Source organism: Pseudomonas sp. TSRC2-2, from assembly GCF_049897785.1.
Classification (GTDB): Bacteria; Pseudomonadota; Gammaproteobacteria; order Pseudomonadales; family Pseudomonadaceae; genus Aquipseudomonas.
Window position 1 is genome coordinate 284,019 of sequence record NZ_JAFCWZ010000005.1, and the last position, 56,988, is coordinate 341,006.

General features: G+C 61.1%; 51 protein-coding genes and 1 pseudogene (2 of these 52 running past the window's edge). 28 read left to right on the plus strand and 24 right to left on the minus strand.

The genetic code is table 11. The features are described from left to right. The 3 genes in view from ACP7D9_RS12405 to ACP7D9_RS12415 are tightly spaced (at most 45 nt apart) and all read left to right on the plus strand, a layout consistent with a single transcriptional unit that may run on beyond the window. Positions 1-188, plus strand: partial view of a putative 2-dehydropantoate 2-reductase gene (locus tag ACP7D9_RS12405; RefSeq protein ID WP_426157687.1) — the final stretch only. Its footprint begins 730 nt before the window's first position; the window shows 188 of its 918 coding nt (coding positions 731-918); the start codon falls outside the window, past its left edge; it ends in the stop codon at positions 186-188. Positions 189-233: 45 nt separating this feature from the next. Beyond that, entirely contained in the window at positions 234-2,270 is a 2,037-nt protein-coding gene (locus ACP7D9_RS12410) for a sensor histidine kinase (RefSeq protein WP_397479453.1), read from the plus strand. Between the two features lie 3 nt (positions 2,271-2,273). Next, positions 2,274-2,849 (plus strand): cob(I)yrinic acid a,c-diamide adenosyltransferase, encoded by a 576-nt coding sequence (locus tag ACP7D9_RS12415; RefSeq protein ID WP_426157689.1) that lies wholly within the window; start codon positions 2,274-2,276, stop codon positions 2,847-2,849. Positions 2,850-3,034: 185 nt separating this feature from the next. Here ACP7D9_RS12415 and ACP7D9_RS12420 read toward each other — a convergent pair whose 3' ends face one another. The 4 genes from ACP7D9_RS12420 to secA all read right to left on the minus strand — a co-directional run bounded on the left by ACP7D9_RS12420 (position 3,035) and on the right by secA (position 8,864). Continuing rightward, positions 3,035-3,976: a Nudix family hydrolase gene (locus ACP7D9_RS12420; protein ID WP_101155726.1), complete on the minus strand. Its 942-nt coding sequence runs from the start codon at positions 3,974-3,976 to the stop codon at positions 3,035-3,037. Continuing rightward, positions 3,973-4,605: a glutathione S-transferase family protein gene (locus tag ACP7D9_RS12425; protein ID WP_101155724.1), complete on the minus strand. Its 633-nt coding sequence runs from the start codon at positions 4,603-4,605 to the stop codon at positions 3,973-3,975. Before ACP7D9_RS12425 ends, ACP7D9_RS12420 begins: the two co-directional genes overlap by 4 nt. A gap of 178 nt (positions 4,606-4,783) precedes the next feature. Further along, the gene (gene argJ / locus ACP7D9_RS12430) at positions 4,784-6,001 is read right to left on the minus strand and encodes a bifunctional glutamate N-acetyltransferase/amino-acid acetyltransferase ArgJ (protein WP_101155722.1); all 1,218 of its coding nucleotides are present in this window, start codon (positions 5,999-6,001) and stop codon (positions 4,784-4,786) included. A 121-nt stretch (positions 6,002-6,122) separates the two neighbouring features. Next, positions 6,123-8,864 (minus strand): preprotein translocase subunit SecA, encoded by a 2,742-nt coding sequence (gene secA / locus ACP7D9_RS12435; RefSeq protein ID WP_397504571.1) that lies wholly within the window; start codon positions 8,862-8,864, stop codon positions 6,123-6,125. Between the two features lie 308 nt (positions 8,865-9,172). Between secA and ACP7D9_RS12440 the strand changes: the two genes are divergently transcribed. Next, positions 9,173-9,628 (plus strand): DUF721 domain-containing protein, encoded by a 456-nt coding sequence (locus ACP7D9_RS12440; protein ID WP_426157692.1) that lies wholly within the window; start codon positions 9,173-9,175, stop codon positions 9,626-9,628. Between the two features lie 140 nt (positions 9,629-9,768). Here the strand turns inward: ACP7D9_RS12440 and ACP7D9_RS12445 are convergent, their stop codons facing one another. Beyond that, the gene (locus ACP7D9_RS12445; protein ID WP_426157694.1) at positions 9,769-11,256 is read right to left on the minus strand and encodes a helicase HerA-like domain-containing protein; all 1,488 of its coding nucleotides are present in this window, start codon (positions 11,254-11,256) and stop codon (positions 9,769-9,771) included. Between the two features lie 186 nt (positions 11,257-11,442). Here ACP7D9_RS12445 and ACP7D9_RS12450 point away from each other — a divergent pair. The 5 genes and pseudogenes from ACP7D9_RS12450 to ACP7D9_RS12470 form a co-directional block, all read left to right on the plus strand. Further along, positions 11,443-12,474, plus strand: a pseudogene (locus ACP7D9_RS12450) (HAMP domain-containing protein); the annotation flags it as partial. A gap of 93 nt (positions 12,475-12,567) precedes the next feature. Next, positions 12,568-13,332, plus strand: coding sequence for a methyl-accepting chemotaxis protein (locus ACP7D9_RS12455; RefSeq protein WP_371918362.1), 765 nt, complete (start codon positions 12,568-12,570; stop codon positions 13,330-13,332). Positions 13,333-13,531: 199 nt separating this feature from the next. After that, positions 13,532-14,644, plus strand: a complete 1,113-nt coding sequence (locus ACP7D9_RS12460; protein ID WP_101156402.1) for a glycosyltransferase family 4 protein — start codon at positions 13,532-13,534, stop codon at positions 14,642-14,644. Then, positions 14,637-15,407, plus strand: a complete 771-nt coding sequence (locus ACP7D9_RS12465; protein ID WP_426157696.1) for a DUF2334 domain-containing protein — start codon at positions 14,637-14,639, stop codon at positions 15,405-15,407. The genes ACP7D9_RS12460 and ACP7D9_RS12465 overlap by 8 nt, the downstream gene beginning before the upstream one ends. Then, the gene (locus ACP7D9_RS12470) at positions 15,404-16,399 is read left to right on the plus strand and encodes a lysylphosphatidylglycerol synthase transmembrane domain-containing protein (RefSeq protein ID WP_397479449.1); all 996 of its coding nucleotides are present in this window, start codon (positions 15,404-15,406) and stop codon (positions 16,397-16,399) included. The genes ACP7D9_RS12465 and ACP7D9_RS12470 overlap by 4 nt, the downstream gene beginning before the upstream one ends. On the opposite strand, the gene ACP7D9_RS12475 is transcribed toward ACP7D9_RS12470, so the two are convergent. Then, positions 16,396-16,575 carry a hypothetical protein gene (locus tag ACP7D9_RS12475; protein WP_101155710.1) on the minus strand — a complete coding sequence of 60 codons (180 nt, stop codon included), beginning with the start codon at positions 16,573-16,575 and terminating at the stop codon, positions 16,396-16,398. The two genes, ACP7D9_RS12470 and ACP7D9_RS12475, sit on opposite strands and share 4 nt — an antisense overlap. A gap of 98 nt (positions 16,576-16,673) precedes the next feature. Continuing rightward, positions 16,674-17,522, minus strand: coding sequence for a formyltetrahydrofolate deformylase (gene purU / locus ACP7D9_RS12480; protein WP_016773477.1), 849 nt, complete (start codon positions 17,520-17,522; stop codon positions 16,674-16,676). Between the two features lie 336 nt (positions 17,523-17,858). On the opposite strand from purU, the gene mvaT reads away from it, so the two are divergent. Further along, on the plus strand, positions 17,859-18,236 hold the full coding sequence (gene mvaT, locus ACP7D9_RS12485; RefSeq protein ID WP_016773476.1) for a histone-like nucleoid-structuring protein MvaT: 378 nt from the start codon (positions 17,859-17,861) through the stop codon (positions 18,234-18,236). 96 nt (positions 18,237-18,332) lie between these two features. On the opposite strand, the gene sbcB is transcribed toward mvaT, so the two are convergent. Next, positions 18,333-19,763, minus strand: coding sequence for an exodeoxyribonuclease I (gene sbcB, locus ACP7D9_RS12490; protein WP_397479448.1), 1,431 nt, complete (start codon positions 19,761-19,763; stop codon positions 18,333-18,335). Positions 19,764-20,096: 333 nt separating this feature from the next. On the opposite strand from sbcB, the gene ACP7D9_RS12495 reads away from it, so the two are divergent. From ACP7D9_RS12495 to ACP7D9_RS12520, 6 genes are read left to right on the plus strand one after another with little or no spacing between them, the layout of a single operon-like run. Next, on the plus strand, positions 20,097-20,825 hold the full coding sequence (locus tag ACP7D9_RS12495; RefSeq protein WP_426157700.1) for an RDD family protein: 729 nt from the start codon (positions 20,097-20,099) through the stop codon (positions 20,823-20,825). Beyond that, the gene (locus ACP7D9_RS12500; protein ID WP_426157702.1) at positions 20,822-21,799 is read left to right on the plus strand and encodes a stage II sporulation protein M; all 978 of its coding nucleotides are present in this window, start codon (positions 20,822-20,824) and stop codon (positions 21,797-21,799) included. Before ACP7D9_RS12495 ends, ACP7D9_RS12500 begins: the two co-directional genes overlap by 4 nt. Further along, positions 21,786-23,324, plus strand: a complete 1,539-nt coding sequence (locus tag ACP7D9_RS12505) for a DUF4129 domain-containing protein (RefSeq protein WP_426157704.1) — start codon at positions 21,786-21,788, stop codon at positions 23,322-23,324. The genes ACP7D9_RS12500 and ACP7D9_RS12505 overlap by 14 nt, the downstream gene beginning before the upstream one ends. Next, entirely contained in the window at positions 23,321-24,484 is a 1,164-nt protein-coding gene (locus tag ACP7D9_RS12510; protein ID WP_101155698.1) for a DUF4350 domain-containing protein, read from the plus strand. The genes ACP7D9_RS12505 and ACP7D9_RS12510 overlap by 4 nt, the downstream gene beginning before the upstream one ends. After that, on the plus strand, positions 24,481-25,482 hold the full coding sequence (locus tag ACP7D9_RS12515; RefSeq protein WP_426157706.1) for an AAA family ATPase: 1,002 nt from the start codon (positions 24,481-24,483) through the stop codon (positions 25,480-25,482). Before ACP7D9_RS12510 ends, ACP7D9_RS12515 begins: the two co-directional genes overlap by 4 nt. Then, a complete protein-coding gene (locus ACP7D9_RS12520; RefSeq protein ID WP_426157708.1) occupies positions 25,479-26,807 on the plus strand; it encodes a DUF58 domain-containing protein in 1,329 nt (442 codons plus the stop codon). Before ACP7D9_RS12515 ends, ACP7D9_RS12520 begins: the two co-directional genes overlap by 4 nt. 49 nt (positions 26,808-26,856) lie before the next feature. On the opposite strand, the gene ACP7D9_RS12525 is transcribed toward ACP7D9_RS12520, so the two are convergent. Together ACP7D9_RS12525 and ACP7D9_RS12530 are read right to left on the minus strand one after the other, a co-directional pair. Beyond that, positions 26,857-27,216: a PilZ domain-containing protein gene (locus ACP7D9_RS12525; RefSeq protein WP_101156399.1), complete on the minus strand. Its 360-nt coding sequence runs from the start codon at positions 27,214-27,216 to the stop codon at positions 26,857-26,859. A 232-nt stretch (positions 27,217-27,448) separates the two neighbouring features. Next, a complete protein-coding gene (locus ACP7D9_RS12530; RefSeq protein ID WP_101155692.1) occupies positions 27,449-27,835 on the minus strand; it encodes a tetratricopeptide repeat protein in 387 nt (128 codons plus the stop codon). A 169-nt stretch (positions 27,836-28,004) separates the two neighbouring features. Here ACP7D9_RS12530 and pyk point away from each other — a divergent pair, with 169 nt between their 5' ends. Then, positions 28,005-29,456: a pyruvate kinase gene (gene pyk, locus ACP7D9_RS12535; RefSeq protein WP_101155690.1), complete on the plus strand. Its 1,452-nt coding sequence runs from the start codon at positions 28,005-28,007 to the stop codon at positions 29,454-29,456. Positions 29,457-29,632: 176 nt separating this feature from the next. On the opposite strand, the gene ACP7D9_RS12540 is transcribed toward pyk, so the two are convergent. From ACP7D9_RS12540 to ACP7D9_RS12550, 3 genes are read right to left on the minus strand one after another with little or no spacing between them, the layout of a single operon-like run. Continuing rightward, positions 29,633-30,382 carry an enoyl-CoA hydratase-related protein gene (locus ACP7D9_RS12540; protein ID WP_426157711.1) on the minus strand — a complete coding sequence of 250 codons (750 nt, stop codon included), beginning with the start codon at positions 30,380-30,382 and terminating at the stop codon, positions 29,633-29,635. 29 nt (positions 30,383-30,411) lie between these two features. Next, a complete protein-coding gene (locus ACP7D9_RS12545) occupies positions 30,412-31,347 on the minus strand; it encodes an iron-sulfur-binding ferredoxin reductase (protein ID WP_101155686.1) in 936 nt (311 codons plus the stop codon). After that, positions 31,340-32,446: a GGDEF domain-containing protein gene (locus ACP7D9_RS12550; RefSeq protein ID WP_101155684.1), complete on the minus strand. Its 1,107-nt coding sequence runs from the start codon at positions 32,444-32,446 to the stop codon at positions 31,340-31,342. Before ACP7D9_RS12550 ends, ACP7D9_RS12545 begins: the two co-directional genes overlap by 8 nt. Before the next feature lie 415 nt (positions 32,447-32,861). Between ACP7D9_RS12550 and ACP7D9_RS12555 the strand changes: the two genes are divergently transcribed. The 5 genes from ACP7D9_RS12555 (at position 32,862) to ACP7D9_RS12575 (ending at position 40,255) form a co-directional block, all read left to right on the plus strand. Then, complete coding sequence (locus ACP7D9_RS12555; protein ID WP_007916251.1) at positions 32,862-34,385, plus strand: fumarate hydratase; 1,524 nt, start codon at positions 32,862-32,864, stop codon at positions 34,383-34,385. 289 nt (positions 34,386-34,674) lie between these two features. Then, on the plus strand, positions 34,675-36,435 hold the full coding sequence (locus ACP7D9_RS12560) for a sensor histidine kinase (RefSeq protein WP_426157714.1): 1,761 nt from the start codon (positions 34,675-34,677) through the stop codon (positions 36,433-36,435). Next, positions 36,435-37,766: a sigma-54-dependent transcriptional regulator gene (locus tag ACP7D9_RS12565; protein WP_426157716.1), complete on the plus strand. Its 1,332-nt coding sequence runs from the start codon at positions 36,435-36,437 to the stop codon at positions 37,764-37,766. Before ACP7D9_RS12560 ends, ACP7D9_RS12565 begins: the two co-directional genes overlap by 1 nt. 285 nt (positions 37,767-38,051) lie before the next feature. Beyond that, positions 38,052-39,371 (plus strand): MFS transporter, encoded by a 1,320-nt coding sequence (locus ACP7D9_RS12570; RefSeq protein WP_101162249.1) that lies wholly within the window; start codon positions 38,052-38,054, stop codon positions 39,369-39,371. Between the two features lie 254 nt (positions 39,372-39,625). Then, positions 39,626-40,255, plus strand: coding sequence for a flavin reductase family protein (locus ACP7D9_RS12575; RefSeq protein ID WP_071173402.1), 630 nt, complete (start codon positions 39,626-39,628; stop codon positions 40,253-40,255). Here the strand turns inward: ACP7D9_RS12575 and ACP7D9_RS12580 are convergent, their stop codons facing one another. After that, a complete protein-coding gene (locus tag ACP7D9_RS12580; RefSeq protein ID WP_426157719.1) occupies positions 40,256-40,498 on the minus strand; it encodes a hypothetical protein in 243 nt (80 codons plus the stop codon). A 42-nt stretch (positions 40,499-40,540) separates the two neighbouring features. Next, positions 40,541-40,894, minus strand: coding sequence for a putative quinol monooxygenase (locus ACP7D9_RS12585; RefSeq protein WP_426157721.1), 354 nt, complete (start codon positions 40,892-40,894; stop codon positions 40,541-40,543). Between the two features lie 369 nt (positions 40,895-41,263). On the opposite strand from ACP7D9_RS12585, the gene ACP7D9_RS12590 reads away from it, so the two are divergent. Further along, positions 41,264-42,193 carry an AraC family transcriptional regulator N-terminal domain-containing protein gene (locus ACP7D9_RS12590; protein WP_426157723.1) on the plus strand — a complete coding sequence of 310 codons (930 nt, stop codon included), beginning with the start codon at positions 41,264-41,266 and terminating at the stop codon, positions 42,191-42,193. A 124-nt stretch (positions 42,194-42,317) separates the two neighbouring features. On the opposite strand, the gene ACP7D9_RS12595 is transcribed toward ACP7D9_RS12590, so the two are convergent. Both ACP7D9_RS12595 and ACP7D9_RS12600 read right to left on the minus strand, forming a co-directional pair. Continuing rightward, on the minus strand, positions 42,318-43,766 hold the full coding sequence (locus tag ACP7D9_RS12595; RefSeq protein ID WP_426157865.1) for an aldehyde dehydrogenase family protein: 1,449 nt from the start codon (positions 43,764-43,766) through the stop codon (positions 42,318-42,320). Next, entirely contained in the window at positions 43,766-45,403 is a 1,638-nt protein-coding gene (locus ACP7D9_RS12600; RefSeq protein WP_426157725.1) for a 5-guanidino-2-oxopentanoate decarboxylase, read from the minus strand. The genes ACP7D9_RS12595 and ACP7D9_RS12600 overlap by 1 nt, the downstream gene beginning before the upstream one ends. Positions 45,404-45,549: 146 nt before the next feature. Here ACP7D9_RS12600 and ACP7D9_RS12605 point away from each other — a divergent pair, with 146 nt between their 5' ends. Further along, positions 45,550-46,431 (plus strand): LysR substrate-binding domain-containing protein, encoded by an 882-nt coding sequence (locus tag ACP7D9_RS12605; protein ID WP_426157727.1) that lies wholly within the window; start codon positions 45,550-45,552, stop codon positions 46,429-46,431. 34 nt (positions 46,432-46,465) lie between these two features. Here ACP7D9_RS12605 and ACP7D9_RS12610 read toward each other — a convergent pair whose 3' ends face one another. Continuing rightward, entirely contained in the window at positions 46,466-47,080 is a 615-nt protein-coding gene (locus ACP7D9_RS12610; RefSeq protein WP_426157729.1) for an NAD(P)-dependent oxidoreductase, read from the minus strand. 45 nt (positions 47,081-47,125) lie between these two features. After that, positions 47,126-48,004 (minus strand): MBL fold metallo-hydrolase, encoded by an 879-nt coding sequence (locus ACP7D9_RS12615; RefSeq protein WP_426157731.1) that lies wholly within the window; start codon positions 48,002-48,004, stop codon positions 47,126-47,128. A 113-nt stretch (positions 48,005-48,117) separates the two neighbouring features. Between ACP7D9_RS12615 and ACP7D9_RS12620 the strand changes: the two genes are divergently transcribed. Continuing rightward, positions 48,118-49,023, plus strand: a complete 906-nt coding sequence (locus ACP7D9_RS12620) for a LysR family transcriptional regulator (RefSeq protein WP_426157733.1) — start codon at positions 48,118-48,120, stop codon at positions 49,021-49,023. A gap of 139 nt (positions 49,024-49,162) precedes the next feature. Next, positions 49,163-49,339 carry a hypothetical protein gene (locus tag ACP7D9_RS12625; RefSeq protein WP_016773438.1) on the plus strand — a complete coding sequence of 59 codons (177 nt, stop codon included), beginning with the start codon at positions 49,163-49,165 and terminating at the stop codon, positions 49,337-49,339. Between the two features lie 51 nt (positions 49,340-49,390). Here the strand turns inward: ACP7D9_RS12625 and ACP7D9_RS12630 are convergent, their stop codons facing one another. After that, a complete protein-coding gene (locus tag ACP7D9_RS12630) occupies positions 49,391-50,281 on the minus strand; it encodes a helix-turn-helix domain-containing protein (protein ID WP_426157735.1) in 891 nt (296 codons plus the stop codon). A gap of 175 nt (positions 50,282-50,456) precedes the next feature. Between ACP7D9_RS12630 and pobA the strand changes: the two genes are divergently transcribed. Together pobA and ACP7D9_RS12640 are read left to right on the plus strand one after the other, a co-directional pair. Next, positions 50,457-51,650, plus strand: coding sequence for a 4-hydroxybenzoate 3-monooxygenase (gene pobA / locus ACP7D9_RS12635; protein WP_426157737.1), 1,194 nt, complete (start codon positions 50,457-50,459; stop codon positions 51,648-51,650). 77 nt (positions 51,651-51,727) lie between these two features. Further along, positions 51,728-53,245 (plus strand): MDR family MFS transporter, encoded by a 1,518-nt coding sequence (locus ACP7D9_RS12640; protein ID WP_101162228.1) that lies wholly within the window; start codon positions 51,728-51,730, stop codon positions 53,243-53,245. An 85-nt stretch (positions 53,246-53,330) separates the two neighbouring features. Here the strand turns inward: ACP7D9_RS12640 and ACP7D9_RS12645 are convergent, their stop codons facing one another. The 4 genes from ACP7D9_RS12645 to ACP7D9_RS12660 all read right to left on the minus strand — a co-directional run. Continuing rightward, on the minus strand, positions 53,331-54,179 hold the full coding sequence (locus ACP7D9_RS12645; RefSeq protein WP_397479433.1) for a cache domain-containing protein: 849 nt from the start codon (positions 54,177-54,179) through the stop codon (positions 53,331-53,333). Between the two features lie 127 nt (positions 54,180-54,306). Next, entirely contained in the window at positions 54,307-55,164 is an 858-nt protein-coding gene (locus ACP7D9_RS12650; protein WP_426157740.1) for an ATPase, read from the minus strand. A gap of 116 nt (positions 55,165-55,280) precedes the next feature. Then, positions 55,281-56,273: an NAD-dependent epimerase/dehydratase family protein gene (locus tag ACP7D9_RS12655; RefSeq protein ID WP_426157742.1), complete on the minus strand. Its 993-nt coding sequence runs from the start codon at positions 56,271-56,273 to the stop codon at positions 55,281-55,283. A gap of 99 nt (positions 56,274-56,372) precedes the next feature. Beyond that, positions 56,373-56,988, minus strand: the 3' portion of a protein-coding gene (locus ACP7D9_RS12660; RefSeq protein WP_101162211.1) for a LysR family transcriptional regulator ArgP. Its footprint extends 272 nt past the window's final position; 616 of the gene's 888 nt are visible here — the last part of the coding sequence; the start codon falls outside the window, past its right edge — the gene reads right to left on this strand; it ends in the stop codon at positions 56,373-56,375.

Genomic DNA, 56,988 nt, shown 5'->3' on the forward strand with positions numbered 1-56,988 from the left:
ACGCCACCGCTGCCAATTACTCGTCAATGTATCAAGACGTCGCCAATCAGCGCCGCACCGAGATTAGCTATCTGTTGGGTTACGCCTGCAAGGTTGCCGAGCGCCATCAGTTGCATCTTCCGCATCTGCATCAATTACAGCAACGTCTGGTGGCGCATCTGCGCAAGCGCGGATTGCCCAGCGACTGAGCAGCCGCTAGGCTGACCACTTGTTCCCTTGCAGCGATAAACCTGATGCCATTGCGCGAGCGCCTTGAAAACCTGCCGGTCGGCCAGAAACTGCTGGCCGCCTTGCTGGTGTTGTTGACCACGGTTCTGCTGGTCGCCAACCTGACCTTCATCAGCGCCGCCTACTACATTTCCCAGGAAAGCATGGCGCCACAGGCGCTGCAGACCATCGGCCGACTGATCGCCAATCCGAGCCTGGTCAGCGATGCGCTTGAGTCGCCGCGCAGCGCCGAGCGCCTGCTCAAGGAACTCGACAGTTATTCACCGCTGCGCGCCGCCGCCCTGTACGACGGCAAGGGCGAACGTCTGGCGCAAGTGCAGCGCGGCGAAAAACTCAGTCTTCCCGAACGCTACCGCCATGTCGAAGCCTGGCAACTGACCGAGTTTCGCAGCAATCAACTGATCACCCTGCCCCGCCCCGGTGCTGCGCCGGGACATCTGTTGCTGGTGGCCAGCAGCGAACTGCCGATGGCGTTCTACACCGGCACCCTGACCGCCAGCCTCGGCATCCTGATTTTCAGCGTGCTGCTGTGGCTGGTGATTGCCCGGCAGATCAAACGTCTGATCACCCGGCCGATTCATCAGCTGGAGGAGCTGTCGCGACAGGTCACCCGCGAAGAGAACTACGCCCTGCGCGCCGCGCGCGGCAACCACGACGAAATCGGCAGTCTGGCCGAGGCATTCAACACCATGCTCTCGCGCATCGAAGCCCGCGAGCAGCAATTGAAACGCGCCCGCGACGACTCGCAAGCTGCTTACGACCAGGCGCAAGGCTTGGCCGAGGAAACCCGCCACACCAACCGAAAACTCGAACTTGAAGTCCAGGTGCGCAGCAAGATCGAGAAGAAGCTCACCGGCTTCCAGAACTACCTCAACAGCATCATCGACTCGATGCCTTCGGCGCTGATCGCCCTCGACGAGCAACTCTACGTCACCCAGTGGAACCAGGAAGCCAGCGCCCTTTCCGGCACGCGCCTGGACGAGGCGTTGAATCAGCCGATCTTCCTCGCCTTCGAACCGCTCAAGCCATTTCTGCCGCAGCTCAAGGCCACCGTCGAACAGCACACCGTGGCCAAAGTCGACCGGGTGACCTGGTTCAAGGACGATGAACCCAAGCATTACGCGCTGACGTTTTATCCGCTGATGGGCGGTGCCGGCCGTGGCGTGGTGATCCGTATCGACGACATCACTCAGCGTTTGTCGCTGGAAGAAATGATGGTGCAGTCGGAGAAGATGCTGTCGGTTGGTGGCCTCGCGGCCGGCATGGCCCACGAGATCAACAACCCGCTCGGCGCGATCCTGCACAACGTGCAGAACATTCGCCGGCGTCTGTCGGCGGATCTGCCGAAGAACATCGAGACCGCCGAACAACTGGGTATCGAACTGGATGCGGTCAATCGTTACCTGCAGGGCCGCGAAGTACCGCAGTTGCTCGATGGCATTCAACAGGCCGGCGCCCGCGCGGCGAAAATCGTCACGCACATGCTCAGCTTCAGCCGCCGCAGCACCCGGCAAATGGCGCCGTGCGATCTGCCGGCGCTGATCGATCAAGCCGTGGAAATCGCCGGCAACGACTTCGATCTGGCCATCGGCTTCGACTTCAAGGGCCAGGCGATCATTCGTCAGTTCGACCCGGCCCTCGGCCCGGTGCCGGGCACCGCCAACGAGCTGGAACAGGTGCTGCTCAACCTGCTGAAAAATGCCGCCCAGGCCATTCATCAGCGCGAAGATGACAGCGAACCGGGACGGATCATTCTGCGCACCAGGCTCAATCCGCCATGGGCCGAGATTCAGGTCGAGGACAACGGCATCGGCATGAGCGAGAACGTGCGCAAGCGCACCTTCGAGCCGTTCTTCACCACCAAGGAAATCGGCCAGGGCACTGGCCTGGGGTTGTCGGTGTCGTACTTCATCATCACCAACAACCACAAAGGTCAGATGGAGGTGCAGTCGGCGCCCGGCCAGGGCACTTGCTTCACCCTGCGTCTGCCGCTGGCGCAACCTGCGCCGCTGACCACCGAAACCAATTCACTACCGAGGTAACCCATGGGCTTTCGCTTGTCGAAGATCTACACCCGCACCGGCGACAAAGGCGAAACCGGCCTCGGTGACGGCCGTCGCGTACCGAAGGATCACCCGCGCATCGAGGCGATCGGCGAGGTCGATACGCTGAACAGTCAGGTCGGCGTGCTGCTGGCCGGATTGCTCGCCGAGCGTGGAATGCACCCAGGGCTGAATGAAATCATTGAGGTGTTGGCGCCGTGTCAGCATCGCTTGTTCGACCTTGGCGGTGAACTGGCAATGCCGGCATATCAGGCATTGAACGAGGCCGAAATCCAGCGCCTCGAAGCGGCAATCGATGTCTGGAATGAAGAGCTGGGGCCGTTGGAGAATTTCATCTTGCCGGGTGGCTCGATGCTGATCGCACAGGCGCATGTCTGCCGCAGTCTGGCACGCAGTGCCGAGCGACGCTGCCAGCATTTGAATGCGTCGGAGCCGTTGGCCGGGGTTGGCCTGGCGTATATCAACAGGTTGTCGGATTTGCTGTTTGTCGCGGCGCGGTTGATTGCGCGGCGCCAGGGGGTGGCGGAGATTTTGTGGCAGCCGGCTGCAAAACGTTAAATTTGCAGTGATGTGAAGGACGCCTTCGCGAGCAAGCCCGCTCCCACAATTGACGGGTTCCTTCAGTTGGAATGCAGTCGAATGTGGGAGCAAGCCCGCTCCCACAGTTGTCCGTTTTCCTTCAGTTGGAATGCAGTCGAATGTGGGAGCGGGCTTGCTCGCGAATGGGCCAGCAGCCTTGACACTCAATCAGGCCAGAACGCCCGAATCCCCGCCACGCCCTGCGCCCCGACACCCCAGGCTTTTTCGCGCTCCGCCGGCCCGACTCCACCGAGCAGAAACACCGGTTTGCTGAAACCCTCAATCAATGCCGCAGCCTGTTCCCAACCCAACGGCTGTGCGTCCGGGTGCGTCAGCGTCGGCTGCACTGGCGAGAGGGTGACGAAGTCGACGCCCATCTGCTCGGCCAGCGTCAGCTCTTCGGCGTTATGGCACGACGCCGCGAGCCAGCGCTCGGCCGGCAACGGACGCCCCGCTGCAGCGTATTTACGCAGTTGCGCAGCGGTGATGTGCCAGCCAGCAGACGGGAAATCACCGAGCCATTCGAACGGCCCTTTGATCATCAACTGCGCCTTGCCCGCGCACAGGCCCACCGCGTCGACCGCCAGGTCGCGGTATTTCGGGTCGTAGCCGTTGGGGGCGCGCAGCTGGATCAGTTTGGCACCGCCGGCAATCGCCTTCTGAATGCCGCGCAACAAGGCCGGTCCTTCCAGATCTTCCGGCGTGATCAGATATTCGGCAGGCAAGCGCGCCGCCGCGACGATCGGCTGGTTGGCCGCCGGGAATTCGTAGTCGATCAGTTCCCTGGCAGTGACCCAAGCCAATGGCTGACCTTCAGCGCCATGGGGTTCACCGCTGAACGCCGACACTTCCCAGACATCCAGCAAGACCTGTTTGTCCGGGTAATCGTGGCGAACCTTGATCAACGGCCGGGCGGCGTCAACGACGATGCCCAGCTCTTCGTGCAGCTCGCGAGCCAGTGCTGATTCGACTGACTCGTCCGCCTCGACCTTGCCACCGGGAAATTCCCACAAGCCACCCTGATGCTGAGTGTCGGCGCGGCGGGCGATCAGGATCTTGCCGGCGCCGTCACGAATGACGGCAGCGGCGACGTGGACGCGTTTCACGGGTGCAATTCCTCCAATCCAGCCTTTTGCCATGCCTTGAAGGCGGGCCACTGGTAGACGGTTTCAACATAAGCTTCGTCGACTGCCGGCAACTTCACCTGATAGGTGCGCAGGCGTACGGCGATCGGCGCGAAATAAGCATCAGCGAGGCTGACGCGACCGAACAGGTACGGCCCTTCCTCCGTGGCCGCCGCGCGGCATTCAGCCCAGAGCGCGAGCATGCGTTCGATATCGACCTTCACTTCCGGCGGCACCGGGTTCAGCGGCGCGTCTTGACTGAGGTTGAACGGCATGTGGTTGCGCATGGCGAAGAAGCCGCTGTGCATCTGCGCGCAGGCGGAGCGGGCCTGGGCCCGGGCGAAGGTATCGCTCGGCCAGAGTTGCTCGGACGGGAACTGTTCGGCGAGATATTCCGCGATCGCCAGCGAATCGGCGATGGTGCCGCGCGTGGTCTGCAACAGCGGCACCTTGCCGGTCGGCGAATGCTTGAGCAGGCGCTCGCGGGTGTCGGGCTTGCCGAGTTTGATCAGCTCTTCGCTGTAGGGGGCGCCGGTCATCTCCAGCGCCAGAGCTGCGCGCAGGGACCAGGAGGAAAGCAGCTTGTCGCCGATGATCAGGTGCAGGGACATGGTGTGGCGCCTTTTCGTCAGAGGAAACTTCAGGATTTATTGTGTCGGAACCTCCGCTTTCGCGAGCAAGCTCGCTCCCACAGGTTTTGAGGTGAACACAACATTTGTGAACGGCCGTAACCACTGTGGGAGCGAGCTTGCTCGCGAAGAGGCCAGCAGCCCGCTCCCACCTTTCAGGTCAAGTCCGGTATTCAGCGTTGATCTTCACGTATTCATGCGACAGGTCGGTGGTCCAGATGGTTTCGCTGCAATCGCCGCGGCCCAGTTCAATGCGGATGGTGATTTCTTCCTGCTGCATTACCGCCGAGCCCTGAGCTTCAGTGTAGGACGCGGCGCGGGCGCCACGGCTGGCGATGCACACGTCGCCGAGGAACACGTCGATCTTGCTCACGTCCAGGTCCGGCACACCGGCACGGCCCACGGCGGCGAGGATGCGGCCCCAGTTCGGATCGGAGGCGAATAGCGCAGTCTTGATCAGCGGCGAGTGGGCCACGGTGTAACCGACATCCAGGCATTCCTGGTGGTTGCCGCCGCCATTCACTTCAACAGTGACAAACTTGGTTGCACCTTCACCGTCACGCACGATGGCCTGCGCCACGTCCATGCACACGTCGAACACCGCTTGTTTCAGCTTGGCGAACAGCTCGCCTTCAGCGCGGGTGATTTCCGGCAGCGCGGCTTGACCGGTGGCGATCAACATGCAGCAGTCATTGGTCGAAGTGTCGCCATCGATGGTGATACGGTTGAACGACTTGTTCGCGCCGTCGAGCATCAGGTTGTGCAAAACGTCGCGGGAGACTTTGGCGTCGGTGGCAATGTAACCGAGCATGGTCGCCATGTTCGGGCGAATCATGCCGGCGCCTTTGCTGATGCCGGTGACGGTGATGGTCACGCCGTCATGCTCGAACTGGCGGCTGGCGCCCTTGGGCAGGGTGTCGGTGGTCATGATGCCGGTGGCAGCGGCTTCCCAGTTGTTCTCCGAAAGGTCGTCCAGCGCGGCTTGCAGTGCGCCTTCGATTTTCTCGACCGGCAGCGGCTCGCCGATCACACCGGTGGAGTACGGCAGAATCTGGCTGGCATCGACGCCGGTCAGCTCGGCCAACTTAGCGGTGGTGCGCTCGGCAGCGGCCAAGCCAGGCTCGCCGGTGCCGGCGTTGGCATTGCCGGTGTTGGTCAGCAGGTACCGCACGGCGTTGTGCACGCGCTTTTTCGCCAGGATCACCGGCGCGGCGCAAAAAGCGTTCAGGGTGAACACGCCAGCCACGGTCGAACCTTCAGCGCAGCGCATCACTACCACATCCTTGCGCCCCGGGCGCTTGATGCCGGCCGAGGCGATACCGAGTTCAAAACCGGCAACCGGGTGCAACGTTGGCAAAGGACCAAGACCAACAGCCATGAATGCGCTCCTTACTCAATGATGTCAGCACCGCCACGGAAAAGGACGGTGAAATAAATGGCAAAACGCCGCGACGGCAGGAGCCGGTCGCGGCGCGGGTGTTCAGCGATTGAAACGGGGTTTACTGGATCTGCCCGTGGCAATGCTTGTATTTCTTGCCCGAACCGCAGTAGCACAGTTCGTTGCGGCCCAGCTTCTGCTCGTTGCGAACCGGGGCAGCAGCGGCGGCCAGCGCCACATCAACCTCTTCACCCAACGCTTCCGGCTGATCCAGCCCCGGCGCTTCGGCGTGTTCGAATTGCATGCGAGCCGCCAGCGCTTCGGCCTCCTGACGCAGACGTTGTTCTTCGGCTTCCGGATCTTCACGGCGCACCTGAACGTGCGATAGCACACGGATCGAGTCGCGCTTGATCGAATCGAGCAGTTCGGAGAACAGCGTGAACGACTCGCGCTTGTATTCCTGCTTCGGGTTCTTCTGCGCATAGCCACGCAGGTGGATGCCGTGACGCAAGTGGTCCATGGTCGACAGGTGGTCTTTCCACAGGTCGTCCAGTACGCGCAGAACGATCTGTTTCTCGAACGAGCGCAGCGCCTCGGCACCGGCCTGGTCTTCTTTTTCGTTGTACGCGGCGATCAGCTCGTTCATCAGCTTCTCGCGCAGGGTTTCTTCGTACAGGTGATCGTCTTCGTCGAGCCATTGCTGGATCGGCAGCTTCACGCCGAAATCGCTTTCGATCGACGCTTCCAGACCGGCCACGTCCCACTGCTCTGGCAGCGATTGCGGCGGAATGTGGGCGCTGACGGTAGCGTTGAGCACGTCCTGACGGAAGTCGGCGATGGTTTCACCGATGTTGTCAGCGGCCAGCAACGTGTTACGCATGTGATAGATCACTTTACGCTGTTCGTTGTTGACGTCGTCGAACTCGAGCAATTGCTTGCGGATGTCGAAGTTGCGGCCTTCAACCTTGCGCTGCGCCTTCTCGATCGCGTTGGTCACCATGCGGTGCTCGATCGCTTCGCCCGGCTGCATGCCCAGGGCTTTCATGAAGTTCTTCACCCGGTCGGAGGCGAAAATGCGCATCAGGCTGTCTTCCAGCGACAGGTAGAAGCGGCTCGAACCGGCATCGCCCTGACGGCCGGCACGGCCACGCAGCTGGTTGTCGATACGACGCGATTCGTGACGCTCGGAGGCGATCACCTGCAAACCGCCGGATTCCAGCACCTGCTGGTGACGCTTCTGCCAGTCAGCCTTGATCTGGGCGATCTGCTCAGGGGTCGGGTTTTCCAGCGAAGCGACTTCCACTTCCCAGTTGCCGCCCAAGAGGATGTCGGTACCACGACCGGCCATGTTGGTGGCGATGGTCAACGCCCCCGGACGACCGGCCTGAGCAATGATTTCAGCTTCTTTTTCGTGGAACTTGGCGTTCAGAACCTTGTGTTCGATGCCTTCTTTGACGAGCAATGCGGACATGTGCTCGGACGTCTCGATGGTCGCGGTACCCACCAGTACCGGACGACCGGCCGCCATGCTCTCCTTGATGTCCGCCACGATCGCCGCGTATTTCTCCTCGGCGGTGAGGAACACCAGATCGTTGTAGTCCTTACGTGCCAACGGTTTGTTCGGCGGGATGACCATGACTTCCAGACCGTAGATCTGGTGGAATTCGAACGCTTCGGTGTCTGCGGTACCGGTCATGCCGGACAGTTTGGTGTACAGACGGAAGTAGTTCTGGAAGGTGGTCGAGGCCAGGGTCTGGCTCTCGGCCTGAATGTTCAGACCTTCCTTGGCTTCGATGGCCTGGTGCAGGCCTTCGGACAGACGACGGCCCGGCATGGTACGACCGGTGTGTTCGTCGACCAGTACGACCTGACCGTCCTGGACGATGTATTCGATGTTGCGGTTGAACAGTTTGTGCGCACGCAGACCGGCATAGACGTGGGTCAGCAGACCGAGGTTATGCGCCGAGTACAGGCTCTCGCCTTCGGCCAGCAGGCCGACGCGGGTGAGCATCTCTTCGATGAACTGGTGACCGGCTTCGTTGAGTTCGACCTGACGGGTCTTTTCGTCAACGGTGTAATGACCGGCCTTGGTGACCTGGCCTTCGACTTCTTCGACGTGCAGTTCCAGCTGCGGGATCAGTTTGTTGATCTCCATGTACAGCTTGGAGCTGTCCTCGGCCTGACCGGAAATGATCAGCGGAGTCCGCGCTTCGTCGATAAGGATGGAGTCGACTTCGTCGATCACGGCAAAATTGAGTTCACGCTGGAATTTTTCATCCATGCTGAACGCCATGTTGTCGCGCAGATAGTCGAAACCGAATTCGTTGTTGGTGCCGTAGGTGATGTCGGCGGCGTAGGCGGCACGCTTCTCTTCCGGGGGCTGGAACGGCGTCACAACGCCGACGGTCAGGCCGAGGAATTCATACAGCGGGCGCATCCAGTTGGCGTCACGGCGGGCCAGGTAGTCGTTCACGGTCACAACGTGCACGCCCTTGCCGGACAGTGCGTTGAGGTAAACACCCAGGGTGGCCACGAGGGTCTTGCCCTCACCGGTGCGCATTTCGGCAATCTTGCCTTCGTGCAAGGTCATGCCGCCAACGAGTTGTACGTCGAAGTGGCGCATGCCCATCACACGCTTGCCGGCCTCGCGGGCTACGGCAAAGGCTTCCGGCAACAGCTTGTCGAGGGTTTCCCCTTTGGCGATACGAGCCTTGAACTCGGCGGTCTTGGCGCGCAATTGATCGTCCGAAAGGGCCACCATTTGCTCTTCGAAGGCATTGACGAGCTGCACCGTCTTGAGCATGCGTTTGACTTCACGCTCGTTCTTGCTTCCAAAAAGTTTCTTTAACAAAGGCGCAAACATATCGGCAGGATCTTCCACACTAAAGGGATGGAGGGCGGCCCCGTGAGTCGCCCGTGCAGCCCTCATGGCCGCATGCGAACGAGCATTCTACCCGGAAACGGTGGTGAGGAAAGTGGCGATATTCCACGATGCTGGCACTGCGCTTTGACGGGGCTCACTTAAAATAGGGGCGTTTTGCTCAACTTCAAGCCGTTGGGGGAAAGAAGTCAGGCGTTGATTTAATGAGCAGAGCAGGGACAAAAGCAATGGGCCAGAGGTTCCACTGCTTTCTGCTAACATGGCGCCTCTGTTACCTCAGGTGTTCGATCATGGCATTGCGCCCTCTCTCGGCCAGAGCCCCCGCCGTTCTGCTACGCGAAGCCAAACCGCTGAAAGCCATCCTCGGCCATGCCCAGCGTCTGGAGCATTTGCAGCGCCTGCTCGAAAGTCAGCTGCAGCCGGCCGCCCGCGAGCATTGCCGTGTGGCCAAGTGGCGCGAAGGCGAACTGTCGCTGGTGGTCACTGACGGCCATTGGGCGACGCGCTTGCGCTACCAGCAAAAGCGCCTGCAACGGCAGCTGCAGTTGTTCGGTGAGTTCGCCAACCTGACGCGGATCAAATTCAGCGTGCGCCCGCCAATCATTCAGGCTCGGGCGGCAGGACACACGATGGATTTGTCGAGCAGTGCGGCGGAGACGATTCAGTCGACGGCCGACGGGATCAACGATCCGGGACTTCGCGCGGCGCTGGAGCGGTTGGCGGCGCACGCCAAAAGCAAGACCTGAGCAGTGTCCAACGGCGCCACCTATCCCATGTGGGAGCGGGGTTGCTCGCGAATGCGACGGGTCAGCCGACTGAACGGTTGAATGACCCAGCGCATTCGCGAGCAAGCCCGCTCCCACTTTGATTAGCGCCACATTAGGTTTCAGCGGCGCTTGCTGCCGCCTAATAAAGAGCCCATCAACCCGCGCACCAATTGCTTGCCAAGGTTATTGGCCGCCTGGCGCATCGCCGATTTCAACGCCTGCCCTGCCGCCGTGCCGAGGAACTCCCCGGCGCGGTCAGCGAGGCTCGGCTCTTCGGCCTGCGGTTTGCCCGTCGGGGTTTCGGCCACAGGCGCGAGCCCTTTGCGTCCCATCAGAATTTCATAGGCCGATTCACGATCGATCGGCTTGTCGTAACGGCCCTTGAACGGCGAGCCGGCGATCAGCAGGGTGCGCTCGGTCTCGGTCAACGGGCCGATCCGCGATTGCGGCGGCGCCACCAGCACGCGCTGAACCATTTCCGGCGTGCCCTTCTCGGTCAGCGTGCCCACCAGCGCCTCGCCGATGCCCAGTTCGGTCAACACCGACAAGCTGTCGAACGCCGGATTCGGCCGAAAGCCATCCGCCACCGCGCGCAGGGATTTCTGCTCTTTGGCGGTAAACGCACGCAGACCGTGTTGAATGCGCAGGCCCAACTGCGCCAACACATCGTCCGGCAGATCCGCTGGCGACTGGGTAACGAAGTAGACGCCCACACCTTTGGATCGGATCAAACGCACCACTTGCTCCAGGCGTTCCTGCAACGCCTTGGGCGTGTCGCCGAACAGCAAGTGCGCCTCATCGAAAAACAGCGCCAGCAGCGGTTTATCAGCGTCGCCGCGCTCGGGCAACTGCTCGAACAACTCTGCCAGCAGCCACAGCAGGAACGTCGCGTAGACTTTCGGCGCCTCATGCACCAGCCGGCTGGCGTCGAGCAAATGGATGCGTCCACGGCCATCGGCGCCCGGTTGCAGAATGTCCTCAAGTTGCAGCGCCGGCTCGCCGAACAAGGCTTCCGCGCCCTGCTGTTCCAGCGTCGCCAACCGGCGCAGCAGCGCCTGGCTGGAACCGGTGGTCATCAACGCCGCGTCTTCGCCCAGCAGTTGTGGATTGTCCTTGAGATGATTGAGCAGCGCTTTCAGATCCTTGAGATCCAGCAGCAACAAGCCTTCGCGATCCGCCACTTTGAATGCTGCGTACAACGCCGATTGCTGACTGTCGGTCAGCTCGAGCAGGCTGCCGATCAGCAGCGGGCCCATTTCGCTCAGGGTTGTGCGCAGCGGATGACCGGATTCACCGTGGATGTCCCACAGCGTGACGGGATAAGCCTGAGGCGTATGACCCAGCCACGGCATGCCGGCGATGCGCTCGGCCACTTTGCCCTGCGGGTTGCCGGCAGCGCCGAGGCCGCACAGGTCGCCCTTGATGTCGGCGGCGAACACCGCCACACCGGCATCGCTGAACGCTTCGGCCAGACGCTGCAACGTCACGGTTTTACCGGTTCCGGTGGCGCCGGCGATCAGCCCGTGGCGGTTGGCCAGGCGCATGGCCTGAGCGATGGGTTGCGCGGCCGGATCAGCGCCGATAACGAGTTGCGAAGAGTCAGGCATTTTCTCACCCAATGGTTAATCTTTGATGACACATGGCCGATACGTTAATTGGACAGACCCGTCTGAAAATCGGGTCGGACATTTCCCTAAGGAGAGCCGGAAATATCAGTTTTTCAACCTTGCCCATAGTGCGCGTCTTTAGCAAAGCACGCCCAGGACATTAAGACCTTAGCGGAACCCCAAGCCATGAACAAAAACCTGCGCTTCAGCCACAAGATTTTGCTTGCCGCCGCCCTCATCGTCATTGCCGCTTTCGCCTCGTTCACGTTGTACAACGACTGGCTGCAGCGTAATGCGATTCGCGATGACCTGAACAACTACCTCAACGAAATGGGCGAGGTCACCGCCGGCAATATCCAGACCTGGCTCAGCGGGCGCATCCTGCTGATCGAGAACGCCGCCCAGAACATCGCCATCAACCCGCAACCTGACACGGTCGCCAGCCTGCTGGAACAGAAAAGCCTGACCTCGACGTTCATGGCTACCTACCTGGGCGACGCCACTGGCCACTTCACCATCCGCCCGGACGTGAAGATGCCGGACGGTTTCGATCCGCGCGTACGCCCTTGGTATAAAGGTGCCGAAAGCAGCAGCACTTCGACCCTGACCGAACCTTACATCGATGCGGCCACGGGCCAGTTGATCATTTCCATCGCTACCGCGTCGAAAAAGGCCGGGCAGAGCGTCGGCGTGGTCGGCGGTGACCTCAGCCTGCAGTCACTGGTCGACACCCTCGTCGCCCGTGATTTCGATGGCATGGGCTATGTGTTCCTCGTCAGCGCCGATGGCAAGATCCTCGTCCACCCGGACAAGGCCCTGGTGATGAAATCGCTGAAAGAAGCCTATCCGCAGGACACCCCGCGCATCAGCAGCGATTTCAGCGAAGTGAGCGTCGACGGCAAAACCCGCATCGTCACTTTCGCCCCGATCAAGGGCCTGCCGTCGGTGAACTGGTACATCGGTTTGTCGATCGATAAAGACCAGGCTTACTCGATGCTCAGCGAATTCCGTACCTCCGCGGTAATCGCGACCATTATTGCCGTGGCTATCATCATTGCCCTGCTCGGAATGCTGATCCGCCTGCTGATCCAGCCGCTGCACGTGATGACCCGCGCCATGGAAGACATCGCCGACGGCGAAGGCGATCTGACCAAACGCCTGAACATCGTCAATAACGATGAATTCGGCATACTTGGCACCGCGTTCAACCGTTTCGTCGAGCGCATTCACGGCTCGATCCGCGAAGTGTCTTCGGCCACCGGCCAGGTCAACGAAGTCGCCCTGCGCGTGGTCGCTGCGTCGAACTCCTCAATGTACAACTCTGACCAGCAAGCTTCGCGCACCAGCAGCGTTGCCGCCGCGATCAATCAGCTCGGCGCCGCCGCCCAGGAAATTGCGCGCAACGCCGCGCAAGCGTCGAACCAGGCCAGCGACGCCCGGGGTCTGGCCGAGGATGGCCAGCAGGTGGTCGAGCGCAGCATCAAGGCGATGAATCAGCTGTCGAGCATGCTCAGCGCGTCCAGCACCAATATCGAGTCGCTGAACAGCAAGACCGTCAACATCGGCCAGATCCTCGAAGTGATCACCAGCATTTCTCAGCAAACCAACCTGCTCGCCCTTAATGCCGCGATCGAAGCGGCCCGCGCCGGTGAGGCCGGTCGTGGTTTTGCCGTGGTGGCCGACGAAGTACGCAACCTCGCGCACCGCACGCAGGAATCGGCGCAGCAGGTGCAGACCATGATCGAGGAGCTGCAAGTCGGGGCCCGGGAATCGGTGAGCACCATGAGCGACAGTCAGCGTCACAGCCACGACAGCGTGGAGATCGCCAACCTTGCCGGCGAACGCCTGAACAGCGTGACCCTGCGCATCAGTGAAATCGACGGGATGAACCAGTCGGTGGCGACCGCGACCGAAGAGCAGACCGCGGTGGTCGAGTCGATCAATGTCGACATTACCGAGATCAATACGCTCAACCAGGAAGGCGTGGAGAACCTGCACGCGACGCTGCGTGCGTGCTCGGATCTGGAGCAGCAGGCTTCGCGGTTGAAGCAGTTGGTGGGTAGTTTCCGCATCTGAGGCGCCGCCACTTCCGCCTTCGCGAGCAAGCCCGCTCCCACATTGGAATGCATTTCAATTGTGGGAGCGGGCTTGCTCGCGAAGGCGCCCACTCAACAACACAAAACCGACCTGAGCCCCCACCGCGCAATCCCGACCGAACATCTATTCTGGATAACGGTCAACCAAGGGAGAACAACACAGCGGAGGGTTGCTCACCGTGCATATCGCCGACATCACCATGTTCTACGCCCCGGCCAGCGGAGGCGTGCGTACTTATCTGGATGCCAAGCACCGTCGCCTTGGCGACCGCAGCGGTATTCGTCACAGCCTGCTCATCCCCGGCGCGCGACTGGGTGAACATGACGGCATTTACACGGTTCCAGCACCTGCCCTGCCTTTCGGCAAAGGCTATCGCTTCCCGCTACGGCTGGCGCCATGGCGAAACGTCCTGCAGGATTTGCAGCCGGATCTGATCGAAGTCGGCGATCCCTACCTCACCGCGTGGGCCGCGCTGGATGCCCGGCGGCAGCTGGATGTGCCGGTGATCGGCTTTTATCACTCGGATCTGCCGCTGCTGGTGGGCAATCGCATGGGCCACTGGGTCACGCCGAACGTCGAAGCCTACGTCACCCGTCTCTACGGCAATTTCGACCGCGTTCTCGCGCCGAGCCAGGTCATGGCGGACAAGCTCACCGGGCTCGGCGTACGCAATGTCCATGTGCAACCGCTGGGCGTCGATCTGCACACGTTCCATCCCGACGCCCGCGACCCCGGCCTGCGTGCCGAATTGGGGATTGCCGAAGACACCCGGCTATTGGTCTTTGCCGGGCGCGGTTCCAAGGAGAAAAACCTGCCGGTGCTGCTCAAGTGCATGCAACGCCTCGGCCCGCGCTATCACTTGCTGTTGGTAGGCTCGTCAATGCCCACTGCGGTGCCGGACAACGTCAGCGTCATCGATGAATTCTGCCCGGCAGCAAAAGTCGCGCGCCTGATGGCCAGTGCCGATGCGCTGGTCCACGCCGGTGATCAGGAAACCTTCGGTCTGGTCATCCTTGAAGCCATGGCCTGCGGCATTCCGGTGGTGGCCGTCGCAGCCGGGGCGTTTGAGGAAATCGTCAACGATTGCTGTGGTCTGCTCTGTGCCCCGAACAACCCGCAAGCGATGGCCAACGCCGTGCGCGAGCTGTTCAGTCGCGGCTGCGATCGGCTTGGCCGCCAGGCGCGCCAGCATGTTGAACGGCATTACGCCTGGGACACTGTGGTCGACAGCCTGCTCAGTCACTACCACGCTGTGCTCGGCCATACGCTGCCACGGGTGGCCAATGGTTGAACACATGAAAGCCGTATGCCTGGTGTTGCATGATGTGGCGCCCTCGACGTGGGCGGACTACCAGCCCTTCGTCGAGGCCGTCGATGCCTTGGGCAATGTGCCGATGACGTGGCTGGTAGTGCCGAACTTTCACCGCCACGATGCGCTTGATGCCAACCCGGCGTTTCGCCGGGTGCTCGACGCCAGGGTGGCCCGAGGCGATGAACTGGCGCTGCACGGTTATTACCACGACGACCAGGAAGCTATGCCAAACACCCCGCGCGACTGGTTCATGCGTCGGGTCTACACCCATGAAGGTGAATTTTATCGCTTGTCCCACGACACAGCCCTCGCCCGTTTGCATGCGGGTCTGGAAATATTTCAGCGCTACGACTGGCCAGTGCACGGCTTCGTCGCTCCGGCCTGGCTGATGAGCGACGGCACCCGCCAGGCCTTGCGCGAATTACCGCTCAGTTACACCAGCGATCCGCAGCATCTTTATCGCTTGCCTGACTTCAGCGCCCTTGATGCGCCCGGGTTGGTGTGGAGTGCGCGCAGTGCCTGGCGTCGCGGCTTGTCGAAAATCGTCAGCGACCAGCGTGAACAGCGTTGGCGCGAGGCGCCGGTGATTCGCCTGGGCCTGCACCCGGTCGACATGCGCCACCGCTTTTCGCGCGATTACTGGTTACACACCCTGCAACGCCTACTCGCAGACGGACGCGTGCCTTTGACCAAGATCGACTGGCTCGCCCGCCAGCGCGGACAACTGGAACAGGCGGCATGAAGCGCAGTCTGTTGTTGCTGATCGGCCTGCTCGCGGCGGTGCTGATTCCGCTGCTGTTGGGCGGTGGTGAAATCTGGGCACGCCTGCGCGGCTTTCCGTTGAACTGGCTGTTGATCATGTTCGGCATGATCCTGCTCTGCTGGGGCATCAATACCCTGCGCCTGCGTTTGTTGCTCGGCGACCAGCGTGAAAAGGTCCCGCCGATGAAAAGCCTCGGCGTAGTGATGGCGGCCGAGTTCGCATACTGCGCCACGCCCGGCGGCAGCGGCGGGCCGCTGACCATCATGGCTCTGCTGGCCCGCTACGGCGTGCGTCCGGCGCGAGGCAGCGCGGTGTTTGCCATGGATCAGCTCAGCGATCTGCTGTTTTTTCTTTGCGCGCTGAGCGGGATTCTGATTTATGCACTGTTCCAGCATCTGAGCGATCGGCTCGAATGGCTACTGACGGTCAGCGCGGTGTCGCTGTTCGGCGGATTATTCAGTTGCGTGCTGATTGCGCGCTACCACCGGGCGTTGATTCGCCTGAGCGGTCGGGTGTTGGCAGGCATGAACGTGACTGCGCGCACTCGCCGACGCTGGGCGCGCAAGTTGCTGCACTTTCTCGCGGCGTTTACCGATACCTTGAAGCTGCCATGGCGGACGCTGGTCCAGGTGTTCGCCCTGACCTGCGTGCACTGGCTGCTGCGCTACAGCGTTTTATATCTGGCCCTGCGCGGGCTCGGTGCCGACTTGCAGTGGGCCTGGAGTTTTCTGGTGCAGATGCTCTCACTGGGCGCCGGCCAATTCAGCCTGTTACCCGGCGGCGCCGGCGCGGCGGAATTGACTTCGGCTGCACTGCTCGCGCCGATGGTGGGCAAATCCACCGCAGCGGCGGCGATTCTGATCTGGCGGGTGGTGACGTATTACTTCTATCTGCTGGTCGGCGGCCCGGTGTTCGTGCTGATGCTGGGCAAGCCGTTGCTGAAGAAGCTGATGAAAGTGCGCCAAGCCTAAAGATCGTCACCCGTTTCATCGTCCGACTCTGGTTTCAGCTGTTCCCACAACGCGGCGGCGCCGGGAAATTCGGTGCCGTCCTCGGGACCCATGTCATCCGGATCGTAGCGACTGAGGCAACCTTCACCAAGGGTGGCGGGCGCTTTTGAGGTGGCTTTGTCCAGTGGATCGCTCATGGTTTTTCCTCGGGCAGAAACGGCGAAAGAGCTTGAACGACGAAGGGCTTGAGCGATTCAACGCCCAAGCCCTTCGTTTTTCAAGCGTGTCTGTGCGATCAGAACACGACCGTCTTGTTGCCGTGCACGAGCACGCGGTCTTCGAGGTGATAACGCAGGCCGCGGGCCAGCACCATTTTCTCGACGTCACGACCGAAACGCACCATGTCTTCAATGCTGTCGCTGTGGCTGACACGCACCACGTCCTGCTCGATGATAGGGCCGGCGTCCAGTTCTTCAGTCACGTAGTGGCAAGTCGCGCCGATCAGCTTGACGCCGCGAAGAGACGCCTGATGGTAAGGCTTGGCGCCGACGAACGAAGGCAGGAAGCTGTGATGAATGTTGATGACCTTGTGCGCATATTCGCGGCACATGTCCGGCGGCAGGATTTGCATGTAACGCGCCAGCACCACCACTTCGGCGTCGTGCTGTTTGACCAGCCGCGACACTTCGTCGAATGCAGGCTGCTTGTCCTGTGGATTGACCGGGACGTGGTAATAAGGAATGCCGTGCCACTCGACCATGCTGCGCAGGTCGTCGTGGTTGGAAATCACGCAGGAGATCTCGCAATCCAGTTCGTCGCTGTGCCAGCGGTGCAGCAGGTCGGCCAGGCAGTGGGATTCACGGCTGGCCATCAGTACAACGCGTTTTTTCTGCTCGGTGTCGGTGATGCGCCAGTCCATCGAGAACTCCTCGGCGATCGGCGCGAACTTCTCGCGCAGCTCTTCGATACCGAACGGCAGCGAATCGGCACGGATTTCGTGACGCATGAAGAACCAGCCCACTTGATTGTCAGAGTGGTGGCTCGCTTCGGTGATCCAGCCGTTATGAGAGGCCAGAAAATTACTGACTTTGGCAACGATGCCAACGCGGTCCGGGCAAGATATCACCAGCCGAAAAGTGCGCATGAGGGGGAAACTCCAGAACTTCACAAAGGCCGCCATTCTAGCGACTGTGCAGGAAAACTGCAGTACGCATGCGCGCCGTGCGGAACGAAGCCTGGCGAAACGACTTTCTGACGCAGGTTTTCGTCAAGACTGTGGCGCTTTAGCGAGGGGTTTGCCAGACAACTGTAAATATCTGTGCTGACTGCATCACATTATTTAACTGAACATTCAATTGGCGCCTAACTCCTGTAACTCATTTAAATAAAAAGCCCATCTAAATGTTTACTTGATGAAACAGCCTGACTATTATTACGGCACTGTCCCCTGTCATTCAGCATTCTACGAAAGGTAGTACTCATGTCCTTGATCAACGAATATCGCGCCACCGAAGAAGCCATCAAAGAACTGCAAGCCCGTCTGAAAAACCTGTCCGAAGACGACAAACTGCAAGCCGAACTGGAATTCGAAGGCAAATTGCGCACGCTGATGGGTGAATACTCCAAATCGCTGCGTGACATCATCGCCCTGCTCGACCCGGAAGCCAAATCCAAGGCTCCACGTGGCGGCGCAGTGAAAACTACCGGCACCAAGCGTGCACGCAAAGTTAAGCAATACAAAAACCCGCACAACGGTGAAGTCATCGAAACCAAAGGTGGCAACCACAAGACTCTGAAAGAGTGGAAAGCCAAGTGGGGCGGCGACGTGGTTGAAGGCTGGGCTACCCTGCTGGGCTAAGCCGCAACGCCTTCGCAGAGCGATCCGCGAACAAAAAACGCCAGCATGCGCTGGCGTTTTTTTATGCCCGTAAACTATTGCCAGGCATGTTCGATTTCAAAGCTTCAAACGTTTGCGTAATGCCTCGACATAGTTCTGCCAGTCGTTGAGCACCTCTCGCTGCAATGGCGTCGCACTAAGTGACCATTGCTCGGCAGCTTCGATAAATGACTGCACGGTATTCGGCGCACCTGCCTCAGGTTGCGTCAGACGCTGGCGACAAAATAATTTCCAGCGTTCTTGCTCGGCGACATCCAGGGTCTCTGGAAAGTTGCGTGCTCGATATCGAAAAAGTAATTCGGGCAAACGTTCATCATCGAAAGGCCACTGCTCTTGTGCTAATTGCGCAGGATCGGCCGTTCGAACTTGCTCGCATAGACGGCGATCTCGGTCACCGATAAATCCATCGTACAACTGCTGCTCCGGATCTTCGCTGGGAGTGAAATCTTCGCTGGCATAAATCGCCGCGATTTTATCTTTCCAGACTTGCTGTGCGTCAGTTAGTCGCAGTGCCCGCTCCTGATAAACCGCCATCTCCAGGCCGAGGCGTTGCTGATCTTGCGCACGCAATACCGCCAACGGCGCCACCACCGGGCAACGATTGATATGGATCAGCTTGAGCGGCACGGGCAATTCACCTTCAGCCAATTCATCGCGGCGGGTGTATAAACGCTGGCGCAGGGTTTGTGCATCAAGGTCCAGCAACCCTTGCGGATCAAGATGCAGATCACAGACGATCAAGGCGTTGCGATTCTTCGGGTGCCAGGCCAGCGGCAACACCACACCGACATAACTGCGCGCCGCCGAGAAACGCCCGGACACATGCACCAGCGGTTGTAACAGACGAATCTGATCCATGACTTTCTGTTTACTGCGCAGCTGGAACAGCCACTCATAGAGCTTGGGCTGTTTCTCGCGAATCAACCGCGCCAACGCGATGGTGGCGCGCACATCCGACAACGCTTCGTGAGCGTGCCCGTGATCGATGTGATTGGCCGCCGTCAGCCGTTCGAGTTTGAGGGTTACCCGGCCATCGTCACCGGTCGGCCAGACCAGACCATCGGGGCGCAATGCGTAAGCGGCGCGCACCACATCAATCAGATCCCAGCGACTGTTGCCACCCTGCCATTCACGGGCGTAGGGGTCGAAAAAATTGCGATAGAGACTGTAGCGGGTCATCTCATCGTCGAAACGCAAGGTGTTGTAACCGGCGCCACACGTACCCGGTGCAGCCAGTTGCGCATGCACGCGAGTCATGAAATCGGCTTCGCTCAGGCCTTTTTCGGCGAGCTGGCCAGGGGTGATTCCAGTGATCGCGCACGCCGCCGGATGCGGCAGGATGTCTTCGCTGGGCTGGCAATAGAGATTGACCGGCTCGTCGATTTCGTTGAGCGCATGGTCGGTACGGATCCCGGCCACTTGCAGCGGACGGTCGTTGCGCGGATTGATGCCAGTGGTTTCGTAGTCGTACCAGAAGATTGAAGTCACGGGCGAATCCTGAACAGAAGATCGGCGAAGTCTAGGCGCTCAGCCGACCCCGGAGCCAGTCTCCTATCCCTCAAACAGCACTTTTTCCAATTTCCTACAGCTTATGGGTACTCGTACTGTGGGAGCGTGCTTGCTCGCGAAGGGGCCAGCACATTCAACATCGCTGCTGCCTGTCACTAAGCGTTCGCGAGCAAGCTGGCTCCCACAGGGCCAGTATGGTCAGCCTTTGCATGGCGGTTAACGCTGTGCAATACATAGTGATGTCGTTCCCCCCCGAGAGGCTGCTAGCATCAGGCGCACTTGCATCCCGAACAGGCGAACATCAGGTAGCCCATGCTCGAACCCACAGCACCGCCAAGGAAAGCGCCGCTGGCCCCGCCGCTGGATACGCGTCATCAGGTCGAAACGCCGGAAGGCATCGACCTGCCGTTGCGTCCCGCCGGGTTGATGGTGCGCGCCGTGGCGTTTGCCATCGATCTGGGCATTCGCGGCTTGATCCTCGGCGTGCTGTTTATCGCACTGGCGTTTCTCGGCAGGCTTGGCATGGGCCTCGGCTCGCTACTGCTGTTTGCCATCAGTTGGTGGTACATGGTGCTGTTTGAGGTGCTGCGTCAGGGCCGCTCGCCGGGTAAGCAATGGCTGGGGTTGCGCGTCGTACACGACGACGGCACGCCGATCGGCTGGTCTGCCTCGCTATTGCGCAACCTGTTGCGTTTTGTCGACCTGCTGCCATTCGGCTATTTCCTCGGTGCACTCAGTTGCCTGCAACACCCGACCTTCAAACGCCTGGGCGATATCGCTGCCGGCACGCTGGTGGTTTACAGCGAACGTCCGCTGAACCGCCCGCAATTGCCTGACGCTGAACCTCGTCGCTCCCCCGTTGTTCTCACACTCAGCGAACAACGCGCGGTGCTCGGTTTCGCCGAGCGTCAGGCCCAGTTGTCCCCCGCGCGGGTCAATGAGCTGGCTACATTGCTGGCCCAGCCGCTGCATATTTGCGCGTCTGAAGCGGTGGTCGAACTCAACGGCATCGCGCGCGGTTTGTTGGGGCCGAGCCCATGAAGCAAAGCCTGTTCGAAACCCGCCACAAGGCCGAATGGGAGCGCTTCGCCTCGGCGCTCGAACGTCTCGAGCACGGTAAGGACACCTCGCAAGTGGCCGCTTTCCCCAAATCCTATCGACGCCTCTGCCAACACCTGGCCTTGGCACAGGAGCGCGGCTACAGCAGTTTTCTGATCGATTCATTGCAGCAACAGGTGCTGCGCGGCCATCAACAGCTGTACCGGCATCGCAGTCGCCTCGGCGCGCAGATAATCAGTTTTATCCTCGCCGATTTCCCGCGACTGGTGCGCGAGGAGTGGCGCTTTGTCGCGGTCGCCAGTCTGCTGTTCTTCGCCAGCCTGATCGGTTTCGGCGTGCTGGTGTATCTGTTTCCCGAACTGATCTACAACCTGATCCCGGCCGAACAGGTGCGCGAAATGCAAGGCATGTACGATCCAGTCGCTGGTCACCTCGGACGCTCGGCGGAACGCGCGGCGAGTGAAGACTGGGTGATGTTCGGCTATTACGTGATGCACAACACGGGCATCGCCTTTCAGACCTTCGCCAGCGGTTTGCTGATGGGCGTTGGCAGCGGTTTTTTTCTGCTCTACAACGGCATGATCATCGGCGCGGTGGCCGGACACCTAAGCGAAATCGGCTTCGGCCAGACCTTCTGGTCGTTCGTGATCGGCCACGGCGCATTCGAACTGACCGGCATTGCCCTCGCCGGCGCGGCGGGGCTCAAGCTGGGCTGGGCGCTGATCGCACCGGGACGCCTGACACGCGGCGAGGCACTGCGCCTGGCTGCGCGCAAAAGCGTGTTGCTGGTCTGCGGGGTCATGCTGTTCTTGCTGATTGCAGCGTTCATCGAGGCGTATTGGTCGTCGAAAGCCAGTGTCACGCCACTGACCAAATATGCAGTCGGCGCCGCGCTGTGGCTGGCCGTCGCGGTTTATCTGTTGTTTGCCGGAAAGACCCGCCATGCGCCTGAGTGACGCCAGCGTCGTGATCCGCCCGCGCACGACCTGGGAAGCCATGGACCTGGGCGTGTTGATGAGCCAGCAGCATCGCCGGTTGTTGATGACCAGTTGGGCGATCGTTACCCTGCCGCTGTTCGCCCTGTTCAGCCTGCTGTTGTGGGACTGGCCATCGCTGGCGGTGTTCATTTTCTGGTGGCTGAAACCGGCCTACGAACGCCTGCCGTTATACATCCTCTCCAAAGCACTGTTCGGCGAAACCCCGACGCTCAAACAAGCCCTGCGTGAATGGCCGCGCCTTCTCAAGCCGCAACTGCTGGCTAGCCTGACCTGGCGACGGCTGAGCCTGACCCGCAGCTTTGCGCTGCCGGTGACACAACTCGAAGGTCTCGACGGCGAAGTTCGACAACAACGCTTGCAGGTGCTGCTGCAACGCAACGGCGGCGCTGCGCAATGGCTGACAATTATCGGCGTGCATCTGGAAACCGCGCTGTGGATCGGCCTGATGGTCCTGTTCTACCTGTTGTTGCCGCAGCAAATCGAAACCGACTGGGACTGGCAGTCGCTGCTGCTCGCAGCCGATCGGGACTGGCGTTGGCTGGAACACCTGACCAACGCTTTTTACGCGCTGATCCTGGTGGTCTGGGAGCCGATTTATGTTGCCTGCGGCTTCAGCCTCTACCTTAATCGCCGCACGCAACTGGAAGCCTGGGATATCGAGCTGGTCTTCCGCCGTTTGCGCCAGCGCTTGAACAACGGCGTGCTCGGTGTGTTGCTCGCCGCGTGCCTGTTGCTGCCGAACCTGCAACCGGTATGGGCCAGCGATGCGCCGCACGCACCACGACTGCTCAATCAGCCGCTGACCAGCCAGGCCGCGCGCGACAGCATCCAGTCATTGCTTGAACAACCGCCGTTCAAGAACAAGGAGAGCGTCACCCGCTACCGCTTCGCCGACGACCCGGCGAGCCCGGCCAAGGAAGGGCAGACGGGGGAGGCACCGCAGTGGCTGAAAACCCTGCTCGGCTGGCTCGATGGTCGGCACCTCGACACCTTTGCCAGCCTGATTGAGGTGCTGCTCTGGGGCGCGTTGATCGCCGCCCTGGGCTGGCTGCTCTGGCGGTATCGCGAATTTCTCCAGGCCTTCGTCAGTCCTCGTCCGAACCTGCCAGTGCGCCGCAAACGAGCGGCGGCGCCACAAGTCTTCGGCCTCGATCTGAACCGTGAAACCCTTCCGGACGACGTCGCCGCCAGCGCCGAACAATTGTGGCTGAGCGAACCTCGTGCCGCGCTGGGTCTGCTTTATCGCGGCCTGCTCAGCCACCTGCTGCACGATTTCGGGCTGACGCTGACTGCCGCCGATACCGAAAACCAGATCCTCCAACGCATCGAGCAATTGCAACGCCCCGACCTGCTCGCTTACAGCCGCAACCTGACAGTTCACTGGCAGAACGTGGCCTATGGGCACCGACTTCCAGCCGCGCACCTGCAAGCAGAACTGTGCAACGGCTGGCGTGAGCTGTTCAGCAAAGGGTCGCGGCATTGAACCGGCGCATCGGCTGGTCACTGGGTGCGCTGGCGCTTTTGCTGCTGGGCGGTTTGAGCCTGTTCCTCTACCTCCAAGCCCGGCCATATGAGGAAGTCGTCGATCACGGCCCCTCGCCCACGGCGCAAGCCAACCCGTATCTGGCGGCAGAAATGTTCCTGCGCGAGCGCGGCCTCGCGGTCAGTCACGCCGAGACCCTCGCGGTGCTGCCGCAGATCGATCCACACGGCCACACCTTGCTGTTGTTCGGCGAGCGCGCACGGATGACGCCGCGAGAAGTCGATCAAGTGTTGAACTGGACTCGCGCCGGCGGACGCCTGGTGTTTGTCGCCGAGTCGCTGTGGGATGCGCAAACCGGGCAAAGCAACGATCTTTTGCTCGACCGGGTGCAATTGCACCAATCGCTGAGCAAGGATTTGAAAGATCCTCCGCAAGAAGTGGAAAAGGATCGCTTTGCGAAACTGACCAAGTTGTACCTGGAAGATGAAGACGCGCCGGCCTACGCCAGTTTCGACACCGACTTCCACCTCGATGACCCGAACAACGTTGCCCAAGCCTGGGCCAACAGCGCCAGAGCCACGCACATGATGCAACGGGTGTACGGCCTCGGGACAGTCACCGTAGTCACCGATGCCGAGCTATGGAAAACCCCGGCCATCGGCCAATACGACAATGCCTGGCTGCTCTGGTATCTGAGCGCCGACACCGACGTGACCGTGATTTACAACACCGCGCATGATGGACTCTGGACGTTGCTCTGGCGCTATTTTCCGCAGGCGATCGTCGCCCTGCTCGCCTTGGTCGGCCTGTGGCTGTGGCAGGCAAGCGTGCGCCACGGGCCAGTGCAAATGCCGGCGCGGGCGGGTCGGCGTCAACTGCTGGAGCATTTGCGCGCCAGCGCCGATTTCCTGCTGCGCCACAACGGCCAAGATGTCCTGCTGCAAGCATTGCAGCAGGACATCCTGCGCCGCGCCCGCCATCGCTATCCCGGTTTCGATCAATTGAATGTGGCCGAACAATGGCTGGCGCTATCACGCCTGACCCGGCAACCCACCCGCGCCATCAGCCAGGCCCTGAGCCCACGTCCGAAACAGCGCTTGTCCAGCGCCGAATTCAGTCGTCAGGTCGCTCATCTGCAAACCTTGAGGAACGCGTTATGACTGAACAGATCGAGCCCGGCAGCGCGACTCACGCTGCCCAGCAACGCCAGCGTGCCAGCCAGTTGGCGCAGGCCGTGCGCAACGAATTGAACAAGGCGCTGTTCGGTCAGGAGGCGGTGATCGACGACGTGCTGACCGCGCTGATTGCCGGCGGCCACGTGCTGCTCGAAGGCGTGCCCGGCTTGGGCAAGACCTTGCTGGTGCGAGCCTTGGCACGTTGTTTCGGTGGTGAGTTTGCACGCATCCAGTTCACCCCGGACCTGATGCCCAGCGACGTCACCGGCCACGCCGTGTATGACTTGCAGACCGAACAGTTCAAGCTGCGCAAAGGCCCGCTGTTCACCAATCTGTTACTGGCTGACGAGATCAACCGCGCCCCGGCGAAAACCCAGGCGGCGTTGCTCGAAGCCATGCAGGAGCGCCAGGTCACGCTCGAGGGCCGCGCCCTGCCCATTGCGCAACCGTTCATGGTGCTCGCCACGCAGAACCCGATCGAACAGGAAGGTACTTATCCACTGCCGGAAGCCGAGCTCGACCGCTTCATGCTCAAGGTGCGCATGGATTACCCGGACGCCGATCAAGAACTGAACATGGTCCGCCAGGTGTGTCGCTCGACCCGCGCCGACATGCTCGACGTGCAACCGCTGCGCACGGTGTTGCAGGCGAAAGATGTCCAAGCACTGCAACGTATCGCCAGTGATTTGCAGCTCGACGATCAGGTCCTCGACTATGCCGTACGCCTGGCGCGCAGCACGCGCACCTGGCCGGGCCTGAGCCTCGGCGCCGGGCCGCGCGCCTCGATCGCTCTGGTGCGCTGCGCCCGTGCCCGGGCGTTGTTGCGCGGCGGCGAGTTTGTCATTCCGGATGACATCAAAGGCTGCGCGCTGGCCGTGCTGCGCCATCGCGTGCGCATCGCGCCGGAGCTGGATATCGAAGGTTTGCAGGTCGATCAGGTGCTCGCGCAATTGCTCGATCAAGTGCCGGCGCCGCGCCTGTGAAACCGTCTCGGCTGCTGTTGATCTGGCTGGCCCTGCTGCTGGTCGTCAGCAGTGTGCTCGGTGCCGTTCAGGCACTCGGCACCGAGATACCGTCGAGCCTGATGTCGATCAACTGGGGTTTGCTCCTGGCGCTGATGGCGTTGGCAGTTATTGACGCGGTGCGCCTTGCACGCCTGCCGTCGCCGCACATCACGCGGCAGATGCCCGGCAGCCTGGCGCTCGGGCGCTGGACAGACGTGCAGGTGGACATTGCGCATGAATTCGTCGAGCCATTGAACATTAGACTCTTCGACCACATACCCGACGGTCTCGAGTTTGATCACCTGCCGATGGTGGTTGAACTTCAACCTGGCTATTGCAGCCAGATCCGCTACCGTCTGCGCCCGGCCAAACGTGGGCGTTTCAGCTTCGCACAGTGCGAAGTCAATCTGCCGAGCCCCTTGGGGTTATGGTCCGGCAAACGCCTGCTCAGCATCAGTGACGAGACCCGCGTCTACCCGGACTTCGCTCGGCTCTACGGCGGTGAATTGCGCGCCGTCGACAACTGGCTCAGCCAGCTCGGCGTACGCCAGCGACAACGTCGCGGTCAGGGCATGGAATTCCATCAGCTGCGCGAATTCCGTGAAGGCGACAGCCTGCGCCAGATCGACTGGAAAGCCACTGCCCGCCAGCGCACGCCGATTGCCCGCGAATATGAAGATGAACGTGATCAACAGATCATTTTTCTGCTTGATTGCGGCCGCCAGATGCGCAGTCAGGACGATGAGCTATCGCACTTCGATCACGCGCTCAATGCCTGCCTGTTGCTCGCTTATGTTGCGTTGCGCCAGGGCGATGCGGTGGGCCTGAGTACCTTTGCCAGTGACAAGCCGTGCCACGTGGCGCCAGCCAAACGCAGCGGTCAACTGAACGTCTTGCTCAACGCTGTGCATGATCTGGAGACCACGCGGCGTCCTGCCGATTATCAGGCGGCGGCCAACCAGTTATTGGCCCGACAACAGCGCCGGGCGCTGGTAGTGCTGGTGACCAATGTGCGCGATGACGATGATCAACTGCTGGCCGCGGTCAGACGCCTGAGCGCGCAGCATCGGATATTGGTGGCAAGTCTGCGTGAGGAAGCACTGGATACGTTGCGCCAGACCAGCGTGCATACGCTGCCCGAGGCGCTGGCTTACTGCGGGACGGTGAATTACCTGAATGAGCGGGCCGAACGCCATGAACGGTTGAATGCTCATGGCGTTGCCGTAATGGATATTCGGCCCGCGCAATTGGGCACCGAGCTGGTGACGCAGTATCTGAGCTGGAAAAGTACCGCGTCGCTGTGATCCCCGTCGTCGGTGCAGGCGTGCCTGCCAAGCGCTTGGCGCCATCGACTCAGGCCGACGCCGGCAGCGGCTGAAAACTGAAGTACTGCTGCAACGCCAGAATCAGTTGCCCGAACTCCGCCGGCGCGCGCCGCAGGATGAAACCGGCGTCGTAGTGCAGCGGCGTGGCGTCTTCATGGCACCACACGCAACAGGCGCTGAAATCGATGATCTGCTGGCTGCCATCGCGGGCGGGAACCTTGAGGCGTAACTGGAAATCGGCGCCAACCATCATTGGCAGCTGGCTGATCAGCATCAGCCCGTCTGCAGACACATTGCCGAGAAAGCCGACGGGTTTGTCGGTGACGCTGTTGAACACTCTGAGGTAATACGGCAACTGATGCCGTTCGATCCGGCGGTCGGTAAACATGATGTGCGGTTCGCCATGCAGGGCTCCGTCACGGAGCCGCATCTGTGCTTCGGAACGAACCTGTGCGGCAGGCCCGCTCTCCCCGCTTCCGGTGTGAACGGCGCACCAATCGCCGTCACCTCTACCACTGCCAGTCGCAGGTGTTGCGCCGTTAACGAGACAAGGCTCCAAACGGTTTCCTTGACTATAGCGGAGCTTGTACAGACGGCCAGAATTTGTATGAGAAGCGCCGTTAGAAGCGTGTCGGCCGCACCACTGCCGCGGCACTGCGCGTCGGGTAATGGCCCAGGCTCTGCAAGGTTTCCAGACGCGCACGAGCGCGGTAGGCGTATTCGCTGTTCGGGTACGAAGCGATGATGAACTGGTAGGTCTGCACCGCGTCGATGTACAACTTCTGCCGCTCCAGGCACTGGCCGCGCATCATCGACACTTCCGGCCACACGTAAGGGCGGGCGCGGCTGGCGCGTTCGACCTTGGACAGCTCAAGCATGACCTGCTCGCAATTGCCGCGATCATAGGCGCTGTAGGCGTTGTTCAAATGATGGTTCATCGACCAACGGGTGCAGCCCGTCATGGCGAGGACGCTGAGGGCAAGGGCGGCAATGGGCAACAATCGCATGGGGGTTCTCCTGTCTTGTGCTCTGTATCGACCCCTGCCGTGAAATCTTCAGCAGTGTTTGTGCCAGTTGTCGGTTCAATAAAGAAAACGATAAGTAGTGCAAACGAACAATGACTACACCTTCTGAGCATAGTAGCCTTCGCTGGCGCTTGAACTCAGGAGTCTTTGCATGTCCGTCCGTCGTACCAAAATCGTCGCTACCCTTGGCCCGGCCAGTAACTCGCCGGAAGTTCTCGAACAGCTGATTCTGGCTGGTCTGGACGTTGCCCGTCTGAACTTCTCCCACGGCACCCCCGACGAGCACAAGGCTCGCGCGAAGCTGGTGCGTGACCTGGCTGCCAAGCACGGCCGCTTTGTCGCCCTGCTCGGTGACCTGCAAGGCCCGAAAATCCGTATCGCCAAATTCGCCAACAAGAAGATCGAGCTGAAGATCGGTGACAAGTTCACCTTTTCCACCAGCCATCCGTTGACCGAAGGCAACCAGCAGGTGGTCGGCATCGATTACCCGGATCTGGTCAAGGACTGCGGCGTGGGCGACGAGCTGCTGCTCGACGACGGCCGTGTGGTGATGCGCGTTGATACCCAGACTGACGATGCCTTGCATTGCACCGTGACCATCGGCGGCCCGCTCTCGGACCACAAAGGCATCAACCGTCGCGGTGGCGGCCTGACTGCCCCGGCCCTGACTGAAAAAGACAAGGCCGACATCAAGCTCGCTGCGGAAATGGAAGTCGACTACCTCGCGGTGTCCTTCCCGCGTGACGCTGCCGACATGGAATATGCCCGTCAACTGCGCGACGAAGCCGGCGGCACTGCCTGGCTGGTGGCGAAGATCGAACGCGCCGAAGCCGTGGCCGACGACGAAACCCTCGACGGTCTGATCAAGGCTTCCGACGCGGTAATGGTTGCCCGTGGTGACCTCGGTGTGGAAATCGGCGATGCCGAGCTGGTGGGCATTCAGAAGAAAATCATTCTGCACGCACGTCGCCACAACAAGGCAGTGATCGTGGCGACCCAGATGATGGAGTCGATGATCCAGAACCCGATGCCGACCCGCGCCGAAGTGTCCGACGTGGCCAACGCCGTGCTTGACTACACCGACGCCGTGATGCTCTCGGCCGAATCCGCCGCAGGCCTCTACCCGCTGGAAGCCGTGCAGGCCATGGCGCGCATCTGCGTCGGCGCCGAGAAGCACCCGACCGGCAAGACCTCCAGCCACCGTATCGGCAAGGAATTCAGCCGCTGCGACGAAAGCATTGCGCTGGCGACCATGTACACCGCCAACCACTTCCCGGGCGTCAAAGCGATCATCGCCCTGACTGAAAGCGGCTTCACCCCGCTGATCATGTCGCGTATCCGCTCTTCGGTGCCGATCTACGCGTTCACCCCGCACCGCGAAGCCCAGGCCCGCGCGGCGATGTTCCGTGGCGTCTACACCATTCCGTTCGATCCGGCCTCGCTGGAACCGCACGAAGTCAGCCAGAAAGCCATCGACGAACTGACCAAGCGCGGCGTCGTGGAAAAAGGCGACTGGGTCATCCTGACCAAGGGCGACAGCTACCACACCACCGGTGGCACCAATGGCATGAAGATCCTGCACGTGGGTGACCCTCAGGTCTGAGTGACACGCTGAAAAAAAAAGCCCCGGCATGTGAGTGCCGGGGTTTTTTGTTTACTGCTCTGGAAGAGCTGTCGACTGATCTGCCCTCTTCGCGAGCAAGCTCGCTCCCACAGGGACCGCATTCCCATGTGGGAGCGAGCTTGCTCGCGAAGAGGCCGGCACGTTCAGCGAAAATCTCAATGCCGTTTGATAAATCCGGTCAGCGCCGCCAATGCCTCCGGCGAACGCAGGCGCTGAGTGAACAACGCACTCTCGTGCTCGATCGCCTTGCGCAACAACTCGCGATCCGGCGCTCGCATCAACTGCTTGCTGATGCGTACCGCTTCGGTCGGCAAGTCATCAAAACGCAGCGCCATTTCCCGCGCCTTGCTCAACGCCGCTTCACCGCTGTCCAGCGCTTGAGTGGCAATCCCCCACTGCGCAGCCTGTTCACCACTGAAACCTTCGCCGAGCAACAACAGCTGCGCCGCTTTCGCCTGACCGAGCAAGCGCGGCAGGATCAGGCTGGAACCGAATTCCGGGCACAAACCAAGATTGACGAATGGCATGCGCAGCCGGGCGTCACGGCTGACATAGACCAGATCGCAGTGCAGCAACAGGGTCGTGCCGATACCCACCGCGGCACCGGCGACAGCGGCGATCACCGGTTTGCGGCATTCGAGCAGATTGAGCATGAAGTGAAACACCGGGCTGTCGAGGTCGCTCGGCGGTTGCTCGAGGAAATCGGCGATGTCGTTGCCGGCCGTGAAGCACTCGGCGCTGCCGCTGATCAGCACAGCATTGATCTGCGGGTCGTTGCCGGCCAGCTCCAGCGCCTCGGCGAGACGGCTGTACATGGCGCGGGTCAGGGCGTTTTTCTTGTCCGGGCGGTTGAGGCGAAGCGTCAGCAAACCGCCTTCGCGTTCGAGCAAAATGGTGTCAGGCATGGCATGTCTCGCGTCTGAAAAATCAGCGCTCAACCCCGGGACAGGAACACGTCGGCCAGCAGTTGATTGCGCGGCAATCCGGCCAGGTACAAGCGCTTGGCGAAGGCGTCGACGCTGGCCGTCGAGCCGCAGACTAAGGCCAGGGTCTGCCGGGAAACAAGGCGCAGTTGCGCCAGGGCGTCGGCCGACCCGGCCGCTGTCCATAGCTCGACGCTGAGGTTTTCGCGCTGCGCGGCCAGTGCGGCAAGGGGTTTGGCCAAATAGTGCTCGCGTTCGTCATGGGCCAGGTGAATGACGCGGATAGCGCCTTGGTGATCCTGCCGCAAGGCTTCGCGCAACACGCCGAACAATGGGCCTAAACCGGTGCCGGCGGCCAGCAGCCACAGCGGCCGGGCGTGCCAGTCCGGGTCGTAGTGCAAGGCGCCGCCGCGCAGTTCGCCGAGGCGGATCGAGTCGCCGATCTGCAGCTTGCGCGCAGCGTCGATGAATTCGCCGGGCTGACGGCAATCGAGGTGAAATTCAAGGAATCGGTCTTCTTGCGGCAGGCTTGCCAGCGAGTACGGACGGGCGACGTGGCCGATCCACAGCACCAGATGCTGGCCAGCGCTGTAGCGCAGTGGCCGTTGCGGGGTCAGGCGCAGGCGCAGAACGTTGCCGCTGAGCCAGTCCAGCGCCTCGACCAGCGCCGGGCGACCGTCGGCGATCGGATCGAAAGTGTGCACCTGCAGATCTTCTGTTACCTGGCATTGGCAGGCCAGCCGCCAGCCTTGCAGGCGTTGTTCGGCGCTCAAGGCGTCCGGGCGGTTGTCGCTGGGCAGGCCTTGCACGCATTGCACCAGACAGGTGTGGCAACTGCCGGCGCGACAGCTGTAGGGCACGGCGACACCGTTTTGATTGAGACTGTCGAGCAGGTTGCTGCCCGCTTCAACCGTCCACTGCCGATCACCGACACGCAATTCAGGCATCGACGTTCTCCCACGCGGCGGCACAACGATTGCGTCCGTCACGCTTGGCCCGGTACAGCGCCTGATCGGCACGCTGCAAGGCTTCGTCCAGATCATCGCCGACGGACAGCAGGGTCATGCCCGCCGACAGGCTCAGATTACGCACTTGCAGGCCCATCAATTCAACCTCGCTGAAGGCAATGCGCAAGCGTTCGCAACAGGCCGTCAGCCGTTCGGCATCGCAGTCGGGCACCAGCACCACGAATTCCTCGCCACCATAGCGAGCCAGCACGTCGCCATCGCGCAAGCAGGCTTGCGCCACGCCGGCAAACGCTTGCAGCACCTGATCGCCGGCCGCGTGGCCATGCAGGTCATTGATGCGTTTGAAGTGATCCAGATCGATCAGCGCCAGCCCGTGCATCACGTTGCTGTCCAGCTCATTCAGCTCGCGCGAGGCGATGCGCAGGAAGTGTCGGCGATTGAACAGCCCGGTCAATTCGTCGGTGGCAACCAGATCTTCTAGCTGACGCATCATCCCGCGCAAGGTGTCCTGATGCGCCTGCAAGGCAAACCGACGTTGCCGCTGGCGTTGCCGCGAAACCTGCACAAACCGGGCGTAGAGCACCAGCCACGCCAGCACCATCGCCAGAATGCACACCTGCAATGCCGCAAGCGCAGGCTCGGCGAGGCGCAAGTGGTAGGCGTCCCACAGGGTGATCGCGCAGAAACTGAAAAACACCAGCAGCGCGCACCGGATGAACACGTGTCGCGTGAGATGAAACAGGCCGAACAGCAGGATCAGCACATAGAACACCAGAAACGCGCCGCGCGCCTCGTCGACATGGGCGATCAGCCAGGTCTGCCAGCCCAGTCCCATCAATACTTGCGCTTCGGTCAGGCTGGGGTCGACGAAGCGCTGGTTGCGACCGCTCCAGAACAGCCCGAACAGCGTCGCCTGGCTGATGACCACCAGGGCACTGCCGATGGCAACGCCACTAAGCGATTGCTGGTAATGCCCGGTGAAAAACGCCAGCCACAGCAGCAGCAAAGCCAATCCGTAGGTGGCCGCAGCGAGGGCGAAGCGTTTAAGCAAAAGGCGTTGAATGGCGTTATGGGTCAATCGTTGACTCACCGTGCGATAGGAGGCTGACCGAGTGTCCTACTCTACAGACCGGATGCCACTTTAGAGGCCCGGTCGCTAAATGACCACCGATTTTCGGGCCGGGAAAATGGCGTCAAAAACCCACATATTCAGTGTAGGAGCTGCCGCAGGCTGCGATCTTCTGATCTTGACCTTAAAAACAAAATCAAAAGATCGCAGCCTGCGGCAGCTCCTACAGGAATATGCGAAAGACATGCGACCAACGAATGACTGCCGGCGCGTGTATGCCCCTTTGATGCGCGGTATACTGCCGCGCCTTTTTAGCGTCGCGCCAGCAGCCCCGGCGTGCCTTGAAAGGTGCTTGCGACCGACCGATGCACCCAAGCCGCAGGCACCTTATTGAATGTTCCCGTCTTTTAGAGGAGCGCGACTCATGACCGTGATCAAGCAAGACGACCTGATTCAGAGCGTTGCCGACGCCCTGCAGTTCATTTCCTATTACCACCCCGTCGATTTCATCCAGGCGATGCACGAAGCCTACCTGCGCGAAGAATCGCCAGCGGCCCGTGATTCGATGGCGCAGATCCTGATCAACTCGCGCATGTGCGCGACCGGCCACCGCCCGATCTGCCAGGACACCGGTATCGTCACCGTGTTCGTGCGTGTCGGCATGGACGTGCGCTGGGATGGCGCCACCATGGGCCTGGACGACATGATCAACGAAGGCGTGCGTCGCGCCTACAACCTGCCGGAAAACGTCCTCCGCGCCTCGATCCTCGCCGACCCGGCGGGCGCTCGCAAGAACACCAAGGACAACACCCCGGCCGTGATCCATTACTCCATCGTCCCGGGCAACACCGTGGAAGTGGACGTGGCGGCCAAGGGCGGCGGTTCCGAGAACAAGTCGAAAATGGCCATGCTCAACCCGTCCGACTCGATCGTTGACTGGGTATTGAAGACCGTCCCGACCATGGGCGCCGGCTGGTGCCCACCGGGCATGCTCGGCATCGGTATCGGCGGCACCGCCGAGAAAGCCGCGGTGATGGCCAAGGAAGTGTTGATGGAATCCATCGACATTCACGAGCTCAAGGCCCGTGGCCCGCAGAACCGCATCGAAGAAATGCGTCTGGAGCTGTTCGAGAAGGTCAACCAGTTGGGCATCGGCGCCCAGGGCCTGGGTGGCCTGACCACCGTGCTCGACGTGAAAATCATGGACTACCCGACACACGCGGCCTCGCTGCCGGTGTGCATGATCCCCAACTGCGCTGCCACCCGTCACGCACACTTCGTGCTCGACGGTTCCGGCCCGGCCTCGCTGGAAGCGCCACCGCTGGACGCCTACCCGGAAATCGTCTGGGAAGCTGGCCCGTCGGCCCGTCGCGTCAACCTCGACACCCTGACTCCGGAAGACGTGCAGAGCTGGAAGCCGGGCGAAACCGTGCTGCTCAACGGCAAGATGCTCACCGGTCGCGACGCGGCGCACAAGCGCATGGTCGAAATGCTCAACAAGGGCGAAACCCTGCCGGTCGACCTCAAGGGTCGCTTCATCTACTACGTCGGCCCGGTTGATCCGGTCGGTGACGAAGTGGTTGGCCCTGCCGGCCCGACCACCGCGACGCGGATGGACAAGTTCACCCGCCAGATCCTTGAGCAGACCGGCCTGTTGGGCATGATCGGCAAGTCCGAGCGTGGCCCGACCGCGATCGAGGCGATCAAGGACAACAAGGCTGTGTACCTGATGGCTGTCGGCGGCGCCGCTTACCTGGTTGCGCAAGCGATCAAGAAGTCCAAGGTGCTGGCGTTTGCCGAGCTGGGCATGGAAGCGATCTACGAGTTCGAGGTCAAGGACATGCCGGTCACCGTGGCGGTGGACAGCAAAGGTGAGTCGGTGCACATCACCGGTCCCGCAATCTGGCAACAGAAGATCAGCGAAAGTCTGGCGGTGGAAGTGCAGTAAGCTTCTGGCGTCATGAAAACGGCCGGTGCATCCGCAAAGATGCCCCGGCCGTTTTTCGTTGACGATGACGATGACCGAGCGCCATAAAACACCCTGTGATGGGCTTGATCCGCCACCGAGATGCTCATGCAGCCGCCCAAACGGTTTCCGCTCGTTTGGCCTCGGCTGGAATCTGCCAGGCTGAGTGAGGTCACCCGACGCACCAACAAGGACATACCGCGACAGCGAGCACGCGGGCCGGGGCCATGCTATGGTCTCGGCCCGACTTTTCTGACCGTTTGCGCCCAGCATGCTGCCGACTTCCCGTACCCTGCGTCTGTCGTTGTATTCCCTGCTGATCATTGCCGGCACGGTCGTGGCCGCGACGCTCGCCATGCGCCACGCCGAGCGGCAGGCGCAGGAAGAAGACGCCGCGCGCGCCAACCAGCAACTGGCGCTGTACGCCAATTCACTGCACACGCTGATTGATCGCTACCGCGCCCTGCCCGCCGTGCTGGCGCTGGATCCGCAATTGCGTTCGGCGCTGGCTGGCCCTGTCGACGCCGCGCAGCAAGCGGCACTGAATCTGAAGCTGGAAAAAATCAACGGTGCAGCGCAATCCTCGACCCTTGAATTGCTGGATCGCACCGGCCGGGCCGTCGCCGCCAGCAACTGGCGCTTGCCCAGTAGCTACGTGGGTCACAATTACGGCTTCCGCCCTTACTTCAGCCAGACTCGCACCCAAGGCACCGGACGTTTTTACGCGGTGGGTGTGACCAGTGGGATTCCCGGTTATTTCCTTTCCAGCGCGGTGCTCGGCGACGACGGCGAGTTCCTCGGTGCGATGGTGGTCAAGCTGGAATTTCCCGAGCTGGAGCGCGAATGGAGCCAGGGCAGCGACACGCTGCTGGTCAGCGATGCGCGCGGGATCACCTTCATCGCCAATCAACCCGGTTGGCGTTATCGCGCCTTGCGGCCGCTGAGCGCGGGCGATCTGGCCGAGATCAAATCCACGCGTCAGTACGACAAACAATCGCTGGTACCGCTGACTCATTTGCCGCTAAGGCGCTTCGATGACAACAGCGATCTGCGCCGGGTCGAGGGCCCGGACGGCACTGCCGACTATCTTTGGGAATCGCTACCACTGACGACCGAGGGCTGGACCCTGCACCTGCTGCGCCGCCCGCACGTGGCTTTCGAGGAATTGCGCAACGCCGCGCTGGCTGCCGCCGGAGTGTGGCTGGCGCTGGTGTTTTTGTTGCTGTTTCTCAATCAGCGCTGGCGGCTGGCCAAGGTCCGTCAGCGCAATCGCGAAGAACTCGAGCGCCTGGTCGAAGAACGCACCCGCGACTTGCGCACCGCGCAGGAAGGTCTGGTGCAATCGGCCAAACTCGCCGCGCTGGGGCAGATGTCCGCCGCGCTGGCCCACGAAATCAATCAACCGCTGACCGCCCAGCGCATGCAACTGGCGACCCTGCGCCTGCTGCTCGAACATGGCCGCGTCGATGACGCCTACAAAGCGCTGAAACCGGTGGACGACATGCTTACGCGCATGGCTGCCCTCACCGGCCATCTCAAGACTTTTGCCCGCAAAAGCCCCAGCGGCTTGCGCGAACGTCTGGATCTGGCAACGGTGGTCGATCAATCGCTGCAACTGCTCGATGCGCGCCTGCGTGACGAGCAGGTCACCCTGGTGCTGCATCTGGCACGCCCGGCGTGGGTGCGCGGTGATGCGATTCGCCTGGAACAAGTGCTGATCAATGTGCTGCGCAATGCACTGGATGCCATGCAGGGTAAAGCCTGCAAGCGCGTCGAAATCCGCCTCGAAGCGGATGAGCAATTGTGGCGGCTCAGCGTCAGCGACAACGGCGGCGGCATTGCCGAAGAACACCTGGGCCAGGTGTTCGATCCTTTCTTTACCACCAAACCGGTGGGGGACGGTCTCGGCCTGGGGCTGGCGGTCTCATTCGCCATCGTGCATGAATCCGGCGGGCGCCTGAGCGTCGAGAATGGCGAACACGGCGCGGTGTTCAGCCTGACCCTGCCAATCGATCTGGAGGCACACATCTGATGCTCGACTCGGTGATGGTGATCGACGATGAAAGCAGCATTCGCAACGCCGTTGAACAGTGGCTGAGCCTGTCAGGGTTCCAGGTGCAACTGTTCAGCCGCGCCGAAGAATGCCTCGCGGCGCTCCCCGAACATTTTGCCGGAGTGATACTGAGCGACGTGCGCATGCCCGGCATGGACGGTTTGCAATTGCTCGCCGCCGTACAAAAGCGCGACGCCGATCTGCCAGTGATTCTGCTCACCGGCCATGGCGACGTGCCGATGGCGGTCGAGGCGATGCGCGATGGCGCCTACGACTTTCTGGAAAAACCGTTCAGCCCGGAAACGCTGCTGGGCAGCCTGCGCCGGGCGCTGGACAAGCGCCGTCTGGTGCTGGAAAACCGCGCCCTGCACGAGCTGGCCGACAACCGCGCGAAGCTGGATGCGACGCTGCTGGGCGTATCCCGGGGTTTGCAGACATTACGTCGGCAGGTGCTGGATCTGGCGAAGCTGCCGGTCAACGTGCTGATCCGTGGCGAAACCGGCAGCGGCAAGGAACTGGTCGCGCGTTGCCTGCACGATTTCGGCCCGCGCGCCGGCAAGCCGTTCGTGGCGCTGAACTGCGCGGCGATTCCGGAGCAACTGTTCGAGGCCGAGCTGTTCGGCCATGAGAGCGGCGCGTTTACCGGCGCCTCGGGCAAGCGCATCGGCAAACTGGAATACGCCGATGGCGGCACGCTGTTTCTCGACGAGATCGAAAGCATGCCGCTGGCCCAGCAGGTGAAATTGCTGCGGGTCTTGCAGGAGCAAAAGCTCGAACGGCTGGGATCGAACCAAAGCATTCGTGTCGATTTGCGTATCGTCGCGGCGACCAAACCGGACCTGCTCGACGAAGCCCGCGCCGGGCGTTTTCGCGAGGATCTGGCGTATCGTCTGAACGTTGCCCAACTGCGCCTGCCGCCGCTGCGTGATCGCCGCGAAGACATTCCGTTGCTGTTCGAGACGTTTGCCCACAACGCCGCTCAGCGCCTGGGCCGAACGTTTGCGCCGCTGACAGGCGCGCAATTAAGCCATCTGCTCAGCCACGACTGGCCGGGCAACGTGCGCGAACTGGCCAACGTCGCTGAGCGTCAGGTGTTGGGGCTGGATGAACCGGTCACCGGGATTGACCCTGGGCAATCGCTGGCGGCGCAGCAGGAAGCCTTCGAAGCGCACTGCCTGCGCGCGGCATTGACCCGGAACAAAGGGGATGTGAAAGCGGTGCTTGAGGAGCTGCAACTGCCGCGCCGGACATTCAATGAAAAGATGCAGCGACATGGGTTGAGTCGGGAGATGTTTGTCTCCGACAGCTGAGTTGATCGTTCCCACGCTCCGCGCGGGAATGCAGCCCGGGACGCTCCGCGTCCCCTTCGAAGCCGAAGGCGGAGCGTCTGTTGAGGCATTCCCACGCAGAGCGTGGGAACGATCACATAAGCGGAAATCCGCTCATCGATTCGAATTCTTCGGCAACATTCCGCTCACCCGATCCCGCCCCCCCCTCTAAACCGGCCCTCCCCCCGTTGGCACACCTCCTGCTATAGCCCCAGCAGGCTGCGTTCCGACGCGCTCCACAAAAACAATTAAACGAAGGATCCTTCAATGGATAACTCCAACGCCCTGCCCCTCGGGTCGGCTGCCGTGCCGGCCAAACCGCGAACCACTGCGAGCCGGATCAAATCGATCTTCAGCGGCTCCGTCGGCAACATGGTCGAGTGGTACGACTGGTATGTGTACGCCGCCTTCTCCCTGTACTTCGCCAAGACCTTTTTCCCCGCCGGTTCCACCACCGCGCAGCTGATGAACACCGCCGCGATTTTCGCCGTGGGCTTCCTGATGCGCCCGATCGGTGGCTGGCTGATGGGCATGTACGCCGACAAGGTCGGGCGCAAGAAAGCGCTGATGGCTTCGGTCTACCTGATGTGCTTCGGCTCGCTGCTGATCGCGCTGAGTCCGAACTATGAAACCATCGGCATCGGCGCGCCGATCCTGCTGGTTTTCGCCCGTCTGCTGCAGGGCCTGTCGGTCGGCGGCGAGTACGGTACTTCAGCGACTTACCTGTCCGAGATGGCCACCAAGGAACGTCGCGGCTTCTTCTCCAGCTTCCAGTACGTGACGCTGATTTCCGGCCAGCTCATCGCCCTCGGCGTGTTGATCGTGCTGCAGAACACCCTGACCACCGAACAGCTGTACGCGTGGGGCTGGCGCATTCCGTTTGCCATTGGCGCGCTCTGCGCAGTGGTAGCGCTGTACCTGCGTCGCGGCATGGAAGAAACCGAGTCGTTCACCAAGAAAGAAAAGTCCAGAGAAAGCGCCATGCGCACTTTGATGCGCCACCCGAAAGAGCTGTTGACCGTGGTCGGCCTGACCATGGGCGGCACACTGGCGTTCTACACCTACACCACCTACATGCAGAAATACCTGGTGAACACGGTCGGCATGAGCATCTCCGACTCGACCACCATTTCCGCTGCCACGCTGTTCCTGTTCATGTGCCTGCAACCGATCATCGGCGGCCTGTCGGACAAGATCGGCCGGCGTCCGATCCTGATCGCCTTCGGCGTGCTCGGTACGATCTTCACCGTGCCGATCCTGATGACCCTGCACACGATCCAGACCTGGTGGGGCGCGTTCTTCCTGATCATGGCCGCGCTGATCATCGTCAGCGGCTACACCTCGATCAACGCAGTGGTGAAAGCCGAATTGTTCCCGACCGAAATCCGCGCCCTGGGCGTTGGCCTGCCGTACGCACTGACCGTATCGATCTTCGGCGGCACCGCCGAATACATCGCGCTGTGGTTCAAGAGCATCGGCATGGAAACCGGTTACTACTGGTACGTGACAGCGTGCATCGCCGTGTCGCTGCTGGTGTACATCACCATGAAAGACACCCAGAAGCATTCGCGGATCGTGACTGACTGACAGGGCTTTGCAGCCACTGCAACACTGGTTTTGCGACTCGCTCCCACAGAGCAACACATCGCAACTGTGAGAGCGGGCTTGCTCGCGAAAGCGGTGGGTCAGTAAGCATCTCTTTTACTGACCCACCGCTTTCGCGAGCAAGCCCGCTCCCACAAGGCTATTTCATCGTTTTCCCAAGCCATGTCCGGGTGGAAATCTGCGCGGTGTCCTAGCACTATGGCTGCATCCGAATGCAGCTCAGGAATCCGCTCCCCATGCCCGATGACATCCACTTCTACGAACCCGCCAACGGCCACGGCCTGCCTCACGATCCGTTCAACGCCATCGTCGGCCCGCGCCCCATCGGCTGGATTTCCTCGCAGGATGCCGAAGGCCGACTCAATCTCGCGCCGTACAGTTTCTTCAACGCCTTCAATTACGTTCCGCCGATCATCGGTTTCTCCAGCGTCGGGCGCAAAGACAGTCTGAACAATATCGAGCAGACCGGTGAGTTCGTCTGGAACCTCGCCACCCGCCCGCTGGCCGAGCAGATGAACCAGAGCTGCGCGATGGTCGCGCCTGAGGTCAACGAGTTTGAATTGGCGGGGCTGACGACCGTGGCGTCAAAGGTGATTTCGGTACCACGGGTCGCCGAAAGCCCGGTGTCCTTCGAGTGCAAGGTCACGCAGATCATCCAGCTGCAACGCGCCGATGGCGAAACCGTGCCGAGCTGGCTGATCCTCGGCGAAGTAGTCGCGGTGCACATCGCCAAATGGCTGCTGAAGGACGGCATCTACGACACCGCCGCCGCACAGCCGATTCTGCGCGGCGGCGGGCCGGCGGATTATTTCCAGCTGGGACCTGAAGCCCTGTTCAAGATGTGGCGCCCGGGCGCGCAGAAGTAATTACCAGATCAGCTCGGCGTCGTCAGTGACGCCCTTGAGTTTGTCCAGTTCATTGATGGCCGCGTCATCGGCAGCGATGGCGCCGGGAAACACCTGCTCGTTCAGCAATTTGTGAAAGCGTGGTGCGCCGCCATCGACCAGGGGCTTGACTGCGATAGCCGCGTAATAACCCTTGTTGCCGCCCAGCTCGACGGGGACGACTGCGGAGACTGCTTCGAAGCGTTCAAACTCTTTACGTGCCATGTCGCGGATCCTGGCTCAATAATTAAGCCGGACATTAAACCCTCAACCGGCGAGTTTGTGTATCGGTGCCGAGCATTGACCGAGGGCCTGCGCGGCCGAGACGTCTCTGAAGGTATGAAAGTCGAGGCTGTTGACCACCAGGTCCTGGACCAGCTCGGCGAACACTTCCATCGACGCACTGTTGAAATAAGCAGTCATCATCTGCTGACTGCTCCAGTAGCCGCTGACCAGCCACAGGTCAGTGTCGCACTGCGATTGTTGCAACGAAAAACTCAGGCAGCCGGGGGCTGCGCGCGAGACTTCGATCAACGCGCTCAGGCGCACACCGAGTTCCGCCGAACGCCCGGCCTGGGCACGAACGAAGGCCATATGACTGACAGGCATCTGCTTGGACATGATCAACCCTCCATGAAATCGCGTGACAGCCGGGGGACGGGCTGCGACTGAAGCAAAGATTAAGGGCCGCAGCGGCTGCGCCGTTAGTCGATTCCTGCCTTCGCGTTGCACAATCCTGCGAGACTTGCCAAAACCCCGGCCGCCGCCACGGCCCTGCAGGAGCTGCCGAAGGCTGCGATCTTTTGATCTGAAAAACAAAAAATCAAAAGATCGCAGCCTTCGGCAGCTCCTACGGTCGGGCGTGTCGGCGACGGTCGCGAACGGCGCGATGCAGAATCAGGCAAGCATTTGGCAGAATGTGTCTACCGCTGCTGCTTGCACAAACATATGCTCTGTTGCATTCCCCCTCTCTTGCCGAGGATGCCGTGCATGACGTCATTCGACCGTTTTCAAGCCGAACCCAGCGCAGATATGGAAAAGCAGCGCGCGGAGCTGGCGGCGATCATCCGCCGCAACACCAGCGAAGATGGCAGCTACCAGACCGCTATCGGCTCGCTGGTGATGTCGCGCCACACCAAGTCCCATGATTTCGCCCCGGTGCTCGCGCAACCGGCGCTGTGCATCATGGCGCAGGGGCGCAAAGAGGTCCGCCTGGCCGATGAGTTCTTCAACTACGACCCGCTGAATTACCTGGTTGTGTCCGTTTCGATGCCGCTCAGCGGGCGCGTGGTCAACGTCTCGCCAGAGGAGCCGATCCTCGCCGTGCGGCTGGACATCGACCCGACCGAAATCACCGCGCTGATCGCCGACGCCGGCCCGATGGGCGTTCCGACGCGGCCGACCGGACGCGGTCTGTACGTGGAAAAAATCGACAGCGCCATGCTCGACGCGGTGCTGCGTCTGGCGCGACTGCTCGACGCGCCGAAAGACATTGCCATGCTCGCGCCGCTGATTCGCCGAGAGATCCTCTATCGCCTGCTGCGCAGTCCGCAGGGTCATCGTTTGTACGAGATTGCGATCGCCAACAGCCAGAGCCATCGCATCAGCCAGGCGATCAAATGGCTCAACGGCAATTTCGAGCAGCCGCTGCGCATCGATGATCTGGCCCGGGAAGTGAACCTCAGCGTGTCGACGCTGCATCACCGCTTCAAGGCGATGACCGCGATGAGTCCGTTGCAGTATCAGAAGCAGTTGCGCCTGCAGGAAGCGCGACGCCTGATGTTGACCGAAGGGCTGGAAGCGTCGGCGGCGGGGTATCGGGTGGGCTATGAAAGTCCGTCGCAGTTCAGCCGTGAGTACAGCCGGCTGTTTGGCGCGCCACCGTTGCGAGATCTGGCGCGGCTGCGGCTGTCGGTCTGATCCGGTATCTGAAGCGAGGCTTATGGCGCTTTCGCGAGCAGGCTCGCTCCCACAGGGAAATGCATTCCAATGTTGGAGCGAGCCTGAACGCGAAGGGGTCAGTCCAGGCGCTACATCTTTGTGATCAGACCGCCCGGATCACATGCTTGATCTCTTGAAAAGCTGCCAACCCCCAAGGCCCCAGCTCACGACCGACACTGCTCTGCTTGTAACCACCCCATGCCGCCTGCGGGAAGATCACCTGCGGCGCATTGATCCACACCAGCCCCGCCTGCAACGCATTGGCCACGCGATCTGCCGTTGCGGCATCACGCGTCACCACACTCGCGACCAAGCCGAACTGGCTGTCGTTGGCCAAGGCAATTGCCTCGGCCTGCGTGCTGAAACTGCGCACACACACCACCGGCCCGAAAATCTCTTCACGCCATAACGCGCTGTCCAGCGGCACATCGGTGAACACCGTCGGTTGCAGAAAATAACCGCGCGGCAGATCCGCCGGACGATTGCCGCCACAGAGCAAACGGGCACCAGCGCTCAGACCACGATCGATATGCCCGAGCACCCGTTGGTACTGCGCCTGATTGACGAGCGCGCCCATCTCGACCTCCGGGTCGAACGGGTCGGCGACTCGAATCGCCTCTGCGCGCTTTTGCAGACGCTGAAGAAATTCATCCATCAATTGCTCGGCGACCAGCACCCGACTGGTGGCCGAACACATTTGCCCGGCGTTGAAGAACGCACCGCCACAGGCCAGTTCCACCGCCAGCTCCAGGTCAGCGTCCGCCAGCACCAGCAACGAAGATTTGCCTCCCAATTCCAGGCTCACACCTTTCACTGTTTCGGCAGCGCGTTGCATCACCTGCACGCCAACCGCATTGCTGCCGGTAAAGGAAATTTTGGCAATGCGTGGATCGGCCGATAACGGTGCGCCCACTGCCAGACCGGTGCCGCAGACCAGATTGAACACGCCGCCGGGCAAGCCGGATCCGGCAATGATCGCGGCCAATTCCAGCTCCGGCAACGGCGTCACCTCCGAGGGCTTGAGCACCACGCAGCAACCGGCAGCCAGGGCGGGCGCCAGTTTCCATGCAGTGGTGACCATGGGGAAATTCCACGGCACGATCAGCCCGACCACGCCGCACGGCTCACGACGCAGGCGTGCGCTGAAATCCTCGCTTGGCAGCGGCACGTTGCTGTCCTGCCTGGCGTCGAGGCCTTCGGCGAGCTCGGCGTAATAGTCGAAAGTGGCGGCCACGTCATCGACATCGATGGCCGCTTCGAACTGCGGTTTGCCGTTGTTGCTCGACTGCAATTTCATCAAATGCTCGCGACCGTTGCGCACGCCATTGGCAATGTTGCGCAAAACCGCAGCGCGCTCGGCGCCGGTGGTTTTCGACCAGTGTTCGAACGCCTCGGTCGCTGCGCTGATCGCTTGATCCACGGCGTGTTCGTCACCGCCATTGACCGTGGTCAGCAGCGCCTCGCTGGCGGGATTGATCACGCGCAGATGTTCGCGGCCCGACGACCATTGGCCGTTGATGTAGAGACCGTCGAGTGTGGTCAGGAAACTGATCATTTGGCCACCGCCTGCATCCACTGGTTCTGGTCGATTTCAATCAGCGTCGGGCCTTGCCGGTCCGTCGCCTTGCGCAGCGCTGCGCGCAGCTCTTCAACGCTGCTGATGGTTTGCGCAGCGCAGCCGAGGCCCTTGGCTACGGCAACGAAGTCAGGGGTGTAGATGTCCACGCCGACCGGTTCGATGGCGCGGTTGACCATGTACTTTTTGATCTCCTCGTAACCCTGGTTATTCCACAGCAGGACGATCACCGGCACCCACGCTTCGACGGCGCTGGCCAGTTCCGGCAGCGTGAACTGCAAGCCGCCGTCGCCGATCAGGCACACCACTGGCGGGCGCGCGCCGTTATCGGGTTGCCCACCGAGCCACGCACCAATTGCCGCCGGCAATGCATAGCCGAGGGTGCCGTAACCGGTGGATGCATTGAACCAGCGGCGTGGTCGCTCGGGGTTGAAAGTGAGATTGCCGGTGTACACCGGTTGCGTCGAGTCGCCGACGAACACCGCTTCGGGCAATTCGTGCAACACGGTTTCAAGCAAACACGTCTGCGCCAGCGTCGGCGCATCCCAGCTCGCCGCCAATTCATCACGCAGACGCGCTGCGCGAACCTGGCCCCAATCATTGCGGCGATCGGCCAGCGGCTTTTGCGTCAGCGTACTGAGCAACGCTTGCGCGGCGTTGCGCGCATCAGCGACCAGTGCGACGTGCGGCGGGTAGTTGCGCACGGTCTGATCGGTATCGATGTCGATGCGCAGCAGCTTGCCGGGAATCTCGAAGCCGCCGGCGAAGGTCACGTCGTAATCGGTCTCGGCCAGCTCGGTGCCGATCGCCAGCACCACGTCCGCTTCAGCGACCAGTGCGCGGGTGGCGACCAGGCTTTGCGTCGAACCGATCAACAACGGATGGCTGGTCGGCAGCATGCCTTTGGCGTTGATGGTCAGCGCCACTGGAGCGTCGAGCAATTCGGCGATTTGCGTGAGCTGCGGCGCCGCGTCGATAGCGCCGCCACCAGCGAGAATCAGCGGACGTTGCGCGTTAGCGAGCAGTTCGCTCATGCGACTCACCGCAGCCGGTGCGGCGCCGGCACGGTCGATATTCACCGGCAGGCTGGCGAGCAGGTCATCGGCTTGTTCCACCAGCACGTCCAGCGGAATTTCGATGTGCACCGGACGCGGTCGCCCGGCCTGGAACAAGGCAAACGCACGCGCCAACAGCACCGGAAGTTCGGCGGCGGACATCAGCGTGTGCGAAAACGCTGCGACGCCGCCGACCAGTGCGCTTTGATTCGGCAGTTCATGCAACTTGCCGCGCCCACCGCCCAACTGGCTGCGTGACTGCACGCTGGAAATCACCAGCATCGGAATCGAATCGGCGTAAGCCTGACCCATGGCCGTGGTGATATTGGTCATGCCCGGGCCGGTGATGATAAAGCACACACCGGGTTTGCCGCTGGTACGCGCATAGCCGTCGGCCATGAAACCCGCGCCCTGTTCGTGGCGAGGCGTGACGTGGTTGATGCTCGAACGGGCCAGACCTCGGTACAGCTCAACGGTGTGCACACCGGGAATGCCGAATACCTGTTCGACCCCATAACTCTCGAGTAACTTGACCAGTACTTCGCCGCACGTTGCCATGTTGATTGCCTGTTGTTGTTCGCTGAAACACAGATTCCCTGTGGAAGCGGGTCTGCACATGGGTCTATTGGAACGGCGCGCAGCTGGCAGCAACAATCGATTAAAAGTCATACTAGCCATGTCCTCACGTCATACCTCGGATCGCCATGAAACGCCTGCCTCCCCTGCCCGCTCTGCATACGTTCTGGATCACCGCGCAATGCTGCAACTTCACCCGCGCCGCCGAGCAGTTGCACCTCACTCAGGGCGCGGTAAGCCGACAGATCGCCGGGCTGGAAGAACAGCTCGGTTATCCGTTGTTCATTCGTTTGGCCAGAGGCTTGGCGCTGACGGCCGAAGGACGGGAATGGTTGCCGCAGGTGGAGAAGGTCTTCGGGCTGATCAGTGAAGCGACCGAGCAGATCGGTCAGGCGCGGCAAACCTTGCAACTCAAGGCACCAAGCTGCGTGATGCGCTGGCTGCTGCCGCGCCTGCTGCAATGGCAGAAGGAGCGCCCGGACGTGCCGGTGAAGCTGACAGCGTCGCTGCAACACGGTGTGGATTTTCAGCGCGAGCAATTCGATGCCGCCGTGATTTACGGCCCGCCACCGGACCATTCGCCAGGCGCGCTGCATCTGTTCGACGAACAATTGACACCGGTCTGCTCGCCGCAACTGCTCAAAGGTTCGCCCGCACTGAAATCACCGAATGATCTGCAGGAGCATCTGTTATTGCATCCAACCCACGATATTCAGGACTGGTCGGTGTGGCTTGATGCGGCGGGTTTGCAACTGAGTAACCTGGGCAGCGGCCAGCATTTCGAAACGCTGGATCAGGCGATGTCGATGGCCTCCCATGGCACGGGAGTAGCGATCGGGGATTGGTCGCTGATTGGTGATGATCTGAACGCCGGACGGCTGGTGATGCCGTTTGAATTGAAGGTGAAGACGGGGTTGGCGTATTACGTGGTGGTGCCTGCTGGAGCCGAACCCTCGCCGCAACTTGAGGAACTGATGCTCTGGCTGGTTGAGCAGGCTCATACCCGCTGAACACCGCTATCCCCTGTAGGATCAGCGTTTCAGATCAGTAACCGACCGTATAGCGCTGGCGCGAATGTTTCGGCGTTTCCACTTCGTCCATCAGCGCAATCGCATAATCGGCAAAGGTGATCCAGCTTCGCCCTTGGGCACTGACCAACAGATGGTCCTTGCCGACCCGGAATGTGCCGCTGCGCTCACCCTCGACAAACTCAGCCGATGGCGACAAAAAGGTCCAGTCCAGTTCCTGCTCTTGCCGCAACGCTTCAAGAAACGCTGCGCCAGCACTCGCCTCGGTTTTGTATTCGGCCGGGAAACCGGCGCTGTCGATCACCCGCGTATCGTCCGGCAGCAACAGCGAACCGGCGCCGCCGACCACCAACAAACGCTTCACACCCGCCTGCTTCACCGGCCCGACAATCGCCGAGGCCGGCACGGTGGCGAAGTGCGCTGCGCTGATCACCACGTCGTGACCGGCCACCGCCGCTTGCAGCGCAGCCGAATCCAGCACGTCGAGATTTTTGTTGACGACACCGGCACGGCTGCCGATTTTCGAGGTATCGCGGGCGATGGCGGTGACGCTGTGACCGCGACGCAGGGCTTCTTCCAGCAGTTGGCTACCGGCACGTCCGGTGGCGCCAATGATTGCGATCTTGCTCATGAGATTCTCCAGTGGGCTTGAAAATGCTGCGTGTTCAGGTTCGGCTTACCACTGCATCTCGCCCTTGGCGACTTTCGCACTGAGTTCCAGCGAGCTTTCCTCGCCGAGTTGCGGGTAGCGTTTTTGCATCGCGGCGATCAGTGCAGCAGAGTCTTTCGCTTTGGCGGTTTCGGCATCAAAGGCCTTGATGTAATCAGCGGTGAATTTCACGCTGGCCAGCGAGCGGCTGCTGTCACCCAGGTAATGGCCGGGCACCACGGTTTGCGGTTTCAGGGTTTCGATGGTGTGCAGAGTGTGCAGCCAATCGGCGTGGGATTGCGCAGTCTGAGTGTCGGCCATCCACACATGAATGTTCTCGGCGAGCACTACGCCACCGACCACCGCTTTGAGCGAAGGGATCCATACGAAACTGCGATCCGGCTGTTTGCCGTCGAGTCCGATCACCTGCAATTTCTTGCCTTCGAGGATCAGGCTGTCGCCCTTGAGCACGTCGGGGACGATGGTTTTTGCCGGCACGTCGGCGCCCATTTTCGGCCCCCAGTAGGCCAGTTTGCCGTCGACGGTGTGTTTGATGTGATCGACGGTCGGTTGCGAGGCCAGCACTTTCGCCTGCGGGAATGCCTGGGTCAGGGTGTCAAGGCCGAAGTAGTAATCCGGATCGCCGTGGCTGATGTAGATAGTGGTCAATTGCTTACCGCTGGCGCGGATCTTTTCCACCACCTGCTCGGCCTGGGATTTGCCGAATTGCGCGTCAACCAGAATCGCTTCTTTCTCTCCGCTGACCAGCACCGAGCTGACCGGGAAAATCGCCTGGATGCCCGGGTTGTAGACATCGAGGCTCAGCTCGCCAGCGGATGCCTGGGCGGCAAAGCCGAAAAATGCGGCGGCGAGCAGAACGCGTTTGAAGGGGGTGAAGCCGATCATGTGTTGCTCCGGATTGCGAATGCCAGTTTGGCGATGCAGCAGAGCTTAGTTGCCAGACTCAGTACAAAAAATGCGATGCTTGAACATAGTTTGTTTCTGAAAGCGGGCAAATCATGGATCGGCTTCAAGCAATGCGGGTATTCGTCACCGTGGTGGATCTGGGCAGCCAGTCGGCGGCGGCCGATCACCTCGACCTGTCGCGGCCGGTGGTGTCGCGCTATCTGGCGGAGCTGGAAGACTGGGTCGGCGCGCGGCTGATGCACCGCACCACGCGCAAATTGAGCCTGACCGCTGCCGGCAGTGAAATCCTCCCGCGCTGTCGGCAGATGATCGACCTGTCGCACGACATGCAGGCCGCCGTGAGCGAACCCGATGACGCGCCGCGTGGCCTGCTGCGGATCAGTGTCAGCACCTCGTTTGGCCAGGCACAACTGGCCGATGCGGTCGCGGTGTACGTCAGGCTTTACCCCGGCGTGAGCATCGATCTGCAGATGCTCGACCGCACGGTGAATCTGGTCGATGAACGCATCGATCTGGCGATTCGCACCAGCAACGATCTCGATCCGAATCTGATCGCCCGGCGCCTGACCGTGTGCCGTTCGGTGGTCTGCGCCGCGCCGGCTTATCTGCTTGAGCAACCGGCGCCGCGAACAGTTGAAGATTTGAGCCGGCACAACTGCCTGACCCACTCCTATTTCGGCAAGAGCCTGTGGCATTTCGAGGAGGATGGCGAACCGGTTTCGGTGCCGGTGCAGGGCAATATCAGCGCCAACGAAGCCAGCACCTTACTGCGTGCAACCCTGGCCGGCGCAGGGATAGCGATGCTGCCGACCTACCAGGCCGGGGTGCATATTCACAACGGCGAACTGCTGCGTTTGCTGCCGCATGCCGAGCCGCGACAGATGAATATGTACGCGGTGTACGCCTCGCGCAAACACATGCCGGCGGCACTGCGCAGCATGCTCGACTTTCTGGTGCAGCGTTTCCCGGAGAACCCCGCGTGGGATGTGGGACTGTAAAGTCAAAAGATCGCAGCCTTCGGCAGCTCCTTCATTTGGGATGCGTTTCCCCTGTGGGAGTTGCCGAAGGCTGCGATCTTTTGATCTTGTTCTATGCTCAAGGTAATACCGCAAGGTAGACGTTCAGAGGTCGAACACCATGAACATCAAAACAAAAAGATACGCCGCCATCTTCATTACCTGCGCCGCCACGCTGGCGCTGTACGGCACCGCTGCCTGGCGGGTCGAGCAGTTGCGTCAGCTGCCGCGCGAGTATGCGAGTTGCAACTATGAGCGGTGTATTCCGCACAATGCCACGCTGAACGCATTGCGCTGATAGACCTGAACTGGAATGCAAGCTCGCTCCCACAGATATTTGGTGGTGATATTAAGGTTGTTGCTCGGCCTTCAAGCGGTCGCGGAATGCCTTCGGCGAAATCCCCACCCGGCGGCGGAACAGCCGCGTGAAGTTGGTCGGATCGGAAAAGCCCAACAACTCCGACATCTCGTAAATTGTCATGCTGGTGTAGGTCAGGAGGCGCTTGGCTTCCAGCAACTGGCGCTCGTGCATGATCTGCAACGCCGGTTGCCCGGCCAGTTCACGGCAGGTGCCGTTGAGGTGCGACACGGAGATGCCCAGGCGATGAGCGAGGTCTTCGACCTTGACGTGCTGGCGGTAAGTCTCTTCCACCAACTGAATGAAGCCGTTGAGGTATTCGCGCTGGCGTTGCGGCCGTTGACTGGCCTTGTGACGGACGATCGCCTGGCGACTGACCCAGACCATGATCACGCTGACCAGCGAATGCATGAGCATTTCCCGCGCCGGTTGATGGCCGTTGTACTCGGCCTGCAACGCTGAAAACAGACTGTTGAGATAATCGCCATCCTTGCCGGCCGGGTAGTTTTCCACCCGAGCCAACGCGTGTACCGAATCGCCCAATTGTGCCTGCAAATGACTGATCAGTGGCGTGGCCAGCGTGACGATGAAGCCCTCGACATCCTCGGAAAAACGAAACCCATGCACCGATAACGGTGGCAGCACCTGAATCGCTGGCGTCTGGAGTTGCGTACGCTGCCCTTCGATTTCAAGCGCTGCCTGACCTTTGAAAACGAACAGCAACTGGCACAGATCCGCGTGGCGGTGAGGTTTGATTTCCCACTGGTGTTCGCGACTGCGCGAGGAGATGGTTTCACAGTGCAGCAAGTCCGGGGTCGGCCAGTCCAGGCTTTCGCCATAGAGCTTGAACACCGGAATCGAAGGCAGGGCAGGCTTGTTCATCACTTCAATCCAGGCCTCGGGTTTTGGGCGATAATCGCACCGATTGGCAGAATGTACAGGTATCGGCTCAGTTTTCACCTTCAATTGACAGACCCGCAAGGGAAAAATGCAAGCACTCGATCCATAAAATCAGTCACCGGCGATTGCTGCGTGATGCTTGCGAGTCATAAAAACAATGAAAACCCTGAAAACCCAAGTCGCCATTATTGGCGCCGGTCCTTCCGGACTGCTCCTCGGCCAGTTGCTGCACAACGCTGGCATCGACACCCTCATCCTCGAACGCCAGACTCCTGATTATATTCTCGGGCGCATTCGGGCCGGCGTGCTTGAACAAGGCATGGTAGAGCTGCTGCGTCAGGCCGGCGTCGGTGAGCGAATGGATGCCGAAGGTCTGGTTCATGGCGGCTTCGATCTGGCGCTGGACGGGCGTCAGGTGCACATCGACCTGCACGCGCTGACCGGCGGCAAAACAGTAATGGTCTACGGCCAGACCGAAGTCACCCGCGACCTGATGGCCGCTCGTCGGGAGGCTGGCGCGCCGACGATTTATCAGGCGAGCAATGTCGTTCCCCACGGTATGAAAAGCGACGAAGCCTTCGTCACGTTCGAAAAGGACGGCGAAAGCTGGCGCGTCGATTGCGATTACATCGCCGGTTGCGATGGTTTCCATGGCGTCGCCCGCCAGTCGATTCCGGCCGATTGTCTGAAGGTTTTCGAGCGGGTTTATCCGTTCGGCTGGTTGGGCATTCTCGCCGACACACCGCCGGTCCACGACGAATTGGTCTACGCCCGCCACGAGCGCGGCTTCGCTTTGTGCAGCATGCGTTCGGCCACCCGAACGCGCTATTACCTGCAAGTGCCGGCGGATGAAAACGCCGACGACTGGAGCGACCAGCGTTTCTGGGATGAGCTGAAAAAACGCCTGCCGGACGCCCTCGCGGAAAAACTGGTGACCGGTCCTTCGATCGAAAAAAGCATCGCGCCGCTGCGCAGTTTTGTCGTCGAGCCAATGCAGTACGGGCGCATGTTCCTCGTCGGCGACGCAGCGCACATTGTCCCGCCTACAGGCGCCAAGGGCTTGAACCTGGCCGCCAGCGATGTCAGCACGTTGTTCAATATTCTGCTGAAGGTCTATCGCGAAAATCGTACTGATCTGCTGGAAAAATACTCTGAGATCTGCCTGCGCCGAGTATGGAAAGCCGAACGGTTTTCCTGGTGGATGACTTCGATGCTGCATCGTTTCGACGAACACGATGAATTCAGCCAGCGCATCAGCGCTTCTGAGCTGGACTACTTCGTCAGCTCCGAGGCTGGGCAAAAAACCATTGCAGAAAATTACGTCGGGCTTCCGTACGAGGCTATCGAATAGCTTCCTACCGACTTACACTGCGAGCATCCACCCGCGCGCGATGGCCGCGCGGGTCCATCAATGCCCGCAGGTTTTCCGTGACCCCTCTCAATCAGCCTGAAACGTCCAAACCGGCCATTCGCAGCGTGCTGGTCGCCTTGATGATGGCGATCTTTCTCGGTGCACTGGACCAGACCATCGTCGCTGTGTCGATGCCGGCGATTTCCGCGCAATTCAAGGACGTCAGCCTGTTGGCCTGGGTGATTTCCGGTTACATGGTGGCGATGACCGTGGCGGTGCCGATCTACGGCAAGCTCGGCGACCTGTACGGGCGGCGCAAACTGATGCTGTTCGGCATGGGCCTGTTCACCCTCGCCTCGTTGTTCTGCGGCATGGCGCAGAGCATGGAACAACTGGTGCTGGCGCGGATCCTTCAGGGCATCGGCGCCGGTGGCATGATCTCGGTGAGTCAGGCGATCATCGGCGACATTGTCCCGCCGCGTGAGCGCGGGCGCTATCAGGGTTACTTCAGCAGCATGTACGCCGTGGCCAGTGTCGCGGGGCCGGTGCTTGGCGGCTACATGACCGAATACCTGTCGTGGCGCTGGGTGTTTCTGATCAACCTGCCATTGGGCCTCGGCGCCTGGTGGGTGGCGCGCCGCAATCTGCGCGGATTGCCGATTCCGCAGCGCAAACCGGTGATCGATTACCTCGGCACGGTGCTGATGATCATCGGCCTCACGACCTTGTTGCTCGGCATCACAGAAGTCGGCCAGGGTCATTCATGGCGCAGCCGCGAAGTGCTCGGCCTGTTCGCCTGCGCCGTGATCGTATTGGCGCTGTTTGTCTGGCATGAGCGCCGGGCGCGCGAGCCGTTGCTGCCGATGCACCTGTTCGCCAACCGTAATGCGCTGCTGTGCTGGTGCACGATTTTCTTCACCAGTTTCCAGGCCATCTCGCTGATCGTGCTGATGCCGCTGCGCTTTCAAAGCGTTACCGGCGCTGGCGCCGACAGCGCGGCGTTGCATTTGCTGCCACTGGCGATGGGCTTGCCGATCGGCGCCTATTTCGCCGGCCGCCGCACCTCAATCACCGGGCGCTACAAACCGCAGATCCTTACCGGCGCGATCCTCATGCCGATCTCGATTCTCGGCATGGCCTTCAGTCCGCCACAAGCAACGCTGCTCAGCGGTTTGTTCATGCTGCTCAGCGGTATAGCCGGCGGCATGCAGTTCCCCACCTCGCTGGTCGGCACACAAAACTCGGTGGAACAACGCGATATCGGCGTCGCCACCAGCACCACCAACCTGTTCCGCTCCCTGGGCGGTGCGGTGGGCGTAGCGTTGATGTCGGCGCTGTTGCTGGCATTGCTGCACGACTCCAGTGTCGCCCACCTGGCGAACAGTGCGCTGATCAGCGAAGGCCATTCGGGCAACGTCCTGCTCGATGGCCTGAACGCCGCGCCGGGCGATGCACAGCACGCCTTGCGCGCGGAGCTGCTGGTGACCTTCCGCCACTTGCTCTGGGTCAGCACGGCGGTGTCGCTGCTGGGGCTGGCAGCGGCGATTGCCATGCCGAACAACCTGTTGCGCGGGCGGGAGCACGGCGTCCGCTGACGGCAAAAGATCGCAGCCTTCGGCAGCTCCTACAGAAGAACGCTTTCCCATGTAGGGGCTGCCGAAGGCTGCGATCTTTTGATCTTCAAGGGCTGTAGTAACCCACCGCGACGAGGAAGTGCCCGACCTTTTTAAGGTAGGCATGCTTGTCCTCGATCTTGCCGGTCACCGGGTTTTTCCAGCGGTATTCGTATTCGCCTTCATCCTGCTTGCCGATCAGCGCCAGAATCGGCTCACCCACGGGTTTTCCTTCAGGATCCTTGACCTTGCCGAAATCGGTGTTGATCAAACGCAGATTGGTGCCGTGGGCGACGTAGCGCTGGTTGTCCAGATCGACCACGAACACATACAGGTCATCCTGCAGATAACCGCCCTTGAGCGAGTTGATCGCGGTCAGCGTGCCCTTCTCGTCCTTGGTCAGATCCGTCGCGGCCTTATCCAGTAGCGCTTTGGCTTGTTCTGCCGAAGCGCGTGGCAAGTAGTAACCCACCGCAAGAATTCGCTGCCCGACGCGCTGATAGAACACATGCTTGCGCTCGACCTTGCCGTCGGCCCAGTTCTGCCAGCGGTATTCGGCCTGCTGAATGCCGTTGCCTTCCGGCACTTTCAACGCATCCTTGAATGCCTTTTGCAGATCCGGCCCGAGTACTTCGCTGACATCACGGCCGATCAGTGCCGATGACGGCCCGCCACTGGCAAGCATGACGCCTTTGGTGTCGAGGACGAACACGTAGCGATCCTTGTCGACAAATTCACCCTGGCGACTGAATGCGGCGAAGGCTTTGTCGCCGTTGTCGTGGTAGTAAGCCAGAGCTTTTTCCAGTAAGGCGATAGCGGCCTGACTGTCGTCCTTTGCAGCGGTGGCGGCGCTGGCCTGGCCGACACTGGCCAACAAGATCAGGCCGAGCCAGGCCACTTTATGCAAAAACCCCATAGCGCATCCCTCGTTCTTTTTGGTGTTTCAAGAGCGTAGACGGCTTGCGGTCATGTAGAGATATTCAGAGCGTTTCTGAACGTTGCGCCGCGAGGCTGGCAAGCAGTGCTCGCCAGCCTCGATCAGCTTATGGGCGGGAATTGATCTGTTGTTGCAGATTCTGGATCTGCGCCTGCAGGGTGTTGAGGTTGCGCGTCATCTGCGCGCGGAATGCATCGAACTCGGCGGTATTGCCGCCACCCTGAGGCGCTGCCGGGCGGTTGTCCTGCTGACTTTTCAGCACCACGATGTCCTGCTCCAGGCGATCGATCGCCGCGCTCGGATTGCCCTGTTTCTTCAGCGCGGCGATATCGGCGCCGAGGCTTTTGAGCTGGGCGTCGAAGGCTTTCAACTGCGCGTCGACCTTGCTGGTATCGGCTGGGGTGCTTTTGATTGTCGCAAGCTCGGCACTCAAAGCTTTGACCTGTGCCTGCAATTGCGTATTGGCGTTCTGTTGTTCGGTGGTCTGTGCGGTCATCTGCGCCAGCCGCTTGTCCAGCTCGCTGGCCTGCCCGGCCACGCCTTGCTGCTGCTTGCTCTGGTCGAGCAGCTTGCCTTCGAGTTGCTTGATCTGCAGCTTCAGCGCTTCGCTGTCGCTGCTGACGTTGCTCTGGCTGGCGACGACTTTGCCGGAAATATCCTGCAGGCGCCCGGCCGCTTCTTCGCTGATCCGCGCGAAGCTTTCCTGGGTGGCGACCAGTTGCTGTTCCATCAACGAAATCTGCTGAAAACTCCACCAGGCCAGACCGATGAAGGCGATAAACAACGCGCCGGCCAGCGCCCACAGCGGCCCGGTGCTGGCAGCCTTGACCTTGACCACTGGCGCGGTACGCGAATGCACGGAGGTGCGGGGACTGGGCGCGATGTCATCGTCATCGAACGGATCGGCGCGCAGGCTTGGCACGTTATCGAAATCGTCGTCGTGGGCATCGTTTCGCATGGACATTGAGGCAACCTTTGGCAAACGCGGTGATGGCTAAATGCTGCGAAGTATAACCGCCGCAGCCGCAGGCATTGACCCTCAACCCGCAAGGCGGTTCAGTGCCGCCCGGCCGAATCGTTTCAACGGATGTCCTGGGCTTTCCACCACGCACAGAACTCATCGAGGGCAGCCCACAGACTGACTTTCGGATCGTAGTCGAGATAATGCCGGGCGCGGCTGATGTCGAGGGTGAAATTTTTCTTCATGACCTGCATGCCCAGACGCGACAGTGTCGGCTCCGGACGTCCGGGCCAGAGCCTGCAGGCGCCTTCGTTGAGCGCCGCAACGCTGTAGGCCAGACCGTACGATCGGTATTTGCGCACCTGATCGACTTCCATCCGCCGCATCACGTAATTGACCACGTCCCACAGCGGCACCGGCGTACCGTTGCTGATGTTGTAAGCCTTGCCCAGCGCAGAACCCTGGGCCAGCAGGCTGCTGAGCATGGCTTCGTTGAGATTCTGCACGCTGGTGAAGTCGACCTTGTTCAAGCCGTTGCCGATGATCGCCAGACGGCCCTTGCGCTGCATCTTCAGCAGGCGCGGAAAGATGCTCATGTCGCCGGCACCGGTGACAAAGCGCGGGCGCAGCGCGATGGTTTCAAGACCAAACTCCTGGGCACCGAAGACTTTCTGCTCGGCCAGGTATTTGGTTGCGGCATAGGGATGTCCGAAGCGCTTGGGCACCTGCTCTTCGGTCAAACCGAGATGGTCGCGGCCATCGAAATAGATCGACGGCGACGACAGATGCACCAGCCGCCGCACCCGTTGCTTGAGGCAGGCTTCGACAACGTTTTCGGTGACTTCGACATTGCCCTGATGAAAGTCCTGATAACGCCCCCACACGCCGACAGCACCGGCGCAATGCACCACGGCTTCGACGTCGCGGCACAGGTCGCGCACCAGCTCGGCGTCGGTGAGGTCGCCCGGCACAAACTCCGCACCGCGGCGCACCAGATACTCGACACTCTCGGCCCGGCGACCGTTGACCCGCACTTCAAGGCCCTGCTCCAGGGCGAAACGCGCAAAACGCCCGCCAATAAAGCCACTGGCGCCGGTAACCAAAATCTTCATCAAAAACTCCAGAAAAGCAGCTACGAGTGACAAGCTTTCAGCTGCAAGTTGAAACGGTGCGTGTTCTTGCTGCTTGCAGCTTGACGCTTGTCGCTGCGTTCAAGCCACTAGCCATTGTTTTGAGGAGCGCAGCAGTTGCTCGGTGAGCAGGTTGAGCAACTGACCGCCATTGCGCCAATGATGCCAGTACAGCGGCACGTCGATCGGTTTATCTGGCAGCAATTCGCGCAGCACCCCGCGTTGCAATTGCTCGCGCACCTGCAGTTCCGGCACCAGGCCCCAGCCCAGACCGGCTTCGGTCAGGCGAATGAAGCCTTCGGAGGACGGGCATAAATGGTGCTCGAACGCGCCGTCGACGCCCAACAGCGCCAGGTAGCGATGCTGAAGGAAATCGTCCGGGCCAAATACCAGCGCCGGGGTGCGGGGCAGCTGTTCGGCGCGCACACCATCGGGAAAATGCCGGGCGATGAAGGCCGGACTGGCCAGCGCCCGATATCGCATGGCGCCGAGCAACACACTGCGTGCGCCGGCCACCGGGCGCTCGCTGGCACACAGGCATGCGGCTACTTCACCGGCACGCATGCGCTTGAGGCCGACGGTCTGGTCCTCAACGATGAGGTCGAGCAACAAATGCTGCTCGGCGCAGAAATCGCCGACGGCCGCGGCCCACCAGGTGGCAAGGCTATCGGCGTTCAAGGCGATACGCAGGCGATCC

Bases quoted from the DNA above. Each gene is read 5' to 3' on its own strand.
- purU (WP_016773477.1), bottom strand. From the start codon at position 17,522: ATGCGCACTTTTCGGCTGGTGATATCTTGCCCGGACCGCGTTGGCATC.
- ACP7D9_RS12415 (WP_426157689.1), top strand. From the start codon at position 2,274: ATGGGCTTTCGCTTGTCGAAGATCTACACCCGCACCGGCGACAAAGGC.
- ACP7D9_RS12615 (WP_426157731.1), bottom strand. From the start codon at position 48,004: ATGATCGGCTTCACCCCCTTCAAACGCGTTCTGCTCGCCGCCGCATTT.
- argJ (WP_101155722.1), bottom strand. From the start codon at position 6,001: ATGGCTGTTGGTCTTGGTCCTTTGCCAACGTTGCACCCGGTTGCCGGT.
- pyk (WP_101155690.1), top strand. From the start codon at position 28,005: ATGTCCGTCCGTCGTACCAAAATCGTCGCTACCCTTGGCCCGGCCAGT.
- ACP7D9_RS12500 (WP_426157702.1), top strand. From the start codon at position 20,822: ATGAAGCAAAGCCTGTTCGAAACCCGCCACAAGGCCGAATGGGAGCGC.
- ACP7D9_RS12540 (WP_426157711.1), bottom strand. From the start codon at position 30,382: ATGCCTGACACCATTTTGCTCGAACGCGAAGGCGGTTTGCTGACGCTT.
- ACP7D9_RS12655 (WP_426157742.1), bottom strand. From the start codon at position 56,273: ATGAAGATTTTGGTTACCGGCGCCAGTGGCTTTATTGGCGGGCGTTTT.
- ACP7D9_RS12505 (WP_426157704.1), top strand. From the start codon at position 21,786: ATGCGCCTGAGTGACGCCAGCGTCGTGATCCGCCCGCGCACGACCTGG.
- ACP7D9_RS12475 (WP_101155710.1), bottom strand. From the start codon at position 16,575: ATGAGCGATCCACTGGACAAAGCCACCTCAAAAGCGCCCGCCACCCTT.
- ACP7D9_RS12650 (WP_426157740.1), bottom strand. From the start codon at position 55,164: ATGTCCATGCGAAACGATGCCCACGACGACGATTTCGATAACGTGCCA.
- ACP7D9_RS12605 (WP_426157727.1), top strand. From the start codon at position 45,550: ATGAAACGCCTGCCTCCCCTGCCCGCTCTGCATACGTTCTGGATCACC.
- ACP7D9_RS12645 (WP_397479433.1), bottom strand. From the start codon at position 54,179: ATGGGGTTTTTGCATAAAGTGGCCTGGCTCGGCCTGATCTTGTTGGCC.
- ACP7D9_RS12620 (WP_426157733.1), top strand. From the start codon at position 48,118: ATGGATCGGCTTCAAGCAATGCGGGTATTCGTCACCGTGGTGGATCTG.
- ACP7D9_RS12495 (WP_426157700.1), top strand. From the start codon at position 20,097: ATGCTCGAACCCACAGCACCGCCAAGGAAAGCGCCGCTGGCCCCGCCG.
- secA (WP_397504571.1), bottom strand. From the start codon at position 8,864: ATGTTTGCGCCTTTGTTAAAGAAACTTTTTGGAAGCAAGAACGAGCGT.
- ACP7D9_RS12590 (WP_426157723.1), top strand. From the start codon at position 41,264: ATGACGTCATTCGACCGTTTTCAAGCCGAACCCAGCGCAGATATGGAA.
- ACP7D9_RS12555 (WP_007916251.1), top strand. From the start codon at position 32,862: ATGACCGTGATCAAGCAAGACGACCTGATTCAGAGCGTTGCCGACGCC.
- ACP7D9_RS12455 (WP_371918362.1), top strand. From the start codon at position 12,568: ATGTACAACTCTGACCAGCAAGCTTCGCGCACCAGCAGCGTTGCCGCC.
- ACP7D9_RS12440 (WP_426157692.1), top strand. From the start codon at position 9,173: ATGGCATTGCGCCCTCTCTCGGCCAGAGCCCCCGCCGTTCTGCTACGC.
- ACP7D9_RS12585 (WP_426157721.1), bottom strand. From the start codon at position 40,894: ATGTCCAAGCAGATGCCTGTCAGTCATATGGCCTTCGTTCGTGCCCAG.
- ACP7D9_RS12625 (WP_016773438.1), top strand. From the start codon at position 49,163: ATGAACATCAAAACAAAAAGATACGCCGCCATCTTCATTACCTGCGCC.
- ACP7D9_RS12560 (WP_426157714.1), top strand. From the start codon at position 34,675: ATGCTGCCGACTTCCCGTACCCTGCGTCTGTCGTTGTATTCCCTGCTG.
- ACP7D9_RS12610 (WP_426157729.1), bottom strand. From the start codon at position 47,080: ATGAGCAAGATCGCAATCATTGGCGCCACCGGACGTGCCGGTAGCCAA.
- ACP7D9_RS12570 (WP_101162249.1), top strand. From the start codon at position 38,052: ATGGATAACTCCAACGCCCTGCCCCTCGGGTCGGCTGCCGTGCCGGCC.
- ACP7D9_RS12600 (WP_426157725.1), bottom strand. From the start codon at position 45,403: ATGGCAACGTGCGGCGAAGTACTGGTCAAGTTACTCGAGAGTTATGGG.
- ACP7D9_RS12580 (WP_426157719.1), bottom strand. From the start codon at position 40,498: ATGGCACGTAAAGAGTTTGAACGCTTCGAAGCAGTCTCCGCAGTCGTC.
- ACP7D9_RS12525 (WP_101156399.1), bottom strand. From the start codon at position 27,216: ATGTTTACCGACCGCCGGATCGAACGGCATCAGTTGCCGTATTACCTC.
- pobA (WP_426157737.1), top strand. From the start codon at position 50,457: ATGAAAACCCTGAAAACCCAAGTCGCCATTATTGGCGCCGGTCCTTCC.
- ACP7D9_RS12465 (WP_426157696.1), top strand. From the start codon at position 14,637: ATGGTTGAACACATGAAAGCCGTATGCCTGGTGTTGCATGATGTGGCG.
- mvaT (WP_016773476.1), top strand. From the start codon at position 17,859: ATGTCCTTGATCAACGAATATCGCGCCACCGAAGAAGCCATCAAAGAA.
- ACP7D9_RS12630 (WP_426157735.1), bottom strand. From the start codon at position 50,281: ATGAACAAGCCTGCCCTGCCTTCGATTCCGGTGTTCAAGCTCTATGGC.
- ACP7D9_RS12425 (WP_101155724.1), bottom strand. From the start codon at position 4,605: ATGTCCCTGCACCTGATCATCGGCGACAAGCTGCTTTCCTCCTGGTCC.
- ACP7D9_RS12445 (WP_426157694.1), bottom strand. From the start codon at position 11,256: ATGCCTGACTCTTCGCAACTCGTTATCGGCGCTGATCCGGCCGCGCAA.
- ACP7D9_RS12565 (WP_426157716.1), top strand. From the start codon at position 36,435: ATGCTCGACTCGGTGATGGTGATCGACGATGAAAGCAGCATTCGCAAC.
- ACP7D9_RS12545 (WP_101155686.1), bottom strand. From the start codon at position 31,347: ATGCCTGAATTGCGTGTCGGTGATCGGCAGTGGACGGTTGAAGCGGGC.
- ACP7D9_RS12410 (WP_397479453.1), top strand. From the start codon at position 234: ATGCCATTGCGCGAGCGCCTTGAAAACCTGCCGGTCGGCCAGAAACTG.
- ACP7D9_RS12530 (WP_101155692.1), bottom strand. From the start codon at position 27,835: ATGCGATTGTTGCCCATTGCCGCCCTTGCCCTCAGCGTCCTCGCCATG.
- ACP7D9_RS12515 (WP_426157706.1), top strand. From the start codon at position 24,481: ATGACTGAACAGATCGAGCCCGGCAGCGCGACTCACGCTGCCCAGCAA.
- ACP7D9_RS12470 (WP_397479449.1), top strand. From the start codon at position 15,404: ATGAAGCGCAGTCTGTTGTTGCTGATCGGCCTGCTCGCGGCGGTGCTG.
- ACP7D9_RS12575 (WP_071173402.1), top strand. From the start codon at position 39,626: ATGCCCGATGACATCCACTTCTACGAACCCGCCAACGGCCACGGCCTG.